The 54023-nt window shown below is 63.3% G+C and carries 60 protein-coding genes (1 of these 60 only partly in view); 22 read left to right on the top strand and 38 right to left on the bottom strand.

The window, feature by feature from the left end; translation table 11 throughout:
* Positions 1-2 carry a 2-nt sliver of a 4-hydroxy-tetrahydrodipicolinate reductase gene (gene dapB, locus ACK4FH_RS04410; protein WP_409811388.1) on the top strand. It extends 829 nt beyond the left edge of the window, so just 2 of its 831 coding nucleotides fall inside the window; its start codon lies beyond the left edge, outside the window; only part of the stop codon is in view: it crosses the left edge, with 2 bases visible at positions 1-2.
* A 27-nt stretch (positions 3-29) separates the two neighbouring features.
* A complete protein-coding gene (locus ACK4FH_RS04415) occupies positions 30-662 on the top strand; it encodes a 2,3-bisphosphoglycerate-dependent phosphoglycerate mutase (protein WP_409811389.1) in 633 nt (210 codons plus the stop codon).
* Here the strand turns inward: ACK4FH_RS04415 and ACK4FH_RS04420 are convergent.
* The gene (locus ACK4FH_RS04420) at positions 659-1144 is read right to left on the bottom strand and encodes a DUF2244 domain-containing protein (RefSeq protein WP_409811390.1); all 486 of its coding nucleotides are present in this window, start codon (positions 1142-1144) and stop codon (positions 659-661) included. The two genes, ACK4FH_RS04415 and ACK4FH_RS04420, sit on opposite strands and share 4 nt — an antisense overlap.
* 110 nt (positions 1145-1254) lie before the next feature.
* On the opposite strand from ACK4FH_RS04420, the gene nth reads away from it, so the two are divergent.
* Positions 1255-1911, top strand: a complete 657-nt coding sequence (gene nth, locus ACK4FH_RS04425) for an endonuclease III (RefSeq protein WP_409811391.1) — start codon at positions 1255-1257, stop codon at positions 1909-1911.
* On the opposite strand, the gene ACK4FH_RS04430 is transcribed toward nth, so the two are convergent.
* Positions 1908-2261: a hypothetical protein gene (locus ACK4FH_RS04430; RefSeq protein ID WP_409811392.1), complete on the bottom strand. Its 354-nt coding sequence runs from the start codon at positions 2259-2261 to the stop codon at positions 1908-1910. The genes nth and ACK4FH_RS04430 overlap by 4 nt on opposite strands.
* A complete protein-coding gene (locus tag ACK4FH_RS04435; protein ID WP_409811393.1) occupies positions 2258-2950 on the bottom strand; it encodes a sulfate transporter family protein in 693 nt (230 codons plus the stop codon). Before ACK4FH_RS04435 ends, ACK4FH_RS04430 begins: the two co-directional genes overlap by 4 nt.
* Positions 2951-3115: 165 nt before the next feature.
* Here ACK4FH_RS04435 and ACK4FH_RS04440 point away from each other — a divergent pair, with 165 nt between their 5' ends.
* Positions 3116-4111 carry an adenosine kinase gene (locus ACK4FH_RS04440; protein ID WP_409811394.1) on the top strand — a complete coding sequence of 332 codons (996 nt, stop codon included), beginning with the start codon at positions 3116-3118 and terminating at the stop codon, positions 4109-4111.
* A gap of 74 nt (positions 4112-4185) precedes the next feature.
* Here the strand turns inward: ACK4FH_RS04440 and coaA are convergent, their stop codons facing one another.
* The 9 genes from coaA to hisB all read right to left on the bottom strand — a co-directional run bounded on the left by coaA (position 4186) and on the right by hisB (position 11874).
* The gene (coaA, locus tag ACK4FH_RS04445) at positions 4186-5157 is read right to left on the bottom strand and encodes a type I pantothenate kinase (protein ID WP_409811395.1); all 972 of its coding nucleotides are present in this window, start codon (positions 5155-5157) and stop codon (positions 4186-4188) included.
* 19 nt (positions 5158-5176) lie between these two features.
* The gene (locus ACK4FH_RS04450) at positions 5177-5506 is read right to left on the bottom strand and encodes a phosphoribosyl-ATP diphosphatase (RefSeq protein WP_409811396.1); all 330 of its coding nucleotides are present in this window, start codon (positions 5504-5506) and stop codon (positions 5177-5179) included.
* Positions 5507-5621: 115 nt separating this feature from the next.
* Complete coding sequence (locus ACK4FH_RS04455; protein WP_409811397.1) at positions 5622-6725, bottom strand: pentapeptide repeat-containing protein; 1104 nt, start codon at positions 6723-6725, stop codon at positions 5622-5624.
* A gap of 130 nt (positions 6726-6855) precedes the next feature.
* The gene (locus tag ACK4FH_RS04460; protein WP_409811398.1) at positions 6856-8388 is read right to left on the bottom strand and encodes a CHAD domain-containing protein; all 1533 of its coding nucleotides are present in this window, start codon (positions 8386-8388) and stop codon (positions 6856-6858) included.
* A 171-nt stretch (positions 8389-8559) separates the two neighbouring features.
* Positions 8560-9318 (bottom strand): imidazole glycerol phosphate synthase subunit HisF, encoded by a 759-nt coding sequence (gene hisF / locus ACK4FH_RS04465; RefSeq protein WP_409811399.1) that lies wholly within the window; start codon positions 9316-9318, stop codon positions 8560-8562.
* Positions 9318-10058: a 1-(5-phosphoribosyl)-5-[(5-phosphoribosylamino)methylideneamino]imidazole-4-carboxamide isomerase gene (gene hisA / locus ACK4FH_RS04470; RefSeq protein ID WP_409811400.1), complete on the bottom strand. Its 741-nt coding sequence runs from the start codon at positions 10056-10058 to the stop codon at positions 9318-9320. The genes hisF and hisA overlap by 1 nt, the downstream gene beginning before the upstream one ends.
* Positions 10046-10684 (bottom strand): imidazole glycerol phosphate synthase subunit HisH, encoded by a 639-nt coding sequence (gene hisH / locus ACK4FH_RS04475; protein WP_409815153.1) that lies wholly within the window; start codon positions 10682-10684, stop codon positions 10046-10048. The genes hisA and hisH overlap by 13 nt, the downstream gene beginning before the upstream one ends.
* A 5-nt stretch (positions 10685-10689) precedes the next feature.
* Positions 10690-11178, bottom strand: coding sequence for a DUF2628 domain-containing protein (locus ACK4FH_RS04480; RefSeq protein WP_409811401.1), 489 nt, complete (start codon positions 11176-11178; stop codon positions 10690-10692).
* An 84-nt stretch (positions 11179-11262) separates the two neighbouring features.
* Entirely contained in the window at positions 11263-11874 is a 612-nt protein-coding gene (gene hisB / locus ACK4FH_RS04485) for an imidazoleglycerol-phosphate dehydratase HisB (protein WP_409811402.1), read from the bottom strand.
* Between the two features lie 370 nt (positions 11875-12244).
* On the opposite strand from hisB, the gene ACK4FH_RS04490 reads away from it, so the two are divergent.
* On the top strand, positions 12245-12775 hold the full coding sequence (locus ACK4FH_RS04490; protein WP_409811403.1) for a pyridoxamine 5'-phosphate oxidase family protein: 531 nt from the start codon (positions 12245-12247) through the stop codon (positions 12773-12775).
* Between the two features lie 12 nt (positions 12776-12787).
* On the opposite strand, the gene ACK4FH_RS04495 is transcribed toward ACK4FH_RS04490, so the two are convergent.
* On the bottom strand, positions 12788-13405 hold the full coding sequence (locus ACK4FH_RS04495; RefSeq protein ID WP_409811404.1) for a pyridoxamine 5'-phosphate oxidase family protein: 618 nt from the start codon (positions 13403-13405) through the stop codon (positions 12788-12790).
* 150 nt (positions 13406-13555) lie between these two features.
* Between ACK4FH_RS04495 and hslV the strand changes: the two genes are divergently transcribed.
* Together hslV and hslU are read left to right on the top strand one after the other, a co-directional pair.
* Positions 13556-14113: an ATP-dependent protease subunit HslV gene (hslV, locus tag ACK4FH_RS04500; protein WP_409811405.1), complete on the top strand. Its 558-nt coding sequence runs from the start codon at positions 13556-13558 to the stop codon at positions 14111-14113.
* Positions 14114-14174: 61 nt separating this feature from the next.
* Positions 14175-15479: an ATP-dependent protease ATPase subunit HslU gene (gene hslU, locus ACK4FH_RS04505; RefSeq protein ID WP_409811406.1), complete on the top strand. Its 1305-nt coding sequence runs from the start codon at positions 14175-14177 to the stop codon at positions 15477-15479.
* Positions 15480-15569: 90 nt separating this feature from the next.
* Here hslU and ACK4FH_RS04510 read toward each other — a convergent pair whose 3' ends face one another.
* From ACK4FH_RS04510 to ACK4FH_RS04540, 7 genes are all read right to left on the bottom strand, one after another.
* On the bottom strand, positions 15570-16652 hold the full coding sequence (locus ACK4FH_RS04510; RefSeq protein ID WP_409811407.1) for a putative urea ABC transporter substrate-binding protein: 1083 nt from the start codon (positions 16650-16652) through the stop codon (positions 15570-15572).
* A gap of 106 nt (positions 16653-16758) precedes the next feature.
* On the bottom strand, positions 16759-17820 hold the full coding sequence (locus ACK4FH_RS04515; RefSeq protein ID WP_409811408.1) for an isopenicillin N synthase family dioxygenase: 1062 nt from the start codon (positions 17818-17820) through the stop codon (positions 16759-16761).
* On the bottom strand, positions 17820-18644 hold the full coding sequence (locus tag ACK4FH_RS04520; protein ID WP_409811409.1) for a hypothetical protein: 825 nt from the start codon (positions 18642-18644) through the stop codon (positions 17820-17822). Before ACK4FH_RS04520 ends, ACK4FH_RS04515 begins: the two co-directional genes overlap by 1 nt.
* 188 nt (positions 18645-18832) lie before the next feature.
* Positions 18833-19204, bottom strand: a complete 372-nt coding sequence (locus ACK4FH_RS04525) for a helix-turn-helix domain-containing protein (protein WP_409811410.1) — start codon at positions 19202-19204, stop codon at positions 18833-18835.
* Complete coding sequence (locus ACK4FH_RS04530; protein WP_409811411.1) at positions 19201-19809, bottom strand: Smr/MutS family protein; 609 nt, start codon at positions 19807-19809, stop codon at positions 19201-19203. The genes ACK4FH_RS04525 and ACK4FH_RS04530 overlap by 4 nt, the downstream gene beginning before the upstream one ends.
* Before the next feature lie 42 nt (positions 19810-19851).
* Complete coding sequence (locus ACK4FH_RS04535) at positions 19852-20982, bottom strand: murein transglycosylase A (RefSeq protein ID WP_409811412.1); 1131 nt, start codon at positions 20980-20982, stop codon at positions 19852-19854.
* 6 nt (positions 20983-20988) lie between these two features.
* Positions 20989-21714 carry a Tim44/TimA family putative adaptor protein gene (locus ACK4FH_RS04540; protein WP_409811413.1) on the bottom strand — a complete coding sequence of 242 codons (726 nt, stop codon included), beginning with the start codon at positions 21712-21714 and terminating at the stop codon, positions 20989-20991.
* 259 nt (positions 21715-21973) lie between these two features.
* On the opposite strand from ACK4FH_RS04540, the gene ACK4FH_RS04545 reads away from it, so the two are divergent.
* Together ACK4FH_RS04545 and secB are read left to right on the top strand one after the other, a co-directional pair.
* Positions 21974-22501 (top strand): FxsA family protein, encoded by a 528-nt coding sequence (locus ACK4FH_RS04545; RefSeq protein WP_409811414.1) that lies wholly within the window; start codon positions 21974-21976, stop codon positions 22499-22501.
* A gap of 97 nt (positions 22502-22598) precedes the next feature.
* Positions 22599-23078, top strand: a complete 480-nt coding sequence (gene secB / locus ACK4FH_RS04550) for a protein-export chaperone SecB (RefSeq protein WP_409811415.1) — start codon at positions 22599-22601, stop codon at positions 23076-23078.
* 3 nt (positions 23079-23081) lie between these two features.
* Here the strand turns inward: secB and dnaQ are convergent, their stop codons facing one another.
* The 6 genes from dnaQ to ACK4FH_RS04580 are packed head-to-tail and all read right to left on the bottom strand — an operon-like array spanning position 23082 to position 27205.
* Entirely contained in the window at positions 23082-23774 is a 693-nt protein-coding gene (dnaQ, locus tag ACK4FH_RS04555) for a DNA polymerase III subunit epsilon (protein WP_409811416.1), read from the bottom strand.
* Positions 23775-23829: 55 nt separating this feature from the next.
* On the bottom strand, positions 23830-24258 hold the full coding sequence (locus ACK4FH_RS04560) for a VOC family protein (protein WP_409811417.1): 429 nt from the start codon (positions 24256-24258) through the stop codon (positions 23830-23832).
* An 11-nt stretch (positions 24259-24269) separates the two neighbouring features.
* Positions 24270-24899 carry a dephospho-CoA kinase gene (gene coaE / locus ACK4FH_RS04565; RefSeq protein ID WP_409811418.1) on the bottom strand — a complete coding sequence of 210 codons (630 nt, stop codon included), beginning with the start codon at positions 24897-24899 and terminating at the stop codon, positions 24270-24272.
* Between the two features lie 10 nt (positions 24900-24909).
* A complete protein-coding gene (locus tag ACK4FH_RS04570; protein ID WP_409811419.1) occupies positions 24910-25752 on the bottom strand; it encodes a shikimate dehydrogenase in 843 nt (280 codons plus the stop codon).
* Positions 25749-26375, bottom strand: coding sequence for a Maf family protein (locus tag ACK4FH_RS04575; RefSeq protein ID WP_409811420.1), 627 nt, complete (start codon positions 26373-26375; stop codon positions 25749-25751). The genes ACK4FH_RS04570 and ACK4FH_RS04575 overlap by 4 nt, the downstream gene beginning before the upstream one ends.
* A 5-nt stretch (positions 26376-26380) precedes the next feature.
* Complete coding sequence (locus ACK4FH_RS04580; protein ID WP_409811421.1) at positions 26381-27205, bottom strand: pyruvate, water dikinase regulatory protein; 825 nt, start codon at positions 27203-27205, stop codon at positions 26381-26383.
* 531 nt (positions 27206-27736) lie between these two features.
* On the opposite strand from ACK4FH_RS04580, the gene hemE reads away from it, so the two are divergent.
* The 5 genes from hemE to ACK4FH_RS04605 all read left to right on the top strand — a co-directional run bounded on the left by hemE (position 27737) and on the right by ACK4FH_RS04605 (position 32215).
* Complete coding sequence (gene hemE, locus ACK4FH_RS04585; RefSeq protein WP_409811422.1) at positions 27737-28789, top strand: uroporphyrinogen decarboxylase; 1053 nt, start codon at positions 27737-27739, stop codon at positions 28787-28789.
* Positions 28790-28793: 4 nt separating this feature from the next.
* The gene (hemH, locus tag ACK4FH_RS04590; protein ID WP_409811423.1) at positions 28794-29831 is read left to right on the top strand and encodes a ferrochelatase; all 1038 of its coding nucleotides are present in this window, start codon (positions 28794-28796) and stop codon (positions 29829-29831) included.
* Positions 29832-29849: 18 nt separating this feature from the next.
* Positions 29850-30293 (top strand): protoporphyrinogen oxidase HemJ, encoded by a 444-nt coding sequence (gene hemJ, locus ACK4FH_RS04595; RefSeq protein ID WP_409811424.1) that lies wholly within the window; start codon positions 29850-29852, stop codon positions 30291-30293.
* A gap of 379 nt (positions 30294-30672) precedes the next feature.
* A complete protein-coding gene (rho, locus tag ACK4FH_RS04600) occupies positions 30673-31938 on the top strand; it encodes a transcription termination factor Rho (protein WP_409811425.1) in 1266 nt (421 codons plus the stop codon).
* Positions 31939-32020: 82 nt separating this feature from the next.
* The gene (locus tag ACK4FH_RS04605) at positions 32021-32215 is read left to right on the top strand and encodes a hypothetical protein (protein ID WP_409811426.1); all 195 of its coding nucleotides are present in this window, start codon (positions 32021-32023) and stop codon (positions 32213-32215) included.
* Between the two features lie 3 nt (positions 32216-32218).
* Here ACK4FH_RS04605 and ACK4FH_RS04610 read toward each other — a convergent pair whose 3' ends face one another.
* The 6 genes from ACK4FH_RS04610 to ACK4FH_RS04635 form a co-directional block, all read right to left on the bottom strand.
* Entirely contained in the window at positions 32219-33199 is a 981-nt protein-coding gene (locus tag ACK4FH_RS04610) for an alpha/beta hydrolase (protein ID WP_409811427.1), read from the bottom strand.
* On the bottom strand, positions 33178-33594 hold the full coding sequence (locus ACK4FH_RS04615) for a GFA family protein (protein WP_409811428.1): 417 nt from the start codon (positions 33592-33594) through the stop codon (positions 33178-33180). Before ACK4FH_RS04615 ends, ACK4FH_RS04610 begins: the two co-directional genes overlap by 22 nt.
* A complete protein-coding gene (locus ACK4FH_RS04620) occupies positions 33591-34574 on the bottom strand; it encodes a quinone oxidoreductase family protein (RefSeq protein WP_409811429.1) in 984 nt (327 codons plus the stop codon). Before ACK4FH_RS04620 ends, ACK4FH_RS04615 begins: the two co-directional genes overlap by 4 nt.
* 31 nt (positions 34575-34605) lie before the next feature.
* Positions 34606-35229, bottom strand: a complete 624-nt coding sequence (locus tag ACK4FH_RS04625; protein ID WP_409811430.1) for a LysE family translocator — start codon at positions 35227-35229, stop codon at positions 34606-34608.
* A 225-nt stretch (positions 35230-35454) separates the two neighbouring features.
* Positions 35455-36147 (bottom strand): dienelactone hydrolase family protein, encoded by a 693-nt coding sequence (locus ACK4FH_RS04630; RefSeq protein WP_409811431.1) that lies wholly within the window; start codon positions 36145-36147, stop codon positions 35455-35457.
* Positions 36148-36245: 98 nt separating this feature from the next.
* Positions 36246-36416: a hypothetical protein gene (locus tag ACK4FH_RS04635; RefSeq protein WP_409811432.1), complete on the bottom strand. Its 171-nt coding sequence runs from the start codon at positions 36414-36416 to the stop codon at positions 36246-36248.
* A gap of 154 nt (positions 36417-36570) precedes the next feature.
* Here ACK4FH_RS04635 and gcvA point away from each other — a divergent pair, with 154 nt between their 5' ends.
* The gene (gene gcvA / locus ACK4FH_RS04640; RefSeq protein WP_409811433.1) at positions 36571-37521 is read left to right on the top strand and encodes a transcriptional regulator GcvA; all 951 of its coding nucleotides are present in this window, start codon (positions 36571-36573) and stop codon (positions 37519-37521) included.
* Here the strand turns inward: gcvA and ACK4FH_RS04645 are convergent.
* Together ACK4FH_RS04645 and ACK4FH_RS04650 are read right to left on the bottom strand one after the other, a co-directional pair.
* A complete protein-coding gene (locus tag ACK4FH_RS04645; RefSeq protein ID WP_409811434.1) occupies positions 37518-38120 on the bottom strand; it encodes a hypothetical protein in 603 nt (200 codons plus the stop codon). The two genes, gcvA and ACK4FH_RS04645, sit on opposite strands and share 4 nt — an antisense overlap.
* A 432-nt stretch (positions 38121-38552) precedes the next feature.
* On the bottom strand, positions 38553-40586 hold the full coding sequence (locus ACK4FH_RS04650) for a thioredoxin domain-containing protein (protein ID WP_409811435.1): 2034 nt from the start codon (positions 40584-40586) through the stop codon (positions 38553-38555).
* A gap of 86 nt (positions 40587-40672) precedes the next feature.
* Here ACK4FH_RS04650 and ACK4FH_RS04655 point away from each other — a divergent pair, with 86 nt between their 5' ends.
* From ACK4FH_RS04655 to ACK4FH_RS04680, 6 genes are all read left to right on the top strand, one after another.
* The gene (locus tag ACK4FH_RS04655) at positions 40673-40957 is read left to right on the top strand and encodes a DUF6489 family protein (RefSeq protein ID WP_409811436.1); all 285 of its coding nucleotides are present in this window, start codon (positions 40673-40675) and stop codon (positions 40955-40957) included.
* Between the two features lie 26 nt (positions 40958-40983).
* Complete coding sequence (mnmE, locus tag ACK4FH_RS04660) at positions 40984-42291, top strand: tRNA uridine-5-carboxymethylaminomethyl(34) synthesis GTPase MnmE (RefSeq protein WP_409811437.1); 1308 nt, start codon at positions 40984-40986, stop codon at positions 42289-42291.
* A 294-nt stretch (positions 42292-42585) separates the two neighbouring features.
* Entirely contained in the window at positions 42586-44442 is a 1857-nt protein-coding gene (mnmG, locus tag ACK4FH_RS04665; RefSeq protein ID WP_409811438.1) for a tRNA uridine-5-carboxymethylaminomethyl(34) synthesis enzyme MnmG, read from the top strand.
* 14 nt (positions 44443-44456) lie between these two features.
* Positions 44457-45137: a 16S rRNA (guanine(527)-N(7))-methyltransferase RsmG gene (gene rsmG / locus ACK4FH_RS04670; protein WP_409811439.1), complete on the top strand. Its 681-nt coding sequence runs from the start codon at positions 44457-44459 to the stop codon at positions 45135-45137.
* Positions 45106-46053: a ParA family protein gene (locus ACK4FH_RS04675; RefSeq protein ID WP_409811440.1), complete on the top strand. Its 948-nt coding sequence runs from the start codon at positions 45106-45108 to the stop codon at positions 46051-46053. The genes rsmG and ACK4FH_RS04675 overlap by 32 nt, the downstream gene beginning before the upstream one ends.
* A 227-nt stretch (positions 46054-46280) precedes the next feature.
* Entirely contained in the window at positions 46281-47201 is a 921-nt protein-coding gene (locus tag ACK4FH_RS04680; protein WP_409811441.1) for a ParB/RepB/Spo0J family partition protein, read from the top strand.
* A 230-nt stretch (positions 47202-47431) separates the two neighbouring features.
* Here the strand turns inward: ACK4FH_RS04680 and holA are convergent, their stop codons facing one another.
* From holA to ACK4FH_RS04700, 4 genes are all read right to left on the bottom strand, one after another.
* Entirely contained in the window at positions 47432-48475 is a 1044-nt protein-coding gene (holA, locus tag ACK4FH_RS04685; RefSeq protein ID WP_409811442.1) for a DNA polymerase III subunit delta, read from the bottom strand.
* Between the two features lie 4 nt (positions 48476-48479).
* Positions 48480-49019: an LPS assembly lipoprotein LptE gene (gene lptE, locus ACK4FH_RS04690; RefSeq protein ID WP_409811443.1), complete on the bottom strand. Its 540-nt coding sequence runs from the start codon at positions 49017-49019 to the stop codon at positions 48480-48482.
* On the bottom strand, positions 49012-51618 hold the full coding sequence (gene leuS / locus ACK4FH_RS04695; RefSeq protein ID WP_409811444.1) for a leucine--tRNA ligase: 2607 nt from the start codon (positions 51616-51618) through the stop codon (positions 49012-49014). Before leuS ends, lptE begins: the two co-directional genes overlap by 8 nt.
* Before the next feature lie 66 nt (positions 51619-51684).
* Complete coding sequence (locus ACK4FH_RS04700; protein ID WP_409811445.1) at positions 51685-52248, bottom strand: DUF3576 domain-containing protein; 564 nt, start codon at positions 52246-52248, stop codon at positions 51685-51687.
* A gap of 632 nt (positions 52249-52880) precedes the next feature.
* On the opposite strand from ACK4FH_RS04700, the gene ACK4FH_RS04705 reads away from it, so the two are divergent.
* On the top strand, positions 52881-53999 hold the full coding sequence (locus ACK4FH_RS04705; RefSeq protein WP_409811446.1) for a porin: 1119 nt from the start codon (positions 52881-52883) through the stop codon (positions 53997-53999).
* Positions 54000-54023: the final 24 nt, after the last annotated feature.

Here is a 54023-nt window from a genome sequence, read left to right on the forward strand (position 1 = left end):
AGTCATTATACGGATCGATGGAGAAAGACGTGGCCAACCTGCTTGTGCTTGTCCGGCATGGACAGAGCGAATGGAACGAGAAAAACCTGTTCACGGGCTGGCGCGATCCGGGGCTCACCGAACAGGGCAAGGCGGAAGCGAAGGAAGCCGGCGAGGCGATGAAGGCCGCAGGGCTCCAGTTCGATGTCGCCTTCACCTCGGCGCTTTCCCGCGCGCAGGAAACGAACCGCATCATGCTTTCCGAACTCGGCCAGGGCGGCATCGAGATCGTGGAGAACCTGGCACTCAACGAACGCGACTATGGCGATCTCTCCGGCCTCAACAAGAACGATGCGCGCGAGAAATGGGGCGAGGAACAGGTGCATATCTGGCGCCGCTCCTATGACGTGCCGCCGCCCGGCGGCGAAAGCCTGAAAATGACGGCGGAGCGCGTGCTGCCCTATTATGAAAGCACGATCCTGCCGCGCGTACTGAAGGGCGAGCGTGTGCTTGTCGCCGCGCATGGCAATTCGCTGCGGGCACTCGTGATGCAGATTGACGGGCTCACGCAGGAAGAAGTGCTCAAGCTCAATATCGCAACCGGCGCGCCGATCGTTTACGAGCTCGACGGCGAGGGCAAGGTTCTCTCGAAGAAGATGCTGATCGAGCGCGAGGCGCACTAGGCCGGTTGCGGCGCGGGCCCGGCTTTCAGCTTCATCAGCGCCGCATCGAGCGCGCGGGCGAAATCGGCGCGTTCGGCCGGCGAGAGCTGCGAGGCGAGTTCGACCTGGCGGCCATGGCTCACGACATGAAGCCGCGTCGATTCATCCGGCAATTTGCTCAAGGCGAGCCGCACCCAATAGGGCTTGAGGCTCACGGCTTCGGCGCGGCCTTTCGCATCGACACGGCGGATCAGCAATTCATCGTCGGACAGTTGCACCGTTTCATGGGCGCGGGCGGCACGGTAATTCGCACGGAAGGCCCACCAGACGGCGAGCACTTCAAGGCCGCAAAAGCCGAGGACGGGCCAGGCACCCCTGGCCATGAAGTACGCGCCCGCCGTGAAATTCACCGCCGCGACGACGCCTATCAGGATCGCGAAGCCGCGCATGGAAAGCGAGCGATGCGGCAGGATCACCGCATCGAAGTGAAGCGGTTGCGGCAAGAGCTCGGCGGTAGGGCTTTCGGCGGACATGGGCGAAAGAGTAGGGCGGCGCGCGGCCCCCGGCAATACGGCCTTGCGACGCAGGCAGCTTATGCGCAAAGTTCCGCCCCATGACCCGCGCCACGCTGATGACAAAGCCCGATATTGCCGAGTTCTTCCGCCGCCTTGCCGAGAGGCTGCCGGAGCCGGAGACGGAGCTTCAATATCGCAATACCTATACGCTGCTTGTGGCCGTGGTGCTGTCGGCGCAGGCAACCGATGTGGGCGTCAACCGGGCGACGAAGGCGCTTTTCAAGGCGGTCGATACGCCGGAGAAAATGGTGAAGCTCGGCGAGGCGGGGCTTGTGCAGCACATCAAGACGATCGGCCTCTACCGTAACAAGGCGAAGAACGTGATCGCGCTGTCGCGGATGCTGATCGAGCATCATGGCGGCGAGGTGCCGCGCGACCGGGCCGCGCTCGAGGCGCTGCCGGGGGTGGGGCGAAAGACCGCCAATGTGGTTCTCAACGTGGCCTTCGGCGAGCCCACCATCGCGGTCGACACGCATATCTTCCGCGTCTCGAACCGGACGGGGCTTGCGCCGGGCAAGGATGTCGTCGAGGTCGAGAAGAAACTCGAAAAACGGGTGCCCGACGAATACCGGATGCATGCGCATCACTGGCTGATCCTGCATGGGCGCTATGTCTGCAAGGCACGCAAGCCCGACTGTCCGGCTTGCCCGGTGAGCGATCTCTGCCGCTTCAAGGCGAAGACGGTGGCCGTCTAGGAAACCGGCGCGTTGCGCTTTGCCATGACCGAGGCAAGGCATTGGTCCTTGTCGGCGGGACCGCCCTGCAACCGGCGCGCATCGACATGGCGCGCGCCTTCCTGCCCGTAGAAATAGAGAAAGAGGCTGCAATCGCGCCCGCCATATTGCCAGATTTCGGCACTGGGCTCGGTGCGGCGGAAATCCGGCGCGCCAAGCCGGGCGGAGACCGCGGAAGGGGCGGCGCCGATCAGCGCCTGCGCGGTGAGCGGACCGGCCCCGAGCGATGTCACCCGCGCGCCGGTGGCAGAAGGCTGAGCACAGGCGGCAGCGGCGAGCGGCAGGGCAAGTGCGAAAAGAATTTTTCTCATGACACCCCCCCTGCCGCGCGGCGGGCGGCAAGGCCCTTATAGGTGTGGACCATGAAGGCGGTCGCAAAAAGCGGTGCCAGCAGATTGAGCACCGGCACCGTGGTGAAGAGTGCGACGGCGACGCCCGCGAAAAAAACCCGCGCGCGGTGGCGCTTGCGCATCGCTTCCACTTCTGCGGGCGGGAGATGGCGGAGCGCGACGAGTTCGAAATATTCACGGCCGAGAAGATAGCCGTTCACGATCCAGAAGATCGCGACATTGACCACCGGCAGCAGATAGAAGGGAAGCGCCAGCAGGTTCACGACGATCAGTACCAGCGTGAAGCGGAGCGCCGTGCCTAGCGACTGCCAGAAGGGCTGGTCGTTGCCGGGCGGGTCTGCCGGATAGTCCTCCTCCTCGACGCGGGCGGCGATTACTTCGAGAAAGAGACCGGCGACCAGCGACACGACGGGATGGACGAGCGGAATCAACACGATGACCGCGAGGAAGCGGGCGATGAAGCCAATCGCCGCATCGACCCAGCCGCCTGCGAGATCGGGGCCGAACTCCGGCAAGGCAGTGAGCGCCCATTGCAGCCCTGCGCCGAACAGCACCAGCACCAGCAGCGTCAACCCCAGCGTCTGCCACATCACCCGGCGATAGGGCGGGGCGAATATTTCCCTGAAGGCACGCAGCGCATCGGACAGCATGGATGGTTCCCTGAATTCGAGGCCCTAACCTAGTGTGCCCGTTGCCGCGCCGCAATTTCCACTGTGCATGAAGGTTAAGGCCGGGCGGCTTTTTGGACATATGGGGCACAATCCCTATACTCCCGCCCCGCAGCCCGGAATTCATCAAGAAGACCCCAGAGGATCATGACCGAAGTAAAATATGACGTGGCGGGCATCGGCAATGCGCTGGTGGACGTGATTTCCAATGCCGACGACAAGTTCCTGATTGCGAATGGCATCGAGAAAGGCGGCATGACGCTGATCGACGACAGGCGCGCGGACGAGCTTTACGGCAAGATGGGCGCTGCGGTCGAAATGTCGGGCGGTTCCTGCGCCAACACGATTGCGGGGCTTGCCTCACTTGGCGGCAAGGGCGCCTTTTTCGGCAAGGTGAAAAAGGACCAGCTCGGCGAGGTCTTCATCCACGACATCAAATCGCTCGGCGTGCATTTCCCCGCCGCGCCCGCCACAAGCGGCGCGCCCACCGGACGCTGCCTCATCGTCGTGACGCCCGATGCGCAGCGCAGCATGAGCACCTATCTCGGCGCGGCGCAGAAGCTCAACGCGGACGACATCGACGCGGACACGATCAAGGCATCCGCCGTCACGTACATGGAGGGTTATCTCTGGGACGAGCCGGGCGCGAAGGATGCCTTCCTCAAGGCGGCGAAGATTGCGCGCGCGGCCGGCCGCCTCGTCTCGCTGACGCTGTCGGACAGTTTCTGCGTCGGCCGCTTCCGCGATGAATTCCGCCGTCTGGCGAAAGAAGAAGTCGACGTCCTGTTTGCCAACGAAGCCGAAATCCTCTCGCTTTACGAGACGGATGTTTTCGACGAGGCGCTGCAGCAGGTGCGCAAGGACTGCAAGTTCGCCGCGCTCACGCGCTCCGAGCAGGGCTCGGTCATCGTCGCCGATGGCGAAGTGCATGTGGTCGATGCGGAGAAGGTCTCGAAGGTGGTCGACACGACGGGGGCCGGCGATCTCTTCGCCGCGGGCTTCCTCTATGGCCTTACCCGCGGCAAGGACCCCGTCACCTGCGGACGGCTCGGCGCGCTCGCCGCAGCCGAAGTCATCTCGCATTACGGGCCCCGCCCGCAGGTCTCGCTGGCGGAGCTGGCGAAGGCGAAGGGATTGGCGTGAGGCAAATCCTCTAATTCGTCATGGCCCGCATAAAGCGGGTCATGACGATTGCATTTTAGTCCGCCCCGCCGCTCTCACAGCTTCCGCAAATAAACATCCCGGATGCGGTGATCGTCGCCCTTGCGCAGGATCAGGTCGGCGCGCTGGCGCGTCGGCAGGATGTTCTTGTGGAGATTGGCGAGATTGATCGAGGTCCAGATCGAGTCCGCCGTCTCGACGGCTTCTTCTTCCGTCAGCTTCGAATAGCGGTGGAAATAGGCCGCTGGATCCTTGAACGACGTGCGCCGCAGGCTGAGGAAGCGTTCGATATACCAGCGCCGGATCGCTTCTTCATCAGCATCCAGATAGATCGAGAAATCGAAGAAGTCGGAGACGAAAGGCTGCGGCTCGTCGCCTTCCGCCGGCTTCCAGGACTGCAGCACGTTCAAGCCTTCGACGACGAGAATATCCGGCTTGTCGACGATGGTCGTCTCGCCCGCCAGAATGTCGTAGGTGAAGTGCGAATAGACCGGCGCCTCGACGCGGGCCGAGCCCGCCTTCACATCGGAGAGAAAGCGGATCAGCCGCTTGATGTCGAAACTTTCCGGGAAGCCCTTGCGCTGCATCAGCCCGCGCTCTTCGAGCACCCTGTTCGGATAGAGAAAGCCGTCGGTCGTGATGAGATCGACCTTCGGGTGGTTCGGCCAGCGCGCGAGAAGCGTACGCAAAATACGCGCCATGGTGGACTTGCCGACGGCGACCGAGCCCGCGACGCCGATAATGTATGGCACCTTGTCCTGCACGCGGCCAAGGAAGTCCGACGTCACGCGATAGAGTTCCTGCGTCTCGCCGACATATAGGTTCAGCAGGCGCGACAGCGGCAGGAAGATTTCCGACACTTCGTCGAGAGATATGCGCTCGCCAAAACCTTTCAGCTCTTCAAGCTCCGCCGCCGACAGGGGCAGCGGCGTGTCCTGGCGGAGCCTCCCCCAATCCTCAGCGGTGAAATGGCGGAAGGGCGACAGCGACGTCTTTTCGCCAGTCGCTTCGATCTTGGCTGCGGGCATGGGCTTCGCGTTCCCCGGTTCAGCGCTCTGCGCGCGCGGCTTTTTCATCGAGGCCGGAGCGGCCTTCGCGGCGCTCGAGCTCGGCATAGACATCCGCCGGCTCGATGCCGAGTGCGGCAGCGAGAACCAGCCAGTGATAGAGAAGATCGGCGCTTTCCGAGATCGCGGCCTTGCGGTCGCCGGCCGTCGCGGCGATCACGGTTTCGACCGCTTCCTCGCCCAGTTTCTGCGCGCAAGCCGGAACACCGGCAGAAAGGAGCTTTGCCGTATAGGAGGAGGAGGCATCGGCGCCCTTGCGGGCGGCAATGACCTCGAAGAGGCGATCGAGCTGTCTTGCATCGGCGGCCATGGGCGCACTCCGGGCGGTTGACTGCCGTTCTCGCCAGGCCCGTTCAAGGCCCCGCGCGGCGGCATTGCGTAGCAGATTTACGGAGTTGAGGCCAGTGGCCGGTCTTTACGCGGCGTCAGAGCCTTGTCGAGAGGCTGGTCCCGGCGAGTTCGCCGGTCTTGGCGCCTGTCTGATCGGCGTCTTTCAGGTCGGCGCCGCGCAGATCCGCGCCGCGCAGATCCGCGCCTTTCAGGTTTGCCCGGAAAAGAATGGCGTTCGAGAAATCGGCGGCGGCAAGGATCGCGCCTTCAAAGTTCGCGTCTGCCAGGATCGCCTCATGGAAATTCGCGCTGGCGAGCACCTGACGCGCGAAGACCGTGCGCGACAGGTCCATGCGCGAGAAGTCGGCGCGGGCGCCCTGTTTCTGGCCGGTCTGGATCCAGACGAGATGGTCCATGAGGATTTTCTTCATGCGCTCGGGGCCGGGCGCGGGACGGGGCCGCGTCGCGCGCATGAGATCGCCGCGCGCTGCCGTCGTCTCGTCCATCACCGCGCGGCGGAAATCCGCATCGGCAAGATTGGCGCCTTTCAGTTCCACACCCTTCAACTCCGCCCCGGCAAAGCTTGCGCCGCGCAGATCGGCGCCCTGAAGGCTGGCGCCGGAAATCGACGCGCCTTCGAAATCGGCGTCGAGCAACTTGCATTCCGACAGATTGGTGCCGTACATGCGCGCGCCGCGGAAGGTGGAATTCTCGCGGCCGGTCGGCGCCGTTGCACCGATCTTGATGACTGCGCCGCGGCGCAGATCGGCGCCGTCGAGCTGGGCTTCCGTCATTTCGGCGCCGGCGAAATTGGCGCCGCGCAGATCGGCGCGCGAGAAATTCGTCCGCGTCATGTTGCAATGATCGAAATTCGCGCCGAAAAGATTGGCGCCAAGAAAATGCGCGTCCTCGAGGTTGCAGGCGGAGAAGTCGCAGCCGATGAAATGACCATGCGCGAAATTGAGATTGCGGAAGTCGAGACCGGAAAGGTCGCACTCCTTCATCACAATGCACCAGCCGTTCGGGATGCCCTTGAGGTAGCGCTCATGGAGATCGCATAGTTTCTTCAGGGCTTCCTGGCTAATCCGGCGGCCGACAATGGCATTCTTGTCAGCAACCTTGTTCCTTGCGGCATTCGGCGCCTCGGACGCATTGGGCGCTGCCGCCGGGCGGGCGGCTGTCGGGGAACGATCTGACATCGGCAAGGACCTTAACGCTACAAGGGGCCGCCACAGGTATTGCGGGTGTGTGCGATCCTATCTTCCGAGAAATTCAGATTTGATTAATGGGATGAAATTCCGGCGGCGATCGCGGCAATTTCGTGCAAGCTCATGCGGCGCTGTACCAGAATGGTACGGAGCCGGCAAAGCGCTTCCAGAGACGGATCGCGCCTTTCCATTCCTTCGCGGCGCGCTTTTCATGCCAGGCGATGACGCTCTCGGCTGCCGCCTTCAGCGCGCGGCCATCCGACATGTCGTCAAGAATGACATGCGCGGTGGCGACATCGTTCAGCCCGCCAAACACATCCTGCATTTCGGACAGGTTGCGCAGCCAGGGCTTCACCTCTCCCTCCGGGTAGAGCGAGGAAAAGAAGTGGAGCGCATAGCGCAGCTTCTTCAGCCGCTTGCGCAATTCGTGGCGCTCTTCGTGATCCAGCGTCTCGATGCGGCGGCCAAGTTTCGCCGCTTTCTTCAGCCGCTTGTCGAGCGCGTCATGCGCGAAGTCGCGCGCAAGACGCGGCGCCCTGGACTTCATTGTCCAGCCGCGTTCGGCGAGGAAGAGACCATATTCGAGGAGGAAGCGCGTGTAGCGGCGGGACGCGATGGCGGCGCGCGCATTTTCCCAATGCTCGGCGCGCAGCGTCTCGGCGCGCGCGCGCAGCTTGCGCAGGCCGGCCGTTGCCGGCGTTACCGGCGCCAGAATATCGCTCAGGAAAACGTCGAAATCGCGGGCGGGCCCGAGTTCGTTCGCGAGCCATTTCGCTTCCGCCGCGAGATGCTTGGCGCGTTCGCCGCCGATCACGGGCTCGAAAATCTCGAATGCGGAGCGCGCGCGCCGCAGCGCTACGCGCATCTGATGCAGCGCCTCCGGGAGGCTTGCCTGCAAGGCCGCCGACTCATTCGCCATGATGTGGACGAGGCAATGGCGCAGCACCGTTGCATAGGCATCGGCAAGCGGGATGTCGTTCGGCAGGCGCAGCAGCTCCGCCTTCACGGCGTGCGGCTTTTCGGGGCGAATCAGCGCAAAGCCGCGCTCCGACTTGCTTTTCGTGCCGATGCGAAGGTCGGCAACCTCGTTCAGGTCGAGCGCAAGGCGGTAGAGGCTTGCCGGGCTTCCTTGCTTCAGTTCGAGTTCGATCTCGCTCACCTTCTCGTCGCAGCCATTGGCCTTGAGGGCGCCGAGATCGAGCGCGAGTTCAATCCGGTCGCCTTCGGGCGTGGTGAGATTGTGGATGGTGCGGCGGATGTCGCTTTCAAGCCGCGGGCTGAGTGCCGCGCCGTTTGCCAGCTTCTGGATGCGCTTTCGCATGCCCGCCGGCAACCGGTTCAGGTCCGGCGCGGAAGCGCCGCGCGGCAGGAGCGCTTCATGCTCGCCTGTGTCGCGCGCGAGCGCGCCGGTCGCGCTGCCGGAAGCGCCTGTTTCCGTTTTCAATGTCTGGATGAAATCGCCGCCGCTCTTGCGCAGGCGCAGCGCCATTCCGTTCTGCCCGAGGGCGAGCTTGTCCGTGTCGAAATAGACGGATTGAAGATGCTTGCCGCTGGCGCGGCCGCGCTTGAGCCGCTGCAGCGCCGGAGCGCGTTTGACGCGATCAAGTTCGGCCGGCTCGCAAAGGAGCTTCAGTTCGATTTCACGGTCGGACATGGTCGTTCGTTCGTGCCCATAAATTGGGGGCGAAGGTCACGTGCAACGGGCCTCACAACGCAATACATTCTGACTGCAGGCAATCCGATATGCAATTGTCACAATTCATCTGCGGCTAAATTGCGCGGGGCAGGTTGTGTTTGTTCCGGCCAAAACCACAACAAGTTGTGGTCAGAGACGCATGGGCAGGCCGGCGGCGGCCATATGCGCCTTGGCTTCGCCGATCGTGTAGTCGCCGAAATGGAAAATGGAGGCGGCGAGCACCGCGCTCGCATGGCCGTCGCGCACACCCTCGACGAGATGGTCGAGATTGCCGACGCCGCCGGAAGCGATCACCGGCACAGGCACGGCATCCGAAACAGCGCGGGTCAGCGCGATGTCATAGCCCGATTTCGCGCCGTCTCTATCCATCGAGGTAAGGAGGATTTCGCCAGCGCCGAGCGCCGAAACCTTCTCGGCAAACCTGATCGCGTCGATGCCGGTTTCCTTGCGCCCGCCATGCGTGAAGATTTCCCATTTTCCGGGCGCGACGGCTTTCGCGTCGATGGCGACGACGATGCATTGATTGCCGAACTTCTCCGCCGCCACACGCACGAAATCCGGGTTGAAGACAGCAGCCGTGTTGATCGAGACCTTGTCGGCACCTGCGAGCAACAGGGCGCGTACATCTTCGACCGTGCGGACGCCGCCGCCGACGGTGAGCGGCATGAAACATTGTTCGGCGGTGCGGCGCACGACATCGAAAATGATCGCGCGTTCTTCGTGGCTTGCCGTGATATCGAGAAATGTGAGTTCATCGGCGCCCGCCGCATCGTAAGCCCGCGCGGCTTCGACCGGATCGCCCGCATCGCGCAGATCGACGAAGTTCACGCCCTTCACGACGCGGCCGTCCTTCACATCGAGGCAGGGAATGACGCGGGCCTTCAGCATCAGCGGAGCCCCTTCAGCAGCGCCAGCACCTCTTTCGGATCGAGGCGGCCATCGTAAAGGGCACGGCCGGAAATCGCACCCTCGATGCCGGAGCAATTGGCGGCGATGAGCTTTTTCAGATCGTCGATGGAGGAAAGACCGCCGGATGCAATCACCGGAATGGAAATCGCGTCGGCGAGCGCCACCGTCGCCTCGATGTTCAGCCCCTGCAGCGCGCCGTCGCGGTCGATGTCGGTGTAGATGATTGCGGCGACGCCCGCATCCTCGAAGCGCCGCGCCATGTCGAGAACGGTGAGGTCCGACACATCGGCCCAGCCTTCCGTCGCCACGCGGCCGCCCTTGGCATCGAGGCCGACAGCGATACGGCCGGGAAATTTCCGGCAGGCCTCGATCACGAGGGCGGGGTTCTTCACTGCTGCCGTGCCGATGATGACGCGGGCGATGCCCTTATCGAGCCACATCTCGATGGTCGCCAGATCGCGGATGCCGCCGCCGAGCTGGGCGGGCATCGAGATCGCGGCGAGAATGCTTTCGACCGCGGCGGCGTTCACCGGCTTGCCCTCGAAGGCGCCGTTCAGATCGACGAGATGGAGGTAGTCGAAGCCCGCCTCCTCGAAGGCGCGCGCCTGCGCCGCCGGATCGTCATTGAAGACGGTCGCCTGATCCATCAGACCATGCACGAGGCGGACGCATTGACCGTCCTTCAGATCGATTGCGGGAAAGAGGATCATGGCTTCCACTTCAGGAAATTGCCGATCAGAGCAAGGCCGAGTTCCTGGCTCTTTTCGGGGTGGAACTGCGTGCCCGCCATATTGTCCCTTGCGACCATGGCCGCGATGGGCCCGGCATAATCGACGCGGGCGACAAGCGCATCGGGCTCCGCGACCGCAAAGGCATAGGAGTGGACGAAATAGGCATGGGTCGCGGGCATCGCCTCAAGCAGCGGATGCGGGCGCAGCATTTCGAGTTCGTTCCAGCCCATATGCGGAATCTTGAGCGATCTGTCGGCGGGCTCAATCTTCACGACCTCGCCCTTCAGCCAGCCAAGGCCTTCATGCACGCCATGTTCGAGGCCGCGTTCGGCCATAAGCTGCATGCCGACGCAGATGCCGAAAAAGGGCTTTGCCTTCGCGCGCACTTCCTCGTTCAGCGCGTCTTCCATGCCGGGAATGGCGCGCAAGCCTGCCGCGCAATCGCCAAAGGCACCGACGCCGGGCAGCACGATGCGGTCTGCCGCGCGCAGCGCCTCAGGCTCGCTCGTCACCAGAATGTCGGCAGCAAGATGCGCCTCGCGCGCGGCGCGCTCGAAGGCCTTGGCGGCGGAACGGAGATTGCCGGAGCCGTAGTCGATGATGGCGACTTTCATCATGGTCAGTGCCCCGGCTTCGCGCCGGCTTCCGGAAAGAGGCCAAGCACTTCCCCATCCGCGCGGGCACGCGCGCGGCGCGGCCAGACAGGCGCGGTCACCGGCTTCACTTCCTCGACCATGAGGGGGCGGTCCCATTTCGCGAAGAAATTGCGTTCGGCCTCTTCGAGCGTCGCGCCGACGGCGAGACCGGCTTCGCGGTAGCCCTTCCGCTCAAGCGTCCAGCGGCGAATGTCGTTTGCTTCGGCGCCCAGCATGAAGTTGAGCGCGAGCGAGGCGACCGCCGCCGCGGGTGCGCCAATGGCAGCCTGCACCAGATAAGAGAGCGTGACGGTGAGGCCGATCCAGATGGCGAGCGCAACCCACATGCGATGATAGGCGAGCCATGCCCATGAAAAGGCGATGGCCGGGAAGGAGTAGCCCTCCTTCACCAGCACGATCCCGTTGCCGTCGAGCGGCGCGCCGGGAAGCTCGTGGACGGTATAGATGCGCATGGGTTCATTCCGCCCGCACAGGGTATCCCCATGCGGCTTGGTTTTCGCGCCCTGTCTATGACAGATCGATGCCGAACGCCAGTATCAGGTGCCGAGCACGCCCTTGGTCGAGGGGATGCGGCTCGCGGCACGCGGGTCGATCTCCACCGCCTCGCGAAGCGCCCGGGCGAGGCCCTTGAAGCAGCTTTCGACGATATGGTGGTTGTTCTCGCCATACATGTTTTCGATGTGCAGCGTGATGCCCGCATTCTGCGCGAAGGCCTGGAACCACTCCTTGAAGAGTTCGGTGTCCATTTCGCCGAGCTTCGGCTTCGTGAAATTGACCTTCCAGATCAGATAGGGGCGCTGCGACACATCGATCGAGACGCGGGTGCAGGTTTCGTCCATCGGGATAGTGGCGGTCGCATAGCGGCGGATGCCCTTGAAATCGCCGAGCGCGCGGCGCACCGCCTCGCCGATCACGATGCCGGTATCTTCCGTCGTGTGGTGGAAATCGATGTGGAGGTCGCCCTGCGCGCGGACCTTGAGGTCCATCAGCGAGTGGCGCGAAAGCTGCTCGAGCATATGGTCGAGGAAACCGATACCCGTATCGACGTCATATTCGCCCTGGCCGTCGAGATCGAGCGAGACGAAGACATTGGTCTCCTTGGTCTTGCGCTCGACGGTCGCTATGCGGCTGTCATTGTCGGTCTGCATGGTTCCGGTCCGGTTGGCGCCCGCCTTCAGACATGGCGGTACGCGGCAGCTTTTAACAGGCAGGGCGGAGGGCTTCCAGCGCAAAAGCCGGGCTGCCTGCCGGGCCCGGCCCCGATCGGGGATTCAGTTTGCACCGCAATAACTTATGAGACGTTAACCAATATTTCCGCGTGTTTCTCATGTAATACTTTAAGTTGTTCCGAAACATCTTCGGAATCAAGTGGTAACTCATTGATTCAAATTGTCTGTACTTGATCTTTATTGTGCAAGGTAGCTGGAGACATACCAGATATAGAAATGACTTTGTGCTGGTGCAGCAGGGCCCGAAGCGCCATATGAGACACACCCGAAAGCCGCAGGGAGGCCCCGCATGGCCTGGCAAAGCCGTCTCACCGCCGATCTCGCCCGCTTCATTGCCGAGCGCGACCACTTCTATCTGGGCAGCGCCAATGCGGCGGGCCGGCCCTATATCCAGCACCGGGGCGGGCCGAAGGGCTTTCTGAAAGTGCTGGACGAGAAGACGCTCGGCTTTGCCGATTTCGCGGGCAACCAGCAATTCGTGACGCTTGGACACCTGGCCGAGAACGATCAGGTGTTCCTGTTCCTGATCGACTATCCGAACCGGCGGCGGGTGAAGATCAGGGGCAGGGCGCGCGCCGTCGGCGACGACCCGGCGCTCACCCGCTCGCTTGCCGACCCGAACTACCGGGGCCGCGTGGAGCGCGCCATCCTGATCGAGCTCGACGAATGGGACATGAACTGCCCGGGCCATATCCTGCCGCGCTGGGACGCGGCGGACCTCGGCCCCGCCTTCGAGCGGCTGGAACGGCGCATCCGCGAACTCGAGGCCCAGGTGCGCGAGATGGGCGGCGATCCCGGCGAGTTTCATTTGCCGGAGTGAGCCAGAACCCCGTCAATAAAGGTTCTTTTTCGCGTCGTCCTCGAGCGCCGTGTCGATCAGGGCGGGCGCCATGTCGAGTTTCATCTGGTCGCGCAGCATTTCGCCGAAGCTCGGCATGGTGTCGCGCGGCACCTGCTTTGAGGCATCCCAAAGACCCGAGCGTTTCAGTGCCTTGGTGCAGTGGAGATAGACCTCCCGCACCTCGATCCGCATGACCGAGCGAGGCAGTTTTCCGTCGACCGCAAAACGCTCCATTAGCGCGGGCTCCACCATCAGTTCGGCGATGCCGTTCACGCGCAGCATTTCCTCGAAGCCCGGCACGAAGAAGAGAAGGCCGACGGCAGGCGCATGGGCGATATTGGTCAGCGTGTCGAGCCGGTTGTTGCCCGGCCGGTCCGGCATGGCGAGGTGGCGCTCGTCGAGCACATGGACGAAGCCCGGCTCGCCGCCGCGGGGCGAGACATCGGCCAGTCCGTCCGGCCGCGAAGTGCCGATGCAGAGAAAGGGCGACAGCTCGATGAAGCGGCGCGAATGGGGGTCGATCCAGTCGAGCTCTTTGCCGAGCGCCCCGCCCGACGGCGACGGATAGACGGTGCGGAGCGCCTCTTCTGATTTCAGCGGACCGGACATGAAACTCTCCCTCTCAGTTGCGAGGCGTTATCAATTCAGCTTCCGCGGCGGAAGACAAGCCTTCAATCGGGAGCGCGCCAAAGCCCGGCCTTGACCCGTGGCGTTCAAGCGGCCACATGGTAGCGGCCCCCTCAATTCCAAAGGACAGACATGGCTTCCCCGCACGACCCGATCGACTGGCATGGCACGACAATCCTCTCCGTCCGCAAGGGCGGCAAGGTGGTGGTGGCGGGCGACGGGCAGGTCTCCGTCGGCCAGACCATCATGAAGGGCAATGCGCGGAAAGTGCGGCCCATCGGCAAGGGCGATGTGATCGCCGGTTTCGCGGGCGCGACGGCAGACGCCATGACGCTGTTCGAGCGGCTGGAAGCGAAGCTCGAACAATATCCGGGCCAGCTGATGCGCGCCTGCGTCGAACTCGCCAAGGACTGGCGCACCGACAAATATCTCCGCCGGCTCGAAGCCATGATGATTGTTGCAGACGCGCAGACGACACTCGTTCTCACCGGCAATGGCGATGTGCTGGAACCCGAAGGCGGCGTGATCGGCATCGGGTCCGGCGGCAATTATGCACTCTCGGCCGCCCGCGCGCTTGCCGACATGGACCTCACGGCGGAAGAGATCGTGCGCAAGGCGATGAAGATTGCCGCCGAGATCTGCGTCTATACGAACAACAACCTGACCGTGGAAAGCCTCGACGCCGCCTGAAACACGATTATGTGGCGCGCTTTCCCCTTCCTCATTCCGACCTGGAGTTTTCCTTCTTCCCATGACCAGTTTTTCGCCGCGTGAGATCGTTTCCGAACTCGACCGTTACATTATCGGCCAGCGCGAGGCGAAGCGCGCTGTCGCGATCGCGCTGCGCAATCGCTGGCGCCGCCAGCAGCTTCCCGAGGCGCTGCGCGAGGAAGTGCTGCCGAAGAACATCCTGATGATCGGGCCGACCGGTGTCGGCAAGACGGAAATCTCGCGCCGGCTCGCGAAACTCGCCGAAGCGCCCTTCCTGAAAGTGGAAGCCACGAAATTCACCGAAGTCGGCTATGTCGGCCGCGACGTCGAACAGATCATCCGCGATCTCGTGGAAATCTCGCTTTCGATGACACGGGAAAAGAAGCGCAAGGACGTGCAGGCAAAGGCGCATCTCGCCGCCGAGGCGCGCGTCGTCGATGCGCTGGTCGGCATCAATGCGAGCGAGGCGACAAAGGAGAGTTTCCGCAAGAAGCTCCGCAGCGGCGAGCTCGACGACAAGGAAATCGAGGTCGAGGTGGCCGATACGGGCAGCGGCATGCCGACGCTCGATATTCCCGGCATGCCGGGCCAGGTCGGCATGATCAATCTGTCCGATATCATGGGCAAGGCCTTTGGCGGGCGCACCAGGCCCCGGAAGATGCAGGTGCGCGACAGCTACAAGGTGCTGATCGCGGAAGAAAGCGACAAGCTGCTCGATCAGGAAGAGCTGACGCGCGAAGCGATCCATGCGGTCGAACAGAACGGCATCGTGTTTCTAGACGAGGTGGACAAGATCTGCGCGCGTTCCGAAAAGATGGGCGGCGATGTAAGCCGCGAGGGCGTGCAGCGCGATCTCCTGCCGCTGATCGAGGGCACGACCGTCGCAACCAAGCATGGCGCGGTGAAGACCGACCATATTCTCTTCATTGCATCGGGCGCCTTCCATATCGCGAAGCCCTCCGATCTCCTGCCCGAACTTCAGGGGCGGCTGCCGATCCGCGTCGAGCTTCGCGCACTCAGCCGCGACGACATGCGCCGCATCCTCACCGAGCCGGAAGCGAGCCTCATCAAGCAGTATGTGGCGCTGATGAAGACGGAAGACGTGACGCTCGATTTCACCGATGACGGCGTCGATGCGATTGCCGATATTGCGGCGTCGGTCAATTCAACGGTCGAGAATATCGGCGCGCGCCGCCTTCACACCGTGATGGAGCGCGTACTCGACGAGATCAGCTTCGCCGCCGCCGACCGTTCGGGCGAAACGGTGACGGTGGACGCGGCCTATGTGCGCGAGCATATCGGCGATCTGACGAAGAATGCCGATCTGTCGAAGTTTATTTTGTGAGCCCCATCATTGTTTCGTCATGACCTGGCCCTCCTTTGGAATCTTTTGGCGGGTCATGACGACGTTTGGGGGGGTGCGGTAAGTTAGCCCTCACATCTCGCCGCTGGCGGCTGCTTCCATGTAGCTCGTGTCGAGGCGGAACTTCACATTGTCCTTGTTGCCTATGATCGTGCCGTCGGCGAGTTCGACGCCGACATGGCCCTTGTCCTTCGCGTCCGGCCCGAGGAGACCGTGGCCGAAAGCAAAGCCCGTCGTGCTTTCGATCATGCCGGGCATGATGGGCCCGCCGAACACTGCCGCGCCTTCCGTCGCATCGTAGAAATAGGTCGTTGCGACCTGGCCGTCAAAATCGGCGAGATCGGTGCCGAGAACGCCTGCCATATATTCACGCGCGGCGATGCCTTCGGCATCGTCCTTCTGCATCACGGCGAGCGTTTCATACCAGGCGCCGGCAAGCGCCTTGCCGAAGTCGGGATTGGCCTTCAGCACGTCGGTGTTCACCACCAGAATGTCCTGCACCTCGCCCGGCACTTCGGAAGAATCGAAAACGGATGTGATGCCCGCCATCTGGTTGAGTTGGGTCGTGGCCGGGTTCCATGTCACCACGGCTTCGACGGCGGGCGTCGAGAAGGCGGCGACGAAATCGGCGTCCGCGATATTCGCGGTCTCGATGTCGTCTTCCGACATGCCGGCCTTTTCGAGCGCCAGCGCCAGCATGTAATGCGAGACAGAATACTGGACCAGATAGACCTTCTTGCCTTTCAGGTCCGCCATGGTCTTGCCTTCGCCTTTGACGAAGATTGCGTCATTGCCGTTGGTATAGTCGCCAAGAATGATCGCGGTCGTGTCGACGCCGCCGGCGGCCGGAATGGTGAGCGTGTCCATCACCGTCGTTGCCAGCGCATCATACTGGCCTGCGGTGAACTGGTTGAGCGACTCGATGTAATCGTTGAGCGCGACGATCTCGACCTCGATGCCGTATTTCTCCGCCCATTTGTCCATGATTCCGGCCTTCTCGGCATATGCCCAGGGCGCATAGCCCGTATAGAGGCCCCAGACGAGCTTGAAGCTTTTCTTCTCCGCCGCTTCGGCGCTGCCGGCAAAGGCAAGCCCGAGAAAAATCGTTGCGGCAAGCGCCATCGCGCCCACCCTGAAGAATGAGAAACGCTTCATGTGGTGTCCTTTCACTGGTCAAACCTCTCCTTGCCGCGCGGATTGAGCCCCACGCGAAAAATCGGTCTTCCCGGTGTTTCCTCTTTTTCGAAGCGGCGCTCTTTTGTCAGGCGACCTGCTTCTCGCGGCGGCCAAAGGCTTCGGCCTGTTCCTCGCTTTCGGGCATTTCGAGCTCGCCCGCCTCTACCTTCTCGCGCAGATATCTGAAATAGCGCATGGTCTGCGTCACGAGATGGTCTCCCGCGCCATAGGTGGGGTAACGCTTCTCGCCCTCGATGAATTGCGGCAGCGGCTCGACCGCCGTGTCGTAATCGAGCGCACAGAAAAGCGGGAAGGAGAAGCGTTCATCCGGCACATTGCGGACTCGGTGCGGCGTTGCGATGAAGCGTCCATTGGTGAGAGCTTCGAGCATGTCGCCGATATTGATGACGAAAGCGCCTTCGACGGGCGGCGCGTCGATCCATTCGCCTTTGGCATTCATCACCTCAAGGCCAGGTGCCGTGACATGGAGAATGGTGAAACATTCGAAATCGGTATGTGCGCTGATTCCCCATTCCGCATCGGCGCGGGAGGGGTCGGCCGGGTAATGCACCATGCGAAGCTGCGAGGGCGGCTTCGTCAGCCATTGCTCGAAATAATCTTCCGGCAGATCGAGGCCGAGCGCGAAGCCGCGGAACAATGTGCGGCCAAGCTCCATCGCCGCCTCGTAATAGGCGTAGACGTCGCGACGCATCTCCGGCATGCCGGCCGGCCACTGGTTCGGCCCGAGCATGCGGTAGCCGATGATGTGATCGGGGTCGTCTTCCGGCAGTTCGACCGACAGATCGAAGGCTTCCTTCTTGTCGACCTTGGCCGCGTTGCCCGCGCTGTAGAAACCTTCCTCGCCGGTCGGCACATAGCCGCGATGGGCGCGGGACTTGCCGATATAGAGGTCCATCTTTTCATCGAGCGGCTTTGCGAAGAAGGCGGCCGCCCGCGCCTCCAGCGTCTCGATCATCGGCCGCGGAATATTGTGACCCTTCACATAGAGAAAGCCGACACTGCTTGCCGCTTCGGCCATTTCTGCGGCGGCCTTGCGGCGCGCCTCGATGTCGTCCGAAAAGAGCGGCGATATGTCGATCACGGGAATATGGGTGAAGGCTGTGCCCTTCGCTTCCATCGCACTCATCAAATGGCTCCTTGTGCGGCATCGAGGAAAGGCTCGCCGCGAATATCCGTGATCTCCCAATGCCGCGTGAGCGGCTTTCCCTTTCCGTCCAAATCGCCGGTTTCGAGGAGATCGCCGGTGAGGGCAGGCGAAAGCGTCTTGCCTTCGCGGAAGGGCAGGGTCGAGCGCTGGATGATCCAGCCCGCACTCGTCACCGCGCCCTGGGCAATCTCGCAATCGAGGAACTCCCGCGCCTGGGCGAGGTCGCGCGCGCCTGCGACACATTCCGAAAGCGAATGATGGGCAGGCGTGGCGGCAAGCCGCTCCCGCGCAAACATGAAAAGATGGCCATAGCGGAGGATGGCACCCTTCGCGCCGGTTTCGCGGTCCTCGAGCCGGGCGCCCCAGACCATGCCGCCCTCGACAGGTTCGCGGTGCCAATGCTCGATATAGGGAATGTCCTTCCCCTCCTCGATCATCACATCGCCCTCGACCCGGAGGCGGCCCATGTCGGAATAGACGGCGACAGGCTGGAAATCGATGTCGCGGCGCCATTCGAACCAGCCATCCTCATGGACGAGTTCGCCCGCGAAGCCTTCCTGGGTTGCGAGCCATTCCATATGGACGGGCTTCAGGTCCGAGAGACAGGCGACGGCCGCGAAATCCGGCGCGCCTTCGGGCTGGCGGAGATCGAGATAGAGGCCCGGGCCCTGCAGCCAGTTCACGAATGTCGTGCGGTCCTCGCGCCCGTCCGGCCAGGCGATGAGCGAACGGCGCCAGAGGCCGGGCAAGGTCTCGAGCGAGGCGTCGGACAGGCGTGACTGGACGAAACCGGGCATGTTCATGAGCCCATGCTGCCGGGCGGGGGGTCATGCAGCTAGACGCGAAATCTCAATGAGGGTCATATATGCCGCTTATGAGGTGCGGTTCGCGAATCCTGCGAGTGCAGGAAATTCCCTGCGGGCGAATCCTCTGGAGGCCTTCTTCGCGCGCCGCGAGACCGGTCCGGGCCGCGGCATTCTCCAATGGCGAGTCAGGCGCGCGGGCGGCGCTTACGGGCCTTCAGAAGCGTGAGCAGCTTCTCGATTTCCGCCGGTGTCATTTGCGCGATGTCTTCGGCAAGAATGTTCGCGGCTTCCGTTGCCTGCGGGGCAAGACCCGATGTGTCGATGACGATGCGCGGATGGGAGAGCCGCGCCAGCCGCTCAAGCTCCTCGGCCTCATCCCAGATCACGTTGAAATAGCCGATGATCGCCTGCACGAGCCGCCAGCTCGGACGGCCGCGCCGCCCATGTTCAAGCGCGGAGAGATAGGCAGGGGTGACTCGGAGTGCGGCCGCCATTTCCTTCATGGTGACGCCGCGCGCGGCGCGCAGTTCGCGCAGCCTCCGGCCGAAGGGCGTCATCTCTTCTTCCTCAGCCAGAGATAGAAGGCGCCGCCGCCGCCATGTTTCGGGTGGGCGGGCTGGAAGCCCGAGACATGCAGGCGGAATTCCGCTTCGGCAAGCCAGCGAGGCACGGCGCTCCGGAGCACGCCCTGGCGTTCCGGCACTTCATAGAAGGTGCTGCCATGGAGTGTGTGGCGGGCAAAGGGCGAGGCGCCCTTGCCGGTGATGACGAGGACGCAGCGAAGCCCCCGCCCCCGCGAACGGGCGACGAAATCAAGCAGCGCGCCGTGGGCGCGCTCCCGGCTATGGCCATGCAGGTCTATCGTCGCCTCGATCTCGATCTGGCCGCGGGCGAGCTTCTGCGAGGTGCGCCGCTCCAGCGGCCCGAGCGGCGGCGGCTCGGCGGGCGCACGCGGATTTGGCGGCGCGGCCGGGATCGCTGCGGCCAGTCGGGGCGTTGTCGCTTTCGGCGGCGAAGCGGGAGAGGGCGGCGGAGTGTCTTCGGCCGGATCGGGCTTTGCCCGTTTCAGCGGCTTTGCATCCTTCATCGCCGCGCGCCAGATCTTGCGCTCCTCGTCGGTGAGGCTCCGGCTGTGGCGGCGCGGCTTCACGTCCCTGTCCATCGCCGTCTGCCTCGTCCGTCCGGTTGCCCCTGCCGCTCTTCTTTAGGGTGCAATCGCTTTCGGCACCAGCGCGATCAGCTCGCCTTCGGCCTTCATGCGGCCGGCGATTTCGCCGGCCTCGCCGCCCGAGCCGAAAAAGATGTCGCCGCGCTGGCGGCCCTTGATAGCGGAGCCCGTATCCTGCGCGACCATGAGGCGGGCGACCGGCACGACATCGCGCCCGTCGACGGTCGGATGTTCCGTCGTCAGCCAGAGCAGCGTGCCGAGCGGGTGATGCGAGCGGTCGACGGCAAGGCTCCGGCCCGGCGTCAGGTTCGTGCCTTCGGCGCCGGGGGGGCCGAGTTCGGGATCGATATTCCTCAGGATACGGAAGAAAATATAGGACTTGTTTTCATGCGTCAGCGCGCGGCCCTTGTCGGGCTGGCGCTCCATCCAGGCGCGGATGGTCTGCATCGACACTTCTTCCATCGCAAGTTCGCCGCGATCGACCAGCACCTTGCCGATGGAGGTATAGGGATGGCCCGACTTTGCCGCAAAATTCAGACGTACGATCTCGCCCGTTTCGAGGCGAACGCGGCCCGAGCCCTGCACATGAAGGAAAAAGGCGTCAATCGGGCTTTCGAGCCAGGCGATGGCGAGTGAGTTCGTATCGAGCGCGCCATTCTCGATCTCGGCGCGCGCCGGAAAATTGCCGCCGCCATCGACCATGCGATAGCCTGCGGGCGGTGCAAGTACCGGCGTCTGGTAAGGCCCGTGCCGCGTCAGCGCGCCTTTCATCTCCGGCTCGTAATAGCCGGTGAGAAGACCCTTTTCCGACGGAAAGCGCACCGGCACAAACCAGTGCTGGAAAAAGCCGCGCGCATTGGCGGCAGCCGCACCGTCACCCACCTGTGCCGCCGCCTGACAGGCCGGCTGCCAGTCGCCAGCCGTGCCGTAGAGCCGGTCGCCGCCCTTGGTATCGAGCGGCGCGGAAGGCGAGAGTTTCAGGATACGTGCGCAGGAGCGCCTGAACGCGTCTAGCGCCGCCGACTGGTCGTCGGTGTTCCAGCCCGCCAGGTCGGAAAAGGACAAGCGCTGCGGGCCAGCCGCTTCCGCCCTCATGCCCGCACCGCCGCAGCCGACGAGAAAGGCGGCCACTCCCGCAAGCAACAAGGCGCCATGCCGCATACCCATGATGGATCAGTCCGCCACGGCGCCGGTTGCAACGAGGAACCAGTTCGGGTCGCGGCTTTTTGCATCGCGCTCGAAGGTCCAGACATCCGTCACCTCGCGGATCGTCACCGGATCGCCTTCGAGTACCACGCCATCCGCATTCTTGGTGCAGGAAGTGAGTTCGCTCTTGAAGGAGACGGTGAGGCGGATGCGCGTGGCGGAGGTGGAGGCATCGGCGATCTTCGCCTTGCCGATGCCGATGAAATTCTGCTCGACGGTCAGTCCCTTTTGCTCGCGATCGGCGATTGCGCCTTCGAAGCTCTTGTAGACGTCGCTGCTCAGCAACGGCTTTAGCGTGTCGCGGTCGCCGGCGGCAAAAGCGGTCACGATCATTTCATAGGCCGCGCGCGCGCCGGACAGAAACTCGTTGCCATCGAAATAGCGGTCGAGATTTGCGATCTGGTCGAGCTTGCCCGCGAGCGCCGAACCTTCGTCCGCTATGCCGCGCCAGCGATAGGCGACGGCAGGCGCGGCGAAGGGGTCGCCTGCCGCGTCGATCACCCGGTCGCGCGCAGGCGGGGTGTCACGGTTGCGCGTCGGCAAGGTCACGACCTTGTCGTTGTCGGCGCGCTTGTCCACCGAATAGGGATCGTAGGGGGGCGGCTCATGCCCGGTCCGGCGGCCCAGTACGCTTCTGAGTTTCAGAAAAACGCCGACCGCAACGGCGAGCAGAATGAGATTGAGAAGTGTCACGCCGTCGTCCATTCGCTCGAGGAACCCTTACACAACTGACTGCCCCTTGCGGCATGACCGCATGGGGTGACGGGCGGCATTGCTGCCGTTAGTCTCTGCCCGACCTTTGCGGATAAACTAGGGCATCGGAAGTCATTTTGCTACCGGAGCCGGGCAATGTCATGGCCGGGCCATTGCCGGAAATCCGCCGGAATTCACCTGCAAACCGTTCTCCGGGGTGTTCATGCCCGCCCGATCCACCCGAATGAGGGAATCTTTCTTGCCCCTGCTGCTTTTCGCCATCTTCATTGCCGTGCCGATCATCGAGATCGCGATATTCATTCAGGTCGGCGGCCTGATCGGGCTCTGGCCGACCATCGCCATCGTGCTCGGTACGGCGCTTCTCGGCGCAACGCTGATCCGCGTTCAGGGCTTCCAGACCTGGCGCCGCGCGGAAGCAGCAATGCGGCGGGGCGAGCCGCCGCTCGCCGAAATGCTCGACGGCGTCTTTCTGCTGGTGGCCGCGCTTCTGATGGTAACGCCGGGCCTCTTTACCGATTGCATCGGCATTTTGCTGCTGATCCCGCCCGTCAGGCGTGACATCGGCCGGCGCGCGGCGGCCCGGCTCGCCCGCAGCGCCAATGTACAGTTCCATATGTCGGGCATGAGGGCGGGGCCTGGCCCCGGCATGGGGCCGGACAGGGGCCCCGATATGGGCCGGCCAGGCCCGGTCATCGAGGGCGAGGCCGAGGAAATCGGGCCCGGCACAGGCGGCGAACCGCGCGGCGATTCACCCTGGCGGCAATAAGCGGCGGCAAACGGGCCCGGCTCTTTCTTGTCCGGCATGCCTATCCATGCTAGCCAGCACCCTTCCGGAGACGCGTGACAGAACAGGGCTTCAATCAATGTCGGATCAGGCGAATGGCGGCAATCAGGGCGCACAGCTCAGGGTGCTCACTCAATATGTGAAGGATCTCTCCTTCGAAAATCCGAACGCGCCCCAGAGCCTCGGTCCGGTCGAGGACCAGCCGGCGATCAATCTGCGTGTCGATGTCGGCGTGAAGCGCATGGCCGATACAGATTTCGAGGTGTCGCTGAAGATCGGCGCCGAGGCCGTGACCAAGGACAAGCCGATGTTCATCGCCGAAATCGAATATGCGGCGCTGTTCCGTCTGGTCAACATTCCACAGGCCGATCTCGAGGCCGTGCTGGTCGTCGAATGTCCGCGCCAGATTTTCCCCTTCGCGCGGCGCATCCTTGCCGATGTGACGCGGGATGGCGGTTTCCCGCCGCTGATGATCGACCCGATCGACTTTGTCAGCCTCTATCAGCAGCGCCGCGAGCAGATGGCGGCGCAGGTGGAAAACGCCGCCAATCCGGATTGAGCCTCACTCCTTCGCCAGCACCGTCCAGAGCGGTTCGCCGCCAAGGCTGGCGATGAAGGCGTCATGCGCCTCGCGTTCGGCATCGGTGAGGCGCGGGGGAAGGGCCACGGGGCGCTGTTCGCGCGTCGTGCGCTTTGCGCCACCGCCCGCGCCGGCCAAATCCGCCTGGAGCACGAGGCCGGGCTGCCGCCCGCCCATCAGCTCCAGATAGACTTCGGCCAGAAGCTCGCTGTCGAGCAGGGCGCCGTGTCTGGTGCGGCCCGAATTGTCGACATTGAAGCGGCGGCAAAGCGCATCGAGATTGTTCTGGGCGCCGGGGAATTTCTTGCGCGCAATATCGAGCGTGTCGATGGCCCGCGACATGGGGAGCGCCGGGCGGCCCGATGCCTTCAGCTCCCAGTTGATGAAGCCCATATCGAAGCTCGCATTGTGAATGACGAGCGGGTCCTCGCCGATAAAGGCGAGGAAATCATCCGCGATGTCCGGGAATTTAGGTTTACCGCGCAGGAACTCCGTCGAGAGGCCGTGGACCTGAAAGGCGCCGTCCGGCATGTCGCGTTCGGGATCGATATAGGTGTGAAACGTATTGCCGGTCGCCACATGATTGACGAGCTCGAGGCAACCGATTTCGACAAGCCGGTGCCCGTCCTGCGGGCTTAAGCCCGTCGTTTCCGTGTCGAGCACGATTTCGCGCATCTGTCTTTTCCCGTATCGGCGGCACCTTCCCCCGAAGGCGTTACCTGAGTCTCGCCTATTCGCGCGAAAAATGGAACGAGCCATCTTCTCCGATCCGGCCGCCCGGATTCCAGGCGACTTCCCAGATGTGATTGTCGGGATCGGAGAAATAGCCGGTATAGCCGCCCCAGAAGGCATCCTGGCCGGATTTGAGAATGCGCCCGCCGGCGGCTTCGGCTTCTGCGAGCACAAGATCGACTTCGTGTTTCTCGCGCACATTATGGGCGAGCGCGACGCCGGAAAAACCCTCACCGTAAGGCGCGACTTTCGCATCCTCGGCCAGCGCCTCGCGGCCGAACAGCGCGAAAACGATCCCGCCGCACTGGAAGAAAGTGACACTCTCATTGCTCTGCGCCAGCGCCTGCCAGCCCAGCGTCTCGTAGAAGGCCCGCGCGCGAGCAACATCCGTGACGCCGAGGGTGATGAAGCTGATGCGCTGTTCCATGAAGTATCCTTTTATTTCGTGGCGGCGAGACGCTCCTTCAATACGCGGCCCTCGCGCGATTTCAGGGCTTCAACGATGGTCTCGACCTGAATACGGGCGTGATCGAGGCCCTTGTCGCTCTCGACGATGAAATCGGCGCGCTTGCGCTTTTCGGCGTCGGGCACCTGCTTTGCGTGAATGGCAGCGAATTTCGCCTCGTCCATGTCGGGCCGCGCGAGAACGCGGGTCTTCTGGAGATCATAGGGCGCTGAGACGACGACGACCACATCGACGCGCGTTTCGCCGCCGGTTTCATAAAGGAGCGGAATGTCGAGCACGACCATATGCGCGCCCGCTTCCATGTGCTCAAGCAGGAAATCCATCTGCGCCTCGCCGACCAGCGGATGGACGATCGCTTCGAGTTTCTTCATCTCGTCGGGCAGGCCCAGCACGCAGCGCGACAAGGCCTTGCGGTCCACCGCATCATCGGCGATCGCGGAAGGAAAGGCGGCGCGGATCGGTTCCACCGCCTTGCCGCCCTTTTCATAGAGCTTGTGGACGGCGGCATCCGCGTCATAGACCGGTACGCCGAGCGCGCGGAACATTTTTGCGGTTTCCGATTTTCCCATTCCGATGGAGCCGGTGAGGCCGACAAGCAGCATTGTTCTCTCCCTACTTGCCCGCGATATCTGCAAGCACGAGCTGGCGCAATTCTTCCGTCACTTCGGGCCGGACACCGAACCAGGCCTCGAAACCCGGCACCGCCTGATGGAGCAGCATGCCAAGCCCGTCCACGACTTCGTGCCCCGCTTCGCGCGCGCGGCGCAATAGCCCCGTTTCAAGCGGTGTATAGACGATGTCGGTGACGAGCGCCGATTTCGGCAGGGGCGAAAGATCGAACGACACTTCGCTTTCGCCTTTCATGCCGAGCGTCGTCGTGTTGACGAGGAGGCCCGCGCCCTCAAGCGCCATCGCGGTTTGCGCGAGCGGAAAGACCTTCGCGGATTTGAGGCCGAGATCGGCAATCAGCGCCTCGGCGCGCCCGGCGGTCCGGTTGACGATGCGGATTTCCGGTGCGCCTTCATCTTCGAGCGCAGCGGCAATGGCGCGCGCCGCGCCGCCCGCACCGAGGATGACGGCCGGGCCCGCATCCGCCCGCCATGATGGCGCGCGATCTTTCAGATTGGCGATGAAGCCATAGCCATCGGTGTTTCGGCCTTCGAGCGAGCCGTCGGCCAGCGTGACGACGGTGTTCACGGCCTTGAGGCGCCTTGCCACCGCGTCGTGCCGTCCGAGAGCGGCGAAGGCGACTTCCTTGTGCGGCACGGTGACATTGGCGCCGATAAAGCCGAGCGAGGCGAGATTGAGGATCTTGTCGCCAGCCCCTTCGGGCTCGACGGCGAGGCGGACATATTCCGCGTCCTCGACGCCATATTCGGCGATCCAGTGATTGTGAATGAGGGGCGAGCGGGAATGGGCGACGGGCCAGCCGATGACACACACTCTTCTTGTCATGAGCGGACTACCCCTTGCGCGCGCAACTCTGCGAGGAGCGGCAGCATCGGCAAGCCGAGGATCGAGAAATAGTCGCCCTCGATCTTCTCGAAGAGTTGCACGCCCGGCCCTTCGAGCTGATAGCAGCCGACGCTCTTCATCACCATGCTGCCAACTTCATCGAGATAGTGATCGAGAAATGCGTCAGAGAATTCGCGCATGGTGAGCGTGGCGCGGGCCGAATGATGCCAGACCGTGCCGCCATCCTTCACGAGCACGAGCCCTGAGTGAAGAATATGCGGGCGGGCGCGGAACGCGATGAGGTTCGCGCGCGCCTCGCCCATGCTTTTCGGCTTGTCGTAGCGTTTGCCCATGCAGGAGAGGATCTGGTCGGCGCCGATCACCAGCGCGCCGGGACATCTTGCCGAGACGGCAAGCGCCTTTTCCTCCGCTAGTTTCAGCGCAAGGGCGTCGGTCGATGCATTGCGGTCCTGATCGCCTTCCGCGAATCCGGCCTTGATCGCATCTTCATCCACGCGCGAATCCACGGCCTCGAACTGCAATCCGGCATCGCGCAGCAGTGTCTGGCGCACGGTACTCGCCGAAGCAAGGATGAGTTTCGCGGTGTTCTTCGTTTCCATCATGGCAATCAACCCGCGCGCTGGCGCTCATTATAGAGGTTGAGCACGGCGGCAGCCGTTTCCTCGATGGAGCGGCGCGTCACATCGATCACCGGCCAGCCATTCTTGGCAAAGAGGCGGCGCGCAAAGGTGATTTCTTCCGCCACGACATCGGGCGCGACATAATCGGTGTCGGTATTCTCGTGCAGCGAAAGAAGCCGGTTCTTTCTGATTTGCACGAGGCGATCGGGACTTGTCGTCAAGCCGACAATCAACGGCTGCGTCGCCGTATCGAGGTCGGGCGGCAGCGGCACATTCGGCACGATCGGAATATTCGCGGCCTTGATGCCGCGGTTTGCCAGATAGATGCAGGTCGGCGTCTTCGAGGTGCGGCTGACACCGAGGAGAATGATGTCGGCATCATTGAGATCGCCGGCAGATTGCCCGTCATCATGGCTCATGGTGAAGTTCAGCGCCTCGATGCGGCTGAAATATTCGGCATCCATCGTGTGCTGCGAGCCGGGCTTGTGCGAGCTTTCCTTGCCGAGATATTGCCCCAGCGCCTTCATCGCCGGGTCGAGTACCGAGATGCAGGGTGTCTGCAATTCCGCGCAGCGTTTTTCGAGGCGGCCGCGGAGCTCGTCATTCACCATGGTGAACATGACGATGCCAGGCGCATTCTCGATCTCGCCAAGCACGCGCTCGAGCTGCTTTGGACCGCGCACCAGCGCATAGACATGCTCGACGGGCCGCGCATCCTCGAACTGGGCACAGGCCGCGCGCGCCACCATGTTCAGCGTTTCGCCGGTCGCATCGGATACGAGATGCAGATGGAATACGCGCTTGTTCGTCATGTCTCTCCTCATGGCCCGCTACGGGGCGGCCGCGGCTCGCAAAACTATCGGGGAGGCAGGGGAGAGGCCAATTCTTTTTCCGCAACGGGCATAACAGGCCGGGCCCATATATGCCGGCGGCCTGTGGAGAGCTGTGATTAACGGTGAGAAGTGAGGCTTTCGGGATCGGCACTACCGGGCCATACCCGTCATTCGGATACAGCACCCCGTTTGATGAGTCCGCTGGAAAAGTCGAGGCGCTGCTTGCGGAAAGCGGGTATGGCCGGTTGCGGGCGGGGCGGGGCGTCACTTGTCCCCGGTATTAACGATCCGGCAATTTCCATCATCCACATGCCAAGTCCCTGCGTAACAAGGCGTGACGGATTGCCGGGCTGCAATCGTCAACAGGCTGTGGCATAGAGGGCGGGTCACGGGTGGCAGAGGTTGCAGCTTGTGGATGAAACGGGATGAAAGAATGATCCCCGGCATCCACAGCCATCCACCACTATCCACTACTTTCAAGACTCTTCTATAGAGATAGGAAAAGAACGAGTGAGCGATCGAACGGCTCCGCAGAAACTGCTTCTTAAGGCGCTTGCCGGTGAGAAGACCGCAAGTATTCCAATCTGGCTGATGAGGCAGGCGGGGCGCTATCTGCCCGAGTACCGGAAGGTCAGGGCGGATGCAGGCAGCTTTCTCGACCTTTGCTACAATCCGAGGCTTGCCGAGGAAGTGACCCTGCAGCCGATCAGGCGCTACGGCTTCGATGCGGCTATCCTCTTTTCAGACATTCTCGTGGTGCCGGATGCGCTTGGCCAGAAGGTTGCCTTCAAGGAAGGCGAGGGGCCGGTGCTGGAGCCGATTACCGATGCGGCCGGGCTTGCGGCACTCGGGCCCGTCTCGGGCGTGACCAAGGCGCTCGCGCCGGTCTATGAGACCGTATCGCGGCTCAAGGCGAGCCTGCCCTCCGATGTGACGCTGATCGGCTTTGCCGGCGCGCCCTGGACGGTTGCGACCTATATGGCGGGCGGCCGGGGCAGCCCCGATCAGGCGGCGGCGAAGCTCTGGGCCTTCCGCGATCCCATGGGATTCAAGGATCTGATCGATATTCTGGTCGAGGCGACTATCGAGCATCTCTCGGCGCAGGTCGATGCAGGGGCCGAAGTCGTGCAGATTTTCGACACCTGGGCCGGATCGCTGCCGGAATTGTCCTTCGAGCGATTTGCCCTGAAACCGGTGCAGCAAATCTGCGATGCCCTGCATGAGCGCTATCCCGGCCTGCCGGTGATCGCCTTTCCGCGCGGCGCAGGCGGCATGGCGGAACGCTATTTCAAGGTGACGGGGGCAAACGGCCTCGGCCTCGACACAGGTGTCTCGCCCGCATGGGCCAAACAGCATCTTCAGCCTCAGGGCTGCGTGCAGGGCAATCTCGATCCGCTGCTGCTTGTCGCTGGCGGCCATGAAATGCGCGGTCAGGCCAGCTATATCCTTTCCGTGCTGGGGGAAGGCCCCTTCATTTTCAATCTCGGTCATGGAATCGTGCCACAAACGCCGCCCGAGCATGTGGCCGAGCTCGTCAAACATGTGAAGGGCTGGCGGAGCTGAGGCGATGAAGAAGAAGGTTGCGATCGTACTCTTAAATCTCGGCGGGCCGGACGGGCCAGACGCAGTCCAGCCTTTCCTTTTCAACCTGTTCAACGATCCCGCCATCATCCGGGTGCCGAACCCGATTCGCTGGCTGATCGCGAAAATCGTCTCCGCGCGCCGTGCCCCCGTGGCAAGGGAGATCTATGCTGAACTCGGCGGCGGCTCGCCCATCGTGCCGCTCACCGAGGAGCAGGGCCGGGCCCTCGAAGCCGCCTTAGCCGGTGGCGAGTCCGAATACCGCTGTTTCATCGCCATGCGCTATTGGCATCCCTTTGCGGATGAGGCCGCCGCCACCGCGAATGCCTGGGGCGCCGATGAAGTGGTGCTGCTGCCACTCTATCCGCAATATTCGACCACCACGACCGAAAGCTCCTTGCGCGACTGGGAGCGGGCGGCAGCCAAGGCTGGGCTTGCCGTCCCGGCAAGGTCCATCTGCTGCTATCCGATGGAAGAAGGCTTCGTTGCCGGCTATGCGGCGCTTCTGAAAGAGGCGATTGCCAAGGCGGGCGGGCATGAGGGCTGGCGGGTGCTGCTGTCGGCGCATGGCTTGCCGAAAAAGGTGATCGAGCAGGGCGACCCCTATCAGGCGCAGGTCGAGCAGAGCTGCCGCGCCATTGTCGAGGCCACCGGCATTCAGGGCCTCGACTGGCGGACCACCTATCAGAGCCGGGTGGGCCCGCTCGAATGGATCGGGCCTGCGACCGATGACGAGATCAGGCAGGCCGGCGCCGAGGGCAAAAGCCTGATCGTGCTGCCGGTCGCCTTCGTCTCCGAACATTCCGAAACGCTTGTTGAACTCGACAAGGAATATGGCCATCTGGCGAAGGAAAGCGGCGTCCCCGGCTATATCAGGGTGCCGGCACTCGGCACGGAACCCCAATTCATTCAAGGACTTGCGCGGCTGGTGCGCGAGGCGATGAGCCGCGATACGATCCTCTGCCCGGAAGATGCGGCAGGCCATGTCTGCATAAGGAATGCAGGCCTCAAGACGATCCGCTAGTCAAGGAACAAGAATAAGATGGATTTTCTTGCCGATTACTACGTCTGGATCAAGGCGCTGCACATTATCTCGGTGATCTTCTGGATCGCAGGCATGGCCTATCTGCCGCGACTTTTCGTCTATCATGCGGAGGCGGCGCCGGGTTCGGAGACGTCCGAGCTCTTCAAGGTGATGGAGCGCAGGCTCCTCAGGGGCATCATCAACCCCTCGATGATCGCGGCTTTCCTGTTCGGCGGGCTGATGCTTGCCGCAAATCCGGCCCTTTTCTCGGACCACTGGATGCAGGTGAAGCTCGTGCTGGTGCTCGGGCTCGGCGGCATTCACGGCGCTTTCTCGCGCTGGCGGAAGGACTTCGAGAAGGACGAGAACCGCCGCCCCGCGCGCTTCTACCGGATCGTGAACGAGGTGCCGCTGGTTCTCGTCATCATCATCGTGCTGCTGGCCGTGCCGAAGCCTTTTTGATGCCCGCCGGACCTGCGACCTATTTCCGTTGAAATCCCGGAGATTGATCTTTATATGGGAATGAAGCCGGATTTCTTCCGGCGGCCTTCCTTGAGTTCTTTCCCGGCGGTGGAACGCAGTCCTTCCTTTGGAGGGGCGGTCCGCAGGCCGGAAGACCCCCGCACAAGGCGGATCGGGCAATGTGACCCGGCCCCGGCGGCGACGGAAAGCAGATTTCCCGACAGACATCATCATTCCGCCCGATAGACCCTCTATCCTTCCTTCCAGAAAAGATTTCCCCTCCCTCGCAAAACGGCCCGAAGCTTCAGGCAGCTCAATCGAAGGCCCCGTGAGGGAAGGAAACCCCCCAAAGACCCCAAATGAAAGACCGACCAAGCCGATGACGCAGATCAAGCTGCAGGACCTCAAGGCCAAATCCCCGACAGACCTTCTGGCGCTTGCCGAGGAACTCGAGGTCGAGAACGCCTCCACCCTCAGGACGCAGGACATGATGTTCGCGATCCTGAAGCAATATGCCGAGAAGGGCGTCGACATCATCGGCGAAGGCGTGGTTGAAGTGCTGCCTGACGGCTTCGGCTTCCTGCGCTCGCCGGAAGCGAACTACCTGCCGGGCCCCGACGACATCTATGTCTCGCCCTCGCAGATCCGCCGCTTCTCGCTCCGCACGGGCGATACGGTGGAAGGCGAAATCCGCAGCCCCAAGGATGGGGAGCGCTATTTCGCGCTGCTGAAGGTTTCGACGGTCAATTTCGAAAGCCCGGACAAGGCCCGCCACAAGGTCCATTTCGACAATCTGACGCCGCTCTATCCCGACGAGAAGCTCGAGATGGAGGTGGACGATCCGACGCTGAAGGACCGCTCTGCGCGCCTCATCGACATCGTGGCGCCGCTCGGCAAGGGCCAGCGCGGCCTCATCGTCGCGCCGCCCCGCACCGGCAAGACGGTGCTTCTCCAGAACATCGCCCATTCGATCACGACCAATCACCCGGAATGCTATCTGATCGTGCTCCTGATCGATGAGCGGCCGGAAGAAGTGACCGACATGCAGCGCTCGGTGAAGGGCGAGGTCATCTCCTCTACCTTCGACGAGCCGGCGACGCGCCACGTCCAGGTTGCCGAAATGGTGATCGAGAAGGCCAAGCGCCTCGTCGAACATGGCCGCGACGTCGTGATCCTGCTCGACTCGATCACGCGCCTCGGCCGAGCCTACAACACGGTCGTGCCGTCGTCGGGCAAGGTGCTGACGGGCGGCGTGGACGCCAATGCGCTGCAGCGCCCCAAGCGCTTCTTCGGCGCAGCGCGCAATATCGAGGAAGGCGGCTCGCTGACCATCATCGCAACCGCGCTGATCGACACCGGCTCGCGCATGGACGAAGTCATCTTCGAAGAGTTCAAGGGCACGGGTAACTCGGAAATCATTCTCGACCGCAAGATCGCCGACAAGCGCGTCTTCCCGGCGATGGACATTCTCAAGTCCGGCACCCGCAAGGAAGAGCTGCTGGTCGAGAAGGGCCAGCTCTCCAAGATGTATGTGCTGCGCCGCATCCTCAACCCGATGGGCACGGTCGATGCCATCGAGTTCCTGATCGACAAGCTCAAGCAGACGAAGAACAACGGCGAATTCTTCGACAGCATGAATACCTGAGCGCCACACCGGATCGCGGTCTGAAACCTCAGTTTTTATTCACATCTCGTCGCTAGGGTGCTGTCCTGGCGGAAGGTGAGTGATGACTGGCGAAAGCGAATCCGAAGGGCATGCGGCATGGGTTCGTCCGCATATGGACTGGGGCAGCATCGTTTCGCGCGCGGCGATTTTCGAACAGGAGATCGACTTCAAGCTCGAAGCGCCGCTCACGCTTCATCGCGCGGTGTTTTTCGATATCGGCCATGGCGTGCCCGACGCGCCGCATCTGACCGTCTGAGCCTTATTCCGGCGCTGCCATCTTGCCGATGAAATCGGCGATGGTGTCGATGAGCCCTTGCGCCAGCGGCCGGGCGGGATCGGCATAGGTGCTGATATTTTCCGCGCGGTCGATGGGTGCGGATTTCAGCACATGGTTCATCTGTTCGACGGTGACGAAGGTCGCATCGGGCCGGGCCGCCGCGAGCAGCATGGCGTCGGCGGTGGGCACCTGCAGGTCATGCGAGCCGTGGATGATGAGCGCGGGAATGGTGAGCTTCGCAAATTCCCTTGCCGGGTCGTAGGCGAACCATGAAATGAGATAGGGCTGCACGCTTGGCCGGTAGAGAGGCGCGAGTTCGCGCGGCACATTGTCGTCCGTTTCGCCGCGCTTCAGCGTTTCGAGCAGTTCATCGGAGCGGCGCTTCAGCTCGTCGCTCATGCTGCTGCCGGAAATCTGCTCGCGGATGAGGTCGGGCGCGGGGCGGCCGACACCGGCGACCAGGACGATGCCCGAGACGTCGCGCTGTTGCGCGGTGAGGCTTGCAAGGAGCGCGCCCTCGCTATGGCCGATGAGAAAGAGGCGTGCATCCGGCAGTTCGGCTTGCAGGAAATCCGACCAGGCGAGCGCGTCCTCGACATAGGTCTCGGCACGTAGATCTGCCTCGTCGGGTGCGGCGGCAAAGCTGGCACCGACGCCGCGCTTGTCTATGCGGAGCGTTGCGATGCCCTTTGCGGCAAGCCCGTCCGCCAAGAGCTTCAGACTGTCATTCTCGCCTTCGGGGAAATTGCCGTTGCGGTCGGTCGGGCCGGAGCCCGGCAGGATCAGCGCCACATCGCGGGCCGCGCCCGTCAGCGGCAATGTCAGCGTGCCGTGAAGTGCGGCCCTGCCACCATCGATCTCGACCTCGCGCTGATTGAGGGCCTGTCCGAAGGCGGGTACGGCGAGGAGAAAGAGGGCGGCGGCGAGAGCGGCGATGCGTGTCACGGTTTCAGGTCTTTCCATCCGGGCCAGGCGCCTTCGCAGGCGGGGGCCGCATCATGCCGCTCAAACCATGACGCTTTCGAGGCGGCGTATTCCCTTGCGACGATGCGCGCGGGCACCGGCTCATCCAGCGCATTCGCCGCCAGAATGACCGTATCGTCCGGCTCGATGAGGTTCGCCCCCGTCATGGCCGTGCCGCAGCGCGAACAGAAGCTCCGTTCAAGGCCGGGCGAGGAACGATGGACCGTGAGGTGTTCCGCGCCGTCCCATGTCACTTCGTCGCGCATTGCCACGAAGAAGAAACCGGCATGGCCGCCCGCCGCCTTGCGGCACATCGAACAATGACATTCGACAATGCCGCTCATCCGCTTCACGCGGAAACGCACCGCGCCGCACAGGCAGGCGCCCTCTGTCACGGCACCAGTACGCTCGCGCCGACGGTCTTGCGCGCCTCGAGGTCGATATGGGCGCGGGCGGCTTCGGCGAGCGAGTAGCGCTGCTTCACCTCGATCTTCACCGCGCCCGATTTCACCACGGCGAAAAGATCGTCGGCCATCTCCTGCAGCGCGGTGGGCGACTTCGCGGCGTAGTGATACATGGTCGGCCGCGTGACATAGAGCGAGCCCTTCTGGGCGAGGATGCCGAGATTGACATCCGTCACGGGGCCCGACGCATTGCCGAAGCTGACGAGAAGGCCGAGCGGCGCGAGGCAGTCGAGCGAACCGATGAATGTCGACTTGCCGACGCCGTCATAGACGACGGGGAGTTTCCTGCCGCCGGTGATTTCAAGCACACGCTTTGCGACATCTTCCTTCGTGTAGTCGATCACATGATCGCAGCCATGCGCGCGGGCGAGCGCGGCCTTCTCCTCCGAGCTTGTCGTGCCGATGACGGTGGCGCCGAGATGCTTTGCCCATTGGCAGGCGATGAGGCCGACGCCGCCTGCTGCCGCATGCCAGAGGATCGTCTGGCCCTTTTCGACCCTGAAGGTCTGGCGGAGCAGGAACTGCGCGGTGAGGCCCTTCAGCATCATGGCGGCGGCCTGTTCGTGGCTGACGCCGTCCGGCACCTTGACGGCGCTGGCGGCGGCGACATTGTTTGCCTCCGCATAGGCGCCGGCCGGGCCCGACGCATAGGCGGCGCTGTCGCCTACCTTGAATTGCATCACGCCTTCGCCGACGGCTTCGACGATGCCCGATGCTTCCATGCCGATGCCGGAAGGAAGCGCCATGGGATAGAGCCCGGAGCGGTGATAGGTGTCGATGAAGTTGACGCCGATCGCTTTCGCGCGGACGGTGATCTCGCCGGGCTTCGGGGCCCCGAGCTCCACCTCGCGCAATGCCATTACTTCCGGGCCGCCGTTCGTGTCGATGCGGATTGCCTTTATCTTCGTCATTGGTCGTCTCCCGTTCCTGTTTTCCGATAGATCAGCGGCGTGCAATCGCGAGCGCGGCGCCAGAGGCGACAAGCACGCTGCCGGTGATCCGGTTTCTGATTTTCCGTGCGCGCGCGCCTTTCAGATAAGGCGCGAGCTTGCCCGCCATCACCGCGAATGTGCCGTCCGACAAGGTGGCAACCACGACGAAGGTGACAGCGAGAATAACGAGCTGCGGACCGGCAGGCGCAGACGCGCTGACGAATTGCGGAAAGAAAGCGGCGTAGAAGGCGAGCGATTTCGGATTGGTGACGCCGATGACGAAGCCACGCCGGTAAAGCGTCTGTGCCGATGCCTTGCGTTTCACGGCTTCGGGAAGTTCCGGATCTTCATAAGGCGCGCGGAAGGCCTGCACACCGAGCCAGACGAGATAGGCTGCGCCGATCAGTTTCACGGCATCGGCCCAGGGACCGAGTGCAGCAAGAAGCGGCGCGAGGCCCGCAAGAACCAGCGCCATATGAACGAGCAGCGCGCTCGATGTGCCGGCAAGGCCCGTCAGCGCAGCGCGCGGCCCGTCCGCGATGCCGCAGGCGACAAGCCATGTCACCACCGGCCCCGGCATGACGCAGAGGATGAGCGTTGCGGCAATGAAGCCGAGATAGAGTTCGAGAGACAAGATGCGTCACTCACGTTGAAAACCGGCGAGACTTTACCCCCCTTGAAGGAGGGTCGAACGAGCGGCAGCTCGTTCGGGGAGGGGGACTCCGCTCTCCCCGAACGTATCCTCTATCGATGCTCATCGCGGCAGGCACCGCGCCCCCTCCCCGAAAAATTCCGCACTGCGTTTGAATTTTTCGACCCTCCCTCAAGGGGAGGGTGGGAAGAGAGAGGTTGAATGCAGCTACCCCAGATGCCGGGCGAAGAATTTGAGCGTGCGGTCGTTCGCCTCCTCGGCCGTTGCCTTGTCGTAATGCGCGCCGCCGGGACGGGCAAAGGCGTGGTCCATGGCCGGGTAGCGGTGGATCGTGACATGGCGGTTGTCGTGAAGGCCCTTCACCACCGCTTCCTGCGCTTCCGGCGGCACGAACTCATCCTTGCCCGCGATGTGAAGCATCAGCGGCGCGTTGATCCCCTTCGCATCGGCAAGGCGGTTCTGGATGTTGACGCCGTAATAGCCGACGGACGCATCCGCATCCGTGTGGCAGGCGGTGAGATAGGCAAGCTGGCCGCCGAGGCAGTAGCCGACGGCGCCGATCTTGCCCGATGTCATGGGGCGCAGCGTTGAAATGGTGGTGGCGATATCCCTGACGCCGAGATCGACATTGAACTTGCCGAAGAGATCGAAGGCCTTTTTCCATTCGGCTTCGCTCTGGTCGGTGATGTCGATGCCGGGCTCGATCCGCCAGAAGAGATCCGGGCAGAGTGCCACATAGCCTTCTGCGGCCAGCCAGTCGCACAGTTCGCGCATAACCTTGTTGACGCCGAAGATTTCCTGGATGACCACGACACCGGGGCCGGTTCCGGATTTCGGTTTCGACAGATAGCCGGAAAAGCTGCCGTCGGGGCCCTTGATCGTGATGGTTTCGCCGCTCACTGCGCACCTCCTTGAGTATCGGGGAATATCGGAACCGGGACTCTAACGGTCCCGGTCCCCCGATGCGAGGGATGTGCAGCGAAATCCGTGGCGCCTTGTCAGGCGGCGCCGGCTTCCATATGGCGCGAAGGGAAGAGAAGTTTGGCGAGACGGCTCTGCGTCCGCGCTTCGATCTTGCCGTCGCCCTTGGCGGCGTCTTCGCGGCGAGCGGAGAGAGCGACATCGAAGGCGCTCACATAGCTCGTGGCATAATTGGCAAGGATGTTCATTTAATTCACCGTTTTGTCACGGGGAGGGAGGGGGTTATCCTGCTGCCTCGGCCCGTGTATCCTGTTTTAGTCTGGTCTATGGCGCTGATATGCGCTTTCGCCTGCCATAACTCAAACGATCTTTTTGCACCGCAGTTGTAAGAAAAACTAATATATGGCCACCCGCCGCCTGCCTTCTCTCAGAGCCCTGCGCGCCTTCGAGGCGGCGGCGAGGCATGGCAGTTTCTCGCAAGCCGCGCGGGAGCTGAACGTGACCCATGCAGCGGTCAGCCATCAGATCAGGGCGCTGGAGGAGGAACTCGGCGCGGCGCTGTTCCACCGCACGGGGCGGCATGTCGAACTGACCGACCGGGGGCGTAAGCTGCTGCCGGTGCTCTCGGCCGGCTTCGACCAGATGGCGGAAGCCTGGGCGCTGGCCGGCGCCAGGGACAGCGCGACGCTCACCGTTTCGGTCGAACCGTCCTTTGCGGCGCGCTGGCTGGTGCTCCGGCTCGGCAAGTTCAACCGCGCGCACCCCGAGATCGAGCTCCGGCTGCTGCCTTCCTCCGATGTCGTCGATTTCGCGCGCGAGGATGTCGATCTCGGCATCCGCTACGGGCTGGGCGGCTGGCCGGATGTGGTGTCGGAAAAATTGTTCGAGGCGACCGTCTATCCGGTCTGCTCACCCTTGCTCATCGACCCGAAGCGCCCGATCCGCAAGCCCGAAGACCTCAAATCCTATCCGCTGCTCCACGAAGAGACGATGCAGCACTGGGTGAACTGGCTCGAACAGGCGGGCGTGAAAAATCCGCGCTGGGCGGCGCGCGGGCCGCTTTTCATCGAGGCCTCGCTGGCGCTGCAGGCGGCGGCCGGCGGCCAAGGCGTTGCGCTTGCCAATGACACGCTCGCCATGGCTGATCTCGCGGAAGGTAAGCTGATCCGTCTTTTCGACATGGAGATGCCGGATGAGGAAGGCTATTGGCTCGTCTATCCCGAAGGGAGCCTGAAGAAGTCGAAGGTCCATGCCTTCTGGCGCTGGATCCGCGCGGAAGCGGGCCTCGGGAGCCCGGAGCATCCGAACCCGCCGGAGCCGCTGGCATCCGCCCGGAAGGCAGGGCGACCTTAAGCTAGAGATAAAATGCCAAATACGATGGTGAGCGTTATACCCAGAACACCAAAGCCGTAACTGATAAAGCGACTTATTCGAATTCGTGCCGCAGCGGCTTTGAGCACGGTTTCGCTTGCCTGGAACTCATCGAACATTCTCACAATATCGACGAGGTTGTTATCCTGAATCGTGGCGTATATCGCGTCTCTGTCGTTCCGGTTTTCTCGAGAGGTTGCGATCAGTTTCCTAACCTTGCTCAATTCTGCCAACAGTTTTGGGAGATCACGAAACTTATCTAAAACGACATCTGCTCCGATGCGATCAATAGCTATCCGGAGATCAGCCGTCATTTTTGAAGTTGCAGCATCGATTGCATCATGGCGAGCGCGGCAGCAATCGAAATGTGCATCGTCAAGCAGCTTTTTGGCTGTGTCGCGGTCTTTTTCGCGTTTGGGGAGAGCTTCTACTACTCTTCGGCCCGCGTATCGCAGTTCATAAATGGCGGGGTTTACGATTTCCCCGTTTACCTGTTCAGCGAGCTTTATTGCGCTTTCGGCTTTGTTCCATTCTTCGCAAAGCTCATTGAGCGCCGCTTCAATGTCTTGCTGCGACGTCATGGAAGATTAAGAAGCTGCTCGGGTGAGTTTGCGCAGATGCTCAATGTCTTTATCGGCGGCCTTTGATGCGCGATAAAGTCTTTCCGCGGACATATACCACCCATTCTGCGTCGATATGTTTCCGCGAGACTGGCGCGCGACTATGCGCTGCGAAGCCTTCTTCTTCGCAGCTTCGTAGCCCCTAAACAGAACCTTATCTACAACGGCGGAGAAAGACATTTGGTCATCCTGATTCGCAAAGGCGACGCGTTTACACGAAATGTCGCGAATGGTCAATCCTTCACAGCTTACGCTGACCTATCATCATCGTTTCTCTTTGCTAATATCTCGTCAAGGGAGCACCCCTTAACACATTGAAAATAAACGCGTCTATAGTTCGTCATTTTGGTGCGGACGTTCCAGACTGCACATTTAGAACGAATTAGCAACATATTATGACGAATAAAATATCCCCCGCTTCATTTCCTCGATCAGCGCGGCCGCATCCGTGACCGGGAGCGAGCAGGTTTCTCCGGCGCAGACATAGGCGGTCGGCTTGCCGTCCACCGCCGTCTTGCCTTGTGCCGGGTGGGAGGCGGGGAGCGACGCGCCGTCCGCGACGCGCATCAAAACGCGGGCAGGGCAGGAGACGGAGAAGGCGGCGCGGGCGAGGGGGGCGGTTTCTTCCGCGCTTCCGATCAGCACCACCTGCACCGGGCGGAGCCGCGTGTCGAGGCTCGCGATGAAGCTACCCAAGGGAAAGATGTTCTGCTGCAACTCGCCGGCAAAGGCGCGGATGAGCGCGTCGGCCTTTGCGAGATATTCGTCCTTCCCGGTCATCAGGCCGAGCCGCGTCAGCACGCCGGGCAGCACGCCGTTTGCGGCAGGCGTTGCATCGTCCGAAACCGTCCGCCTACGGATGATGAGGGCAGGGGCGTCGGAGGCGGTGAAGAAATAGCCGCCATTCACCGCGTCGGCGTACCACGCGTCGAGTTCCGCGATCAGGCTTTCGGCATCGGCCACATATGCCGTGTCCCCGGTCGCCTCGGCAAGCGCCAATGCGGCATCGGCCATATTGGCAAGATCGTCCGCCATGGCGAGGTGCTGCAAGCGGCCCTCGCGCCAGGCGTGGTGCAGGCGGCCATCAATTCGCATGGTGCCCATCACGAAGCGGAAGGCGGATGCCGCCATTTCCACCCATTCGCTTTCATTGAAGGCGGCGCCCGAGCGGGCAAGGGCGGCGATCATCAGCCCGTTCCAGTCGGCCAGCACCTTGTCGTCGAAGCCCGGATGGACACGCAGATCGCGCTCGACGAAGGCGCGCGCCTTCAACGGTTCGAGTGCGGCTTCTTCTTCGGCCGTCAGCGGCGCATCGGCGCGGGCGAGCCGATTGAGAATATTGGTCTCCTCCCAATTGCCCTCGGCCGAAACGTTGTAGGCCGCCTTGAAGAGGCCGGCTTCTGCCGGCGTGAAGAGATTGTCAATCTCGGCTTCGGACCAGACATAGAACTTGCCCTCGACGCCTTCGCTGTCGGCGTCCAGAGATGCGGCGAAGGCGCCGCCTTCCACGGTCATTTCCCGCGCCAGCCATTCGACCGTTTCGCGGATGCGGCGCTCGTAAAGCGGCTTCCGGGTCTCCTGCCAGGCGAGCGTCAGCAGGTCGATCAGCAGGGCATTGTCGTAGAGCATCTTTTCGAAATGCGGCGCGAGCCAGAACTCGTCCACCGAATAGCGCGCATAGCCGCCGCCCAGATGGTCGTAAATGCCGCCTTCCGACATATGGTCGAGGGCGCGCAGCACGGGCGCCGCGAAATCGTCGCGGGCCGTGCGCAGATGAACGCGCCAGAGAAGCGAGAGAAGGGGCACTTGCGGGAATTTCGGTGCGCCGCGAATACCGCCATGAACAGGGTCCATGATCTCCGCAAGTTTCTCCGCCACGATCACCGGCACTTCGGGTGTCGGCTCGCCGGGCCGCGCCGTCTCGGCCTGTTTCTTCAGCGCGTCTGTCAGCGCCGCGCGGTTCTTGTATACCTTGGCCGGCTCCTCGCGGAAGATGCGCGAGATTTCCTGCAAGACCTGCACGAAGCCGGGACGGCCGTAATTCGCTTCCTTCGGAAAATAGGTGCCGCCCCAGAAGGGTTCGCCATCCGGCGTCAGAAACATGGTCAGCGGCCAGCCGCCCTGCTGCCCGAGCATATGGAGCGCCGACATATAGATCGCGTCGATATCGGGCCGCTCCTCGCGATCGACCTTGATGTTGACGAAGTGCTCGTTCATCACGGCCGCCGTCGCCTCGTCCTCGAAACTTTCATGCGCCATGACATGGCACCAGTGGCAGGCGGCATAGCCGACCGATAGCAGGATCGGCTTCTTCTCCTTGCTCGCCGCGTTCAGCGCCTCTTCGCCCCAGGGCCGCCAATGCACCGGATTGTCCGCGTGCTGGAGGAGATAGGGGCTCGTTTCGTCGCGCAGGAAATTTCGTGACATGAGGGCTTTCGGACGGTTCACTTGGGCAATATTTGTTGCGGCAATGTGGGCCATAAGTGCGGCCCCGTCGAGAAAGAGATAAGGCGATGAAAGTCACAATCGATGTCGAACTGACGCCCGTCGAAGCGCGGCGGCTGATGGGCCTGCCGGATCTCGAACCGATGCAGCAGCGCCTCATCGCAGAGCTTGAAAAGCGCATGGCGTCCAACATGTCCTATGTCGATCCCGAGCAGATCGCGAAGGCGATCATGCCGGTGGGCGCGCAGGGGCTCGAGCAGTTCCAGAGCCTGCTCTGGGGCATGGCGCAGACGGCGATGGGCGGAGCCAAGAAACCGGCTGCGAAAAAAGACGGCGCGAAGAAAGAATCCTAGGCGCACAAGCAACGGATCGATTCGGAGTGGAAACGATTTACGCCCTGTCGTCTGCGGCGGGACGCGCCGGCATTGCCGTGTTGCGTCTTTCGGGCCCGCATGTGCGCCGTGCTGTCGCCGCGCTGACCGGGCGCGGGCCGGGGCGGCCGCGCGCCGCGGAACTGCGGCGGCTCAGCGACCCCGAAACCGGCGCCGCGCTCGACCGGGGACTCCTTCTGTTCTTCGAGGCGCCCCACAGTTTCACAGGCGAGGATGTCGCGGAGTTTCACGTGCATGGCGGGCGCGCTGTCGTGGCCGCGGTGCTCGCGGCGCTTGCGAAGATCGAAGGCTTGCGGGCGGCGGCGCCCGGCGAGTTCACGCGGCGCGCATTCGAGGCGGGAAAGCTCGATCTCACGGAAGTCGAAGGGCTTGCCGATCTCATCGATGCCGAGACGGAGGCGCAGCGCGCCCAGGCGCTCCGCCAGATGGAAGGCGCGCTTGGGAGCCTGTACGAGGGTTGGCGCGCGCGGCTGATGAAGGCGCTGGCCTATGCCGAAGCCGAAATCGACTTTCCCGATGAGGAAGTGCCGGGGGATCTCATTGAAAAGCTCGGGCCGGAGATTGCCGCGCTGGCGGCGGAGATTGCCGCCCATCTCAATGATGGCGGCAAGGGCGAGCGGCTTCGCGACGGTGTCGAGGTCGCCATTGTCGGGCCGCCCAATGCGGGGAAGTCGAGCCTCCTCAACCGGCTCGCAAAGCGCGACGCGGCGATCGTCTCCGGCGAGGCCGGGACGACACGGGATGTACTCGAAGTCCGGCTCGATATTGGCGGTGTGCCGGTGACGCTGGCCGACACGGCGGGCCTTCGGGAGGCGGGTGGCGAAATCGAGCGGGAAGGGGTGCGCCGCGCGCTCGCAATGGCGGAGGCGGCGGACCTCCGCATTGTCGTCGCGGCGCCAGATGCGGGCGGCGATTTCGCGCTGGCGCGGGGGGACGATATCCGCGTCTTCAACAAGCTCGATCTCGCGGGCGAGGTTCCGGCGGGTGCGATTGGCGTGTCGGCGCTGACGGGGGCGGGGCTTGAGCGGCTGGAAGCGGCGCTGCAAGATCGGATCGGCGCAGCCTTTGAGGCGCGCGAGCATCCCGTCATCACAAGGGCGCGGCACCGCGAGGGGCTTCGCGATTGCATGGTGTCGCTCGACCGGGCGGGGGAGGCCCTCGGGCGCGGGCTCGATGCGGAGCTGGTGGCGGAGGATTTGCGGCTCGCGGCGCGGGCGCTCGGCCGGATCACGGGGCGGGTCGATGTGGAAGACCTGCTCGATGTGATCTTTCGCGATTTCTGCATCGGGAAGTGAAGGCCCCTCACCCTTCCGCCGTCTGCGACGGCTCCCTCCCTCTCCCCGGAGGGGAGAGGGAAGGGTGAGGGGCGCGCTGTTTCACGTGAAACATGAGGAATCACCGAATCTGATTCCTTGACAAGCACTTGCGGGAGGATCCTCAACTTGGTGGAATCGTGATTCGACTCTGTGGAAAAGTTTGACGCGGGATGCGAGGGCGGTTATTGCTCTGCGCAATCTGGCCCGTGAATCCGTTCCTACGGCCACAAGCACTTTTGCTTTTTTGGCATTTCTCCTCCTTCGGTGTTATCGATGACGCGCGAATTCGATGTGATCGTGATCGGCGGCGGCCATGCGGGCTGCGAGGCGGCATCTGCCGCCGCGCGGGCAGGCGCGCGGACGGCGCTCATCACCCACAAGATCGCGACCATCGGCGAGATGTCCTGCAACCCTGCCATCGGAGGGCTTGGCAAGGGCCATCTGGTGCGCGAGGTCGATGCGCTGGACGGCCTGATGGGGCGGATCGCCGATGCGGCTGGCATCCAGTTCCGGCTGCTGAACCGGCGCAAGGGCCCGGCCGTGCGCGGCCCCCGCGCCCAGGCCGACCGGAAGCTCTACCGGCAGGCGATGCAGGAGGCGATCCTCAATCACCGCAATCTCGAGGTGATCGAGGGTGGTGTCTCCGATCTCATGGTCGAGGGCGGGGAGGTGCGGGGCGTCATCACCGAGGATGGACGCCAGTTCCGCACGCGGTGCGTGGTGCTGACCACGGGCACGTTCCTCCGGGGAATGATTCATATTGGGACAGAGCGCATTCCGGCGGGCCGGGTTGGCGAGGCGCCGGCGCTCGGCCTGTCCGACCGTCTCTACGGGCTCGGCCTCAAGCGCGGCCGCCTCAAGACCGGGACGCCACCGCGGCTTGCGGCGGACAGTATCGATTGGGCCTCGCTCGAGGAGCAACCGGGCGACAATCCGCCGGTGCCGTTCTCCTTCCTCACGCGGGAGATCACGACGCCGCAGGTCTCCTGCCATATCACGCGGACGACCGAAACAGGGCACCGGATCATCGAGGAGAACCTGAAATTCTCCCCGGTCTATGCGGGCCGGATCGAAGGGGTGGGGCCGCGCTATTGCCCTTCCATCGAGGACAAGGTGGTGCGCTTCCGCGAGCGGGACAGCCACCAGATTTTTCTTGAGCCGGAAGGGCTCGACGACGACACGATCTATCCGAACGGGATTTCGACGGCGCTGCCGGAAGAGGTGCAGCTTGCCTTCCTCAAGACCATTCCTGGGCTTGAGAAGGTCGCGATGAAGCGCGCCGGCTATGCCATCGAGTATGACTATATCGACCCACGGGAACTGACGCCGGTGCTCGAAGCAAGGAAGCTGCCGGGGCTTTATCTTGCGGGCCAGATCAATGGCACCACGGGCTATGAGGAAGCGGCGGCGCAGGGTCTTGTAGCGGGCCTCAATGCGGCGCTGGCCGCCAAGGGCTCCGATCCCTTCATTCTCGACCGGGCGGAAGCCTATACCGGCGTGATGATCGACGATCTTATCACGCGGGGTGTTTCCGAGCCCTATCGCATGTTTACCTCGCGGGCCGAATACCGGCTGACGCTCAGGGCCGATAATGCCGATCAGCGGCTGACCGGGGCGGGGATTGCCGCGGGCGTCGTGGGCGAGGCGAGGGCGGAGGCTTTCCAGGCCAAGGAAGTGGCTCTGGAGGCTGCGCGGGCGCTGTGTGGCGGGCTGTCCGCGTCACCGAGCGAACTTGCCCGGCAGGGGCTCAAGGTCAATCAGGACGGTGTTGCGCGCTCCGTGGGCGATCTGCTGGCCTATCCGGATGTCGATATGGCGCGGCTTGGGGCGATCTGGCCGGATTTGCAGGCGATTGAGCCCCATATCGCCGAGCAGGTGGAGATCGAGGCGCAGTATTCGGGCTATCTCGACCGGCAGGAGGCCGATATCAGGGCTTTCCGCAAGGATGAGGGGCTGACGCTGCCTTCTGGCATCGATTATTCGGCTATTTCGGGGCTTTCCATTGAGGTGCGGCAGAAGCTGGCAGCGGCGCGGCCGGCCACGCTTGGTCAGGCGGCGAGGGTGGACGGCGTGACCCCGGCGGCGCTCACAACGTTAATGATTCACGTGAAACAAAAGCGCACAGCTTGAGGCCTACATCTAGTATGGCCCAACATATAGTGTCCGGTAGCTCCCAAGTCATTGATGCGGAATCCTTTTCCGCCGCGACACATGTTTCACGTGAAACAATTGCCCTGCTCACGCAATACGAGTCTCTGCTCCGGAAGTGGCAGAAAAGCATAAATCTCGTCTCGGCGGCGACGCTGGAGGAGCTTTGGCGACGTCATATGCTCGATTCTGCCCAGTTGGCGGGACTCGCGCCCGATGGGGCGCTGCGCTGGGCCGATCTCGGCTCCGGTGGCGGATTTCCGGGGCTGGTCGTGGCCATTCTGCTCAGGGAGAGGCCCGGTTTCGAGATGCATCTGGTCGAAAGCGACCAGCGGAAATGCGTCTTCATGCGGGAGGTGATCCGCGTGACAGGGGCGCCCGCAAAGGTCCATAATGCGAGGATCGAGGCCTTTACCGAAGGGGCAGGGGTTTTCGATGTGGTTTCGGCCAGGGCGCTGGCGCCGCTGCCCCGGCTGTTCGGCTGGGCGGCTCCGCTATTCGGCCCCTCCACGCTGGGCCTCTTTTTGAAGGGGCAAGGACTACAGGACGAATTGACCGAAGCCCGGAAACAATGGATATTCGAGGCTGAACATTCCCCCAGTCAGTCGGACCCCGGCGGTTCCGTGCTGAAGGTGAGAGGCCTCCATGGATCAGACCGACAAGACGCTGGTAGCTGACGCGGCAAAGGCAGCCGCTTCCATTCCTTCCACGCAAGGCACTACCGGGTCGGACCGGCTTGTTGCTCCGTCCACGGATCGTCCGCGCATTCTCGTCGTCGCCAATCAGAAGGGCGGCGTCGGCAAGACAACCACGGCCATCAATCTCGGCACCGCACTTGCCGCTGTCGGCGAGCGCGTGCTGATCGTCGATCTCGACCCGCAGGGCAATGCCAGCACGGGCCTAGGCATCACGACGGCGGAACGCAAGGTGTCGGCTTATGATGTGCTGATCGGTGCTGCGCTTATTGAAGATGCGGTGGTGCCGACGAAAGTGCCCGGCCTCGATATTGTTCCGTCCACGATGGATTTGCTTGGCGCCGAGCTGGAGCTTGCAACGGTGCAGCGCCGCTCGCACCGGCTGCGCGATGCGCTGGCGCGGATGCCGCGCAATGGCAAGCAGCGCGAGACGAGCGATGCCGAAAAGGCGATGACGGCACGGCCCTATTCCTATCTGCTGATCGACTGCCCACCCTCGCTGAACCTGCTCACCATCAATGCGATGACGGCGGCGGATGCGATCCTGGTGCCGCTGCAATGCGAGTTCTTCGCACTGGAAGGTTTGAGCCAGTTGCTGCGCACGGTGGAGCGGGTCAAGACCAGCCTCAATCCGCGGCTCGAAATTCAGGGCATCGTGCTCACCATGTTCGATCAGCGCAACAAGCTGTCGGATCAGGTGGCGAGCGATGTGCGCACCCATCTCGGCGACAAGGTCTATCGCACGGTCATTCCGCGCAATGTGCGCATCTCGGAAGCGCCGTCCTATGGCAAGCCGGCGCTGGTCTACGATCATCGCTGCGCCGGCTCCAAGGCCTATATGAAACTCGCGGCGGAAATGATCCAGCGCGAGCGGGCGATCCGCCGTTCGGCGGCATGATTTTCGGGATTCGTCAGGGCAGGGGGCTGACCCGTCTGAAGAAAATCTCTTAACCGTTTGAAACCATTTGAAAATGGGTCATACGAGGTAGGGCTGGAGGCCGCGAAACCCGAATTTTCCGCCATTGTTGGCGGGTAGGGCCGGCGCTACCGGATGTGCGGTCAAAAGTGCTAGAGTGGCGGCCAGAGGCGGACAGGATCTTGACGGAAGGCATTGGAAGGGAAGCGATGGCAATGGCAGAGGATACACCCAGCCGGCTCGGACGTGGTCTTGCGGCGCTGATCGGCGAGGACACCGCCTTTGCGCTGGGCGACAGGGAAGCGCCTGCCCCGCGCGGCGTGCGCGAGGTGCCGATCGAGTTCCTGCGGCCCAACCCCTTCCAGCCGCGCCACACCTTCCGGCCGGAGGATCTTGAAGACCTCGCCAACTCTGTGCGCGAGAAGGGCATCCTGCAGCCGATCGTCGTCAGGCCCGTTGCCGGTGAGGCAAATGCCTTCGAGATCGTCGCGGGCGAGCGGCGCTGGCGCGCGGCCCAGGCCGCGCAGCTCCATCAGGTGCCGGTGATCGTCAAGGAACTGAGCGACGCCGAATCGCTCGAAATCGCAATCATCGAAAATGTGCAGCGCGCCGATCTCAACGCCGTCGAAGAGGCGGCGGGCTATGAACGGCTGATGCAGCAGTTCGATTACACGCAGGAGAAGCTGTCGAAGCTGATCGGCAAGAGCCGTTCCCATGTCGCCAATACGCTGCGGCTGCTCTCGCTGCCCGATGGCGTGCGCGGGCTGATCGAGGAAGGCAAGCTCACGGCCGGTCAGGCGCGGCCGCTGATCGGCCATGAGCGGGCCGAGGATTTTGCGCGCGAGATCGTCGCCCGGGGATTGTCGGCCCGCGAGGCGGAAGCGCTGACACGGAAAGCCGAGGCGCCGTCGCATGCGGGCACGAAGCCCAAGGCGCTGCCGAAGGCAGAGAAAGATGCCGACACGCTGGCGCTGGAAAAAAACATTTCCGACCAGCTTGGCCTCAAGGTCGAGATTTCCTATTCGGGCGAGAAGGGCGGCGAGGTGAAAATCGCCTACAAGACGCTCGAACAGCTCGACGAGATCTGCCGCCGTCTCGCCGGCCGCCCAGCGCAGAAGATGCAGCACTAGGGATCGTCCGGATACGGAGGAGTGGCCCCGCTCTCGCGAGCGCAGAACCTGGCCGCTTCCCTCACCCTTCCCACCACCGCTTCGCGCCGGCGGGCCCCTTCCCTCTCCCCGAAGGGGAGAGGGAGATATGCAGATTGTCCTGACCTAGACAAATTCACCTTTCCCTTTCCCCATAGGGGAGAGGGAGGGAGCGGGCGCTAGCCCGCGGAAGGGTGAGGGGGCCCGGCGGTTCAGCGTTTTCCGGCGCGCGCGCCCTGTGCAATCCGCAAAAGCGTCTGGCCGCAGATCGCGGTGTCGGGCTGGCCGGCGCTCTTGCACTGGATTTCCGCTTCGAGCACGAGGGCGAGGGCGCGGTCGAGTTTCTTCCGGTTCCAGCCACGTATTTGTCTTTGTACGGAGTTTTTCCGGCTGAAATGGACAGGCGGGCGGAAGCCCCGCATCGCGCCGTCGATGTCGCTCCCGGTTTCGATCCGCGCTGCGGCGAGATGCAATTGCGTCAGATGGCGCGACAGCGCATTCAGGATCGCAATGGCATTTGTGTCGGCGGCGCGGGCGCGCGAGAGGGCCGTGTCGAGGCTGTCCATATTGCCTTCCATCGCCGCGTCGATCACCTCATCGAGGCTTGAGCCCGCATTGTCGCCGACACTTGCGCGGGCATCGTCGAGCGTCACCTCGCGCTTTTCGCCGGGCTTGCCGGGCCCCGCATAAAGGATCAGCTTTTCGAGTTCGTTCTGCGTCACGCCGCGATCGGAGCCGAGATTGTCGAGCAGATATTGCAGCGCCGCCGGTTCGGGCGCGAGGCCTTCGGCGGCAAGCCGGGTGCGGATCACGCCTTCCAGCGCGCCCCGGTCGTCGGCATAGCACGCAATAGCAGCGGCATTCTCCGCACCTTCAAACAGGAGCCGCAGGGATGACCGCGGCCCGAGTTCGCCTGCCTCCACTAGCACTAGCGCATCGCCCGCGGGGCCGCCCAGAAACCCGTCGAAAATCTTCGTGAGGCCGTCCGCTGCCCCGCGCACCCGCACGATGCGGCGTCCGCCCAGCATGGAAATGGCGGCGGCCTCGTCGGCGAGACGCGCCGGATCGCTCCTGAGGTCGCTGTCGGAGAGTTCGGCAATGCGGAACGGATCGGCAAGATCCTCCACCACCGTCTTCATCATGGTCTTGATGCGCGATGTGACGAGGCCGGCATCCGGCCCATAGACGAGGATCGCGACCGCCTTCGGATCGGGCTTCGCGACGAAACGGTCGGCTTCGCGGGGCGCGATCTTCACGGGATCAGCCGCCCGCGCGGGCCTGGCGGTCGAAATGAACCGAAAGCTGCAGCTTGATGTCGTCGGCAATGGCGCGCGCGATGCGGCTTTCGGCATCCTGTGCGGCGACGATATTGGCGAATTCGCTGTCGACGAGGTTATAGGAGGAGCGCGAACGCGCGGTCGAGCGCATCACCACCTTGTTCGTCGCCGTGTCGACGAGACGGAAGGGCACGACCATGACGAGATTGCGCCGCGTCACTTCCGCGTCGCGCTCGATGGCGAGATCCTCGTCATAGACAGTGGGCGCAAGCTCGACGACATAGGCCGGGTTGGAGGGCGGATTACCGGAGCTCGAAAGCAGATCGAGCAGGTTGAACTTCAGCTCGCGGCCGAGCCGGGTGTCCGGCGCGCGGACATCGAGCGCGGAAAGGTCGGCGGAGACGGAAGCCGAATTGCGCTCTGCGTAAAGCGGGGTGAAACCGCAGGAGGCGATCGCCGGTGCCGTGAGCAGCAGGAAGGCGAGCGCCAGCCACTGCGCGCCGGACCCCAAGCGGTCAGACAACGATGTTGACGATCTTGCCCGGCACGACAATGACTTTCCGGACGGGTTTTCCATCGAGCGCCTTCTCCACCTTGTCGAGGGCGAGCGCGGCGCGCTCCACCGTTTCCTTGTCCGCGTCCCGGGCGATGGTCAGCTCGTCGCGGCGCTTGCCGTTCACCTGCACGGCAATCGTAACGGAGTCTTCCACGAGGAGGGCCTTGTCGGCAACCGGCCATTCGGTGCCGGTGAGCGGCACGTCATGGCCAAGGGCCGCCCAGCATTCTTCCGCCAGATGCGGCATCATCGGCCCGACGATCTGAACCAGCAGTTCGACGGCCTCGCGACGGACCCATTTCGCGGCCTCGCCCGTCTCCGAGAAGCCCGAAATCGCATTGGCAAGCTCATAGACGCGGGCGACCGCGCGGTTGAAGCGCAGGTTCTCGATGTCGTCGCCGGCAGCGGCCAGCGCCTGATGGGCGGCGCGGCGCAGCGCCAGCTCGTCTTCGGAGAAAGAGGCGGGCAGGGCGGCGCCCTTCGCAGACAGGTCTTCGGGCTTTTCCGTCACCATGCGCCAGAGGCGCTGCGTGAAGCGCCATGCGCCTTCGGCACCCTGATCGGTCCATTGCACGTCGCGGTCGGGCGGGCTGTCCGACAGCATGAACCAGCGCGCGGTGTCGGCGCCATATTTCGCGATGATGTCTTCGGGGTCGACCGTGTTCTTCTTCGACTTCGACATTTTCTCGACGGAGCCGATGGCGACGGGCGAGCCGTCGTCGAGGCGCCTTGCCACACGCTTGCCGTTCACCGTCTCGATCGAAATGTCGGAAGGCGCGACCCAGCGGCCTGCCGCGTCGCGATAGGTCTCGTGGTTCACCATCCCTTGCGTGAAGAGGCCGGCGAAGGGCTCCTCGGCGGCAACATGGCCGGTGCGCTTCATCGCGCGGTTGAAGAAGCGGGCATAGAGAAGATGCAGGATCGCGTGTTCAATGCCGCCGATATACTGATCGACGGGAAGCCAGTGTCCGACGAGTTCCTGCACGGTCGGCGTCGTGGCGCGCGGCGCGGTGAAGCGCGCGTAATACCAGGAGCTGTCGACGAATGTGTCGAAGGTGTCGGTCTCGCGTTCGGCCTTCGCGCCGCATTCCGGGCAATCGACGTGTTTCCATGACGGGTGGCGGGCGAGCGGATTGCCGGGCCGGTCGAAGGTCACATCGTCGGGCAGCGTCACCGGCAATTGATCGCGCGGCACGGGCACCACGCCGCAGCTCTTGCAATGAATGACAGGAATCGGGCAGCCCCAGTAGCGCTGGCGCGAAATGCCCCAGTCGCGCAGGCGGTAATTGATCGTGCCCTGGCCGAGCCCAAGCTGCTCGAGCCTTTCGATGGCGGCGCGCTTGGCGGCCGTCACGTCGAGCCCGTTCAGGAAATCCGAGTTCACGGCCACGCCGTCACCGGTGAAGGCGTCCTTGCCGGCGATGAGTTCAACCGCCCACGACGCATCGCCCGCGCGGTCCTTCGGCGTGACGACGGGCAGGATCGGGAGCCCGTATTTCTTCGCGAAGTCGAAGTCGCGCTGGTCATGGGCGGGGCAGGCGAAGATCGCGCCGGTGCCATATTCCATCAGCACGAAATTCGCGACATAGACCGGCAGCGTCTTTCCCTCGATGAAGGGATGGCGCGCCTTGAGGCCGGTGTCGAAGCCCATCTTCTCCGCCGTCTCGATCGCCTCTTCGGAGGTGCCGATGCGGTCGCATTCGCGCACGAATTCGGCAAGCGCGGGATTGTCTTTCGCGAGCGCCTGGGTCAGCGGATGATGCGGCGAGAGGGCGCAAAAACTTGCGCCGTAAAGCGTATCCGGACGTGTCGTGAAGATTTCGAGACGATAGCCGCTGTCGCCCGGCACGCCATCGACCGGGAAAAGCACGCGCGCGCCTTCCGACCGGCCGATCCAGTTGCGCTGCATGAGGCGCACCTTTTCCGGCCAGCGATCGAGCGTGTCGAGACCTTCGAGAAGCTCGTCGGCGAAATCGGAAATCTTCAGGAACCACTGCGTCAGTTCGCGGCGCTCGACAATGGCGCCGGAGCGCCAGCCGCGGCCCTCGATCACCTGCTCATTGGCGAGTACGGTGTTGTCGACGGGGTCCCAGTTGACCATGCTCTTCTTGCGGGCGACGAGGCCCGCTTCCAGCATGTCGAGAAAGAGCGCCTGCTCCTGGCCGTAATATTCGGGATCGCAGGTCGCGAATTCGCGGCTCCAGTCGATGGCAAGGCCGATCGATTTCAGCTGCTCGCGCATCGCGGCGATGTTGCCGTAGGTCCAACCCTTCGGATGGTCGCCCTTTTCCATAGCGGCGTTTTCGGCCGGCATGCCGAATGCGTCCCAGCCCATCGGGTGCAGCACGTTGAAGCCGCGGGCCTTGCGATAGCGCGCGATGGCGTCGCCGATCGTGTAGTTGCGGACATGGCCCATATGGATGCGCCCCGACGGGTAGGGGAACATCTCGAGAACATAGTATTTCGGGCGGGGGTCGTCCGGGCCGCCGGTCAGGAAGTCGCCGCGCTCCTCCCAGATCCTCTGCCATTTCGGTTCGACGGTGCGGGCATTGTAACGTGTGGACATGGCCGGGTGCGTGGCCCCGCCGCATGGCGGGGCGCCTTTCTGGAGGGAGGCCTTGAGGGGCCCCGATTATCGCCGTTCAGAGGCCTCGATCGTGTTGATGCGAAGCTGGCGCGCACGCACCAGGATCGCATTCTCGATCTGGAGCGCGGTGGCGGGCGCCACGCGGGCATCCGCCCAGTCGCCGCGTTCGTCACGGGCCTGACGGAAAACCGCGACCTTCACGCCGTCCGCCCGCAAGCGCCGGTCGAGAATATAGACCGTGATCTTGAAGCGCTCGTTCTCGGCATTGGGGTCACGATACCAGTCCGTGATGATGACGCCGCCAAAGGGATCGGCGGAGGCCAGCGGCATGAAGGAGATGGTGTCGAGCGAGGCGCGCCACAGGAAGCTGTTGACGCCGATACCCGACCCCGCCGCATCGTCGGAGCTGCCGCCGAAGAGCTTGAGGCCCTCCTCGCCAAAAATCGATTCGCGCTGGCGCTCGCCGGTCGGATTGTTGGGTCCGCCGGTGCCTGTGGGCTGGCCGGGGAAGTTGGAGGTCGAGGGGCCGCAGGCCGTCAGGCCAAGGGTTGCCACAAGGAAAATGGCCGCAGCGGTGGATTTCGCGCGTGTCAGAGCGGGGTAGGTCATCGATTTACGGCAAGCCTCTCGCGTTACGCCCCTCAAATCCGCCGGTACTTGGGTCTAAGGCCCGCGGAGAGCAGTTGAATGTCGCCTAGTGCCGCCTTTAAAAATGGCGGCGCGTCTTTATAGCGAGAGAAGGCCCGGTCCCGCAATCACGCAGATTTCGGTGTGTCTTTCATGCCCGTCCGGCAGCTGCTTCAGGCCGGGCCGGACAGGGTCTGCGCGGGGTGGCCCCGGTCCCGGAGTGTGTCTCCGGAGGCACACATTTTACCCGCCCGCGAGGTGCGGACAAGCCGGTGCCGGGTGAGGGATTGCGCGGCGCAAAAATGAAAGCCTGCCTCGTTTGACTGCATTCTTTGCTTGCCGGGACGCCGATCCCGCACCGGCGCCCGGCTGCGAATCAAGGCAGGCCGCCGGTTTTGTGCCATTTGCGCAACATGCGCTGACATTCCTTCGTCATGGGGACCGGTGTGCTTGACCCGGCGCGGTTATCAACGGATTAATCGGGTTACGCGCTCGGGGGGCAGTTTCTTCAGTCGGCCCGGCGATGGACGCAGTCACAGAACATTCCTTTCGGGGGACATTCTTCTGCGGCTCGTACAAATGGAACAGCTCTTAGCTGATACTGCGAGGAACACATGAAAAAGACTCTCCTTGGGACGACCGCTCTCGTCACCGCCGGCCTGATCGCCGGCCCGGCGCTCGCGAGCGATCCGCTCAAAGTCACGGTCGGCGGCACCGTCACCGCTGGCTTCTACGTCATCGATCATGACGACTTCGGCGCGACGACGTTCAACGACACCGCCGTGAAGCTCGTTGCCCGTAACATCGACATCAATGCCGAAGGCACGCTCGACAACGGCATGGTTGCCGGTGTCCTCGCGACGCTTTCGCTCACCGACGACTGGAACGTCTTCGGCCAGCAGAACGATGCCCGCTTCCGCGAACTCTTCGCCTACCTCGAAGGCGGCTTTGGCCGTTTCGAAATCGGCGGCACGGACGGTGCGGCCTTCAAGATGCACTACACCTCGCCCTGGTTCGTTCCGGGCAATGGCGTGGACAGCCCGAACATCCTGAACGTCAACGACACGTCGTATTATGGCTTCCGTCACTCGACGTTCTCGCTGATGGCTGCCGATGCGAACAAGGTGACCTACTTCACCCCGCGTTTCGCCGGTTTCCAGCTCGGCCTCTCCTTCACGCCGGAAACCACCTATAACGGCCCGACGGCGAACGGCCTCGGCGTTGTCACGAACAACACCTCGATCGAAGATGTGTTCGAAGTGGCGCTCAACTATGCCGGTTCCTTCGGTGGCGTCGATCTTGGCCTCTCGGGCTTCTACGTCACGGGTGACTCGCCGATCGCTGCTTCTTCCAGCCCGGAAGAATGGGGCTTCGGTGCCAATGTCGGCTTCGGCGGCTTCACCATCGGTGGCGCCTGGTACCAGTCGGAAGACCTCGGGTTCGGCGTCTCCGTCCCGCTCCCCGCGACCTTGGGCGTGGAACAGGAAGTCTGGACGCTCGGCGTGTCCTACGCCACGGGTCCGTGGACGGTCGGCCTTGCCTATCTCCAGAACGAGAACTCGGCTGCTGGCGGCTTCAGCGAAGAAGCCAAGACCTGGCAGGCCGGTGGCGGCTACAATCTCGGCTCGGGCGTCGATATCGGCCTCGACCTGCAGATGACGGACGTCGAACTCTTCGGCGGTGCCGAGTACGACGCGAAGTCGGCCGGTCTCGTCCTCTCGGTTTCGTTCTAATCGCTTCGGCGACGAACGTTCCCA

Origin of the sequence: Parvibaculum sp., assembly GCF_046297875.1 — a bacterium.
Classification (GTDB): domain Bacteria; phylum Pseudomonadota; class Alphaproteobacteria; order Parvibaculales; family Parvibaculaceae; genus Parvibaculum.

Excerpts from the sequence above, each read along its gene's own strand:
- nth (WP_409811391.1), top strand. The coding sequence starts at position 1,255 with ATGACCCGCGCCACGCTGATGACAAAGCCCGATATTGCCGAGTTCTTC.
- ACK4FH_RS04430 (WP_409811392.1), bottom strand. The coding sequence starts at position 2,261 with ATGAGAAAAATTCTTTTCGCACTTGCCCTGCCGCTCGCCGCTGCCGCC.
- ACK4FH_RS04435 (WP_409811393.1), bottom strand. The coding sequence starts at position 2,950 with ATGCTGTCCGATGCGCTGCGTGCCTTCAGGGAAATATTCGCCCCGCCC.
- ACK4FH_RS04440 (WP_409811394.1), top strand. The coding sequence starts at position 3,116 with ATGACCGAAGTAAAATATGACGTGGCGGGCATCGGCAATGCGCTGGTG.
- coaA (WP_409811395.1), bottom strand. The coding sequence starts at position 5,157 with ATGCCCGCAGCCAAGATCGAAGCGACTGGCGAAAAGACGTCGCTGTCG.
- ACK4FH_RS04450 (WP_409811396.1), bottom strand. The coding sequence starts at position 5,506 with ATGGCCGCCGATGCAAGACAGCTCGATCGCCTCTTCGAGGTCATTGCC.
- ACK4FH_RS04455 (WP_409811397.1), bottom strand. The coding sequence starts at position 6,725 with ATGTCAGATCGTTCCCCGACAGCCGCCCGCCCGGCGGCAGCGCCCAAT.
- ACK4FH_RS04460 (WP_409811398.1), bottom strand. The coding sequence starts at position 8,388 with ATGTCCGACCGTGAAATCGAACTGAAGCTCCTTTGCGAGCCGGCCGAA.
- hisF (WP_409811399.1), bottom strand. The coding sequence starts at position 9,318 with ATGCTGAAGGCCCGCGTCATTCCCTGCCTCGATGTGAAGGACGGCCGC.
- hisH (WP_409815153.1), bottom strand. The coding sequence starts at position 10,684 with ATGAAAGTCGCCATCATCGACTACGGCTCCGGCAATCTCCGTTCCGCC.
- ACK4FH_RS04480 (WP_409811401.1), bottom strand. The coding sequence starts at position 11,178 with ATGCGCATCTATACCGTCCACGAGCTTCCCGGCGCGCCGCTCGACGGC.
- hisB (WP_409811402.1), bottom strand. The coding sequence starts at position 11,874 with ATGCAGACCGACAATGACAGCCGCATAGCGACCGTCGAGCGCAAGACC.
- ACK4FH_RS04490 (WP_409811403.1), top strand. The coding sequence starts at position 12,245 with ATGGCCTGGCAAAGCCGTCTCACCGCCGATCTCGCCCGCTTCATTGCC.
- ACK4FH_RS04495 (WP_409811404.1), bottom strand. The coding sequence starts at position 13,405 with ATGTCCGGTCCGCTGAAATCAGAAGAGGCGCTCCGCACCGTCTATCCG.
- hslV (WP_409811405.1), top strand. The coding sequence starts at position 13,556 with ATGGCTTCCCCGCACGACCCGATCGACTGGCATGGCACGACAATCCTC.
- hslU (WP_409811406.1), top strand. The coding sequence starts at position 14,175 with ATGACCAGTTTTTCGCCGCGTGAGATCGTTTCCGAACTCGACCGTTAC.
- ACK4FH_RS04510 (WP_409811407.1), bottom strand. The coding sequence starts at position 16,652 with ATGAAGCGTTTCTCATTCTTCAGGGTGGGCGCGATGGCGCTTGCCGCA.
- ACK4FH_RS04515 (WP_409811408.1), bottom strand. The coding sequence starts at position 17,820 with ATGAGTGCGATGGAAGCGAAGGGCACAGCCTTCACCCATATTCCCGTG.
- ACK4FH_RS04520 (WP_409811409.1), bottom strand. The coding sequence starts at position 18,644 with ATGAACATGCCCGGTTTCGTCCAGTCACGCCTGTCCGACGCCTCGCTC.
- ACK4FH_RS04525 (WP_409811410.1), bottom strand. The coding sequence starts at position 19,204 with ATGACGCCCTTCGGCCGGAGGCTGCGCGAACTGCGCGCCGCGCGCGGC.
- ACK4FH_RS04530 (WP_409811411.1), bottom strand. The coding sequence starts at position 19,809 with ATGGACAGGGACGTGAAGCCGCGCCGCCACAGCCGGAGCCTCACCGAC.
- ACK4FH_RS04535 (WP_409811412.1), bottom strand. The coding sequence starts at position 20,982 with ATGGGTATGCGGCATGGCGCCTTGTTGCTTGCGGGAGTGGCCGCCTTT.
- secB (WP_409811415.1), top strand. The coding sequence starts at position 22,599 with ATGTCGGATCAGGCGAATGGCGGCAATCAGGGCGCACAGCTCAGGGTG.
- dnaQ (WP_409811416.1), bottom strand. The coding sequence starts at position 23,774 with ATGCGCGAAATCGTGCTCGACACGGAAACGACGGGCTTAAGCCCGCAG.
- ACK4FH_RS04560 (WP_409811417.1), bottom strand. The coding sequence starts at position 24,258 with ATGGAACAGCGCATCAGCTTCATCACCCTCGGCGTCACGGATGTTGCT.
- coaE (WP_409811418.1), bottom strand. The coding sequence starts at position 24,899 with ATGCTGCTTGTCGGCCTCACCGGCTCCATCGGAATGGGAAAATCGGAA.
- ACK4FH_RS04570 (WP_409811419.1), bottom strand. The coding sequence starts at position 25,752 with ATGACAAGAAGAGTGTGTGTCATCGGCTGGCCCGTCGCCCATTCCCGC.
- ACK4FH_RS04575 (WP_409811420.1), bottom strand. The coding sequence starts at position 26,375 with ATGATGGAAACGAAGAACACCGCGAAACTCATCCTTGCTTCGGCGAGT.
- ACK4FH_RS04580 (WP_409811421.1), bottom strand. The coding sequence starts at position 27,205 with ATGACGAACAAGCGCGTATTCCATCTGCATCTCGTATCCGATGCGACC.
- hemH (WP_409811423.1), top strand. The coding sequence starts at position 28,794 with ATGAAGAAGAAGGTTGCGATCGTACTCTTAAATCTCGGCGGGCCGGAC.
- hemJ (WP_409811424.1), top strand. The coding sequence starts at position 29,850 with ATGGATTTTCTTGCCGATTACTACGTCTGGATCAAGGCGCTGCACATT.
- rho (WP_409811425.1), top strand. The coding sequence starts at position 30,673 with ATGACGCAGATCAAGCTGCAGGACCTCAAGGCCAAATCCCCGACAGAC.
- ACK4FH_RS04605 (WP_409811426.1), top strand. The coding sequence starts at position 32,021 with ATGACTGGCGAAAGCGAATCCGAAGGGCATGCGGCATGGGTTCGTCCG.
- ACK4FH_RS04610 (WP_409811427.1), bottom strand. The coding sequence starts at position 33,199 with ATGGAAAGACCTGAAACCGTGACACGCATCGCCGCTCTCGCCGCCGCC.
- ACK4FH_RS04620 (WP_409811429.1), bottom strand. The coding sequence starts at position 34,574 with ATGACGAAGATAAAGGCAATCCGCATCGACACGAACGGCGGCCCGGAA.
- ACK4FH_RS04635 (WP_409811432.1), bottom strand. The coding sequence starts at position 36,416 with ATGAACATCCTTGCCAATTATGCCACGAGCTATGTGAGCGCCTTCGAT.
- gcvA (WP_409811433.1), top strand. The coding sequence starts at position 36,571 with ATGGCCACCCGCCGCCTGCCTTCTCTCAGAGCCCTGCGCGCCTTCGAG.
- ACK4FH_RS04645 (WP_409811434.1), bottom strand. The coding sequence starts at position 38,120 with ATGACGTCGCAGCAAGACATTGAAGCGGCGCTCAATGAGCTTTGCGAA.
- ACK4FH_RS04650 (WP_409811435.1), bottom strand. The coding sequence starts at position 40,586 with ATGTCACGAAATTTCCTGCGCGACGAAACGAGCCCCTATCTCCTCCAG.
- ACK4FH_RS04655 (WP_409811436.1), top strand. The coding sequence starts at position 40,673 with ATGAAAGTCACAATCGATGTCGAACTGACGCCCGTCGAAGCGCGGCGG.
- mnmG (WP_409811438.1), top strand. The coding sequence starts at position 42,586 with ATGACGCGCGAATTCGATGTGATCGTGATCGGCGGCGGCCATGCGGGC.
- rsmG (WP_409811439.1), top strand. The coding sequence starts at position 44,457 with ATGGCCCAACATATAGTGTCCGGTAGCTCCCAAGTCATTGATGCGGAA.
- ACK4FH_RS04675 (WP_409811440.1), top strand. The coding sequence starts at position 45,106 with ATGGATCAGACCGACAAGACGCTGGTAGCTGACGCGGCAAAGGCAGCC.
- ACK4FH_RS04680 (WP_409811441.1), top strand. The coding sequence starts at position 46,281 with ATGGCAATGGCAGAGGATACACCCAGCCGGCTCGGACGTGGTCTTGCG.
- leuS (WP_409811444.1), bottom strand. The coding sequence starts at position 51,618 with ATGTCCACACGTTACAATGCCCGCACCGTCGAACCGAAATGGCAGAGG.
- ACK4FH_RS04700 (WP_409811445.1), bottom strand. The coding sequence starts at position 52,248 with ATGACCTACCCCGCTCTGACACGCGCGAAATCCACCGCTGCGGCCATT.
- ACK4FH_RS04705 (WP_409811446.1), top strand. The coding sequence starts at position 52,881 with ATGAAAAAGACTCTCCTTGGGACGACCGCTCTCGTCACCGCCGGCCTG.